The 56,820-nt window shown below is 60.0% G+C and carries 51 protein-coding genes, 5 tRNA genes and 2 pseudogenes (2 of these 58 running past the window's edge); 30 read left to right on the top strand and 28 right to left on the bottom strand.

Annotation, left to right across the window (positions count from 1 at the left end):
• Window positions 1–330: the final stretch of a hydroxymethylglutaryl-CoA lyase gene (locus tag PSH64_RS10240; protein WP_105344002.1), read on the top strand. 570 nt of this gene lie to the left of the window's left edge; the window shows 330 of its 900 coding nt (coding positions 571–900); the start codon falls outside the window, past its left edge; it ends in the stop codon at window positions 328–330.
• Between the two features lie 676 nt (window positions 331–1,006).
• Here the strand turns inward: PSH64_RS10240 and PSH64_RS10235 are convergent.
• Complete coding sequence (locus PSH64_RS10235) at window positions 1,007–2,704, bottom strand: AMP-binding protein (protein WP_305480593.1); 1,698 nt, start codon at window positions 2,702–2,704, stop codon at window positions 1,007–1,009.
• A 296-nt stretch (window positions 2,705–3,000) separates the two neighbouring features.
• Here PSH64_RS10235 and PSH64_RS10230 point away from each other — a divergent pair, with 296 nt between their 5' ends.
• From PSH64_RS10230 to PSH64_RS10215, 4 genes are all read left to right on the top strand, one after another.
• The gene (locus PSH64_RS10230; RefSeq protein WP_007940933.1) at window positions 3,001–4,164 is read left to right on the top strand and encodes an isovaleryl-CoA dehydrogenase; all 1,164 of its coding nucleotides are present in this window, start codon (window positions 3,001–3,003) and stop codon (window positions 4,162–4,164) included.
• Window positions 4,165–4,176: 12 nt separating this feature from the next.
• Window positions 4,177–5,784, top strand: coding sequence for a carboxyl transferase domain-containing protein (locus tag PSH64_RS10225; protein WP_105344006.1), 1,608 nt, complete (start codon window positions 4,177–4,179; stop codon window positions 5,782–5,784).
• Between the two features lie 115 nt (window positions 5,785–5,899).
• Window positions 5,900–6,715, top strand: coding sequence for a gamma-carboxygeranoyl-CoA hydratase (locus PSH64_RS10220; protein WP_105344008.1), 816 nt, complete (start codon window positions 5,900–5,902; stop codon window positions 6,713–6,715).
• The gene (locus PSH64_RS10215; protein WP_305480592.1) at window positions 6,715–8,670 is read left to right on the top strand and encodes an acetyl/propionyl/methylcrotonyl-CoA carboxylase subunit alpha; all 1,956 of its coding nucleotides are present in this window, start codon (window positions 6,715–6,717) and stop codon (window positions 8,668–8,670) included. The genes PSH64_RS10220 and PSH64_RS10215 overlap by 1 nt, the downstream gene beginning before the upstream one ends.
• A gap of 39 nt (window positions 8,671–8,709) precedes the next feature.
• Here the strand turns inward: PSH64_RS10215 and PSH64_RS10210 are convergent, their stop codons facing one another.
• The gene (locus PSH64_RS10210) at window positions 8,710–9,375 is read right to left on the bottom strand and encodes a LexA family transcriptional regulator (protein WP_105344012.1); all 666 of its coding nucleotides are present in this window, start codon (window positions 9,373–9,375) and stop codon (window positions 8,710–8,712) included.
• Window positions 9,376–9,505: 130 nt separating this feature from the next.
• Here PSH64_RS10210 and PSH64_RS10205 point away from each other — a divergent pair, with 130 nt between their 5' ends.
• Both PSH64_RS10205 and PSH64_RS10200 read left to right on the top strand, forming a co-directional pair.
• A complete protein-coding gene (locus PSH64_RS10205; protein WP_305480591.1) occupies window positions 9,506–9,847 on the top strand; it encodes a DUF3077 domain-containing protein in 342 nt (113 codons plus the stop codon).
• A 483-nt stretch (window positions 9,848–10,330) separates the two neighbouring features.
• Entirely contained in the window at window positions 10,331–11,482 is a 1,152-nt protein-coding gene (locus PSH64_RS10200) for a M14-type cytosolic carboxypeptidase (RefSeq protein WP_105344016.1), read from the top strand.
• Window positions 11,483–11,544: 62 nt separating this feature from the next.
• Here the strand turns inward: PSH64_RS10200 and PSH64_RS30395 are convergent.
• Window positions 11,545–11,619: pseudogene (locus PSH64_RS30395) on the bottom strand (transcriptional regulator); the annotation flags it as partial.
• On the opposite strand from PSH64_RS30395, the pseudogene PSH64_RS10195 reads away from it, so the two are divergent.
• A pseudogene (locus tag PSH64_RS10195) lies at window positions 11,619–12,225 on the top strand (MFS transporter); the annotation flags it as partial. The pseudogenes PSH64_RS30395 and PSH64_RS10195 overlap by 1 nt on opposite strands.
• 100 nt (window positions 12,226–12,325) lie before the next feature.
• Here the strand turns inward: PSH64_RS10195 and PSH64_RS10190 are convergent.
• Both PSH64_RS10190 and PSH64_RS10185 read right to left on the bottom strand, forming a co-directional pair.
• Complete coding sequence (locus PSH64_RS10190) at window positions 12,326–12,871, bottom strand: cytochrome b (protein WP_018925452.1); 546 nt, start codon at window positions 12,869–12,871, stop codon at window positions 12,326–12,328.
• Window positions 12,868–13,962 carry a catalase family peroxidase gene (locus PSH64_RS10185; protein WP_305480590.1) on the bottom strand — a complete coding sequence of 365 codons (1,095 nt, stop codon included), beginning with the start codon at window positions 13,960–13,962 and terminating at the stop codon, window positions 12,868–12,870. The genes PSH64_RS10190 and PSH64_RS10185 overlap by 4 nt, the downstream gene beginning before the upstream one ends.
• A 164-nt stretch (window positions 13,963–14,126) precedes the next feature.
• On the opposite strand from PSH64_RS10185, the gene PSH64_RS10180 reads away from it, so the two are divergent.
• Together PSH64_RS10180 and PSH64_RS10175 are read left to right on the top strand one after the other, a co-directional pair.
• Window positions 14,127–14,633: an RNA polymerase sigma factor gene (locus tag PSH64_RS10180; RefSeq protein WP_305481133.1), complete on the top strand. Its 507-nt coding sequence runs from the start codon at window positions 14,127–14,129 to the stop codon at window positions 14,631–14,633.
• Window positions 14,630–15,370 (top strand): anti-sigma factor, encoded by a 741-nt coding sequence (locus tag PSH64_RS10175; RefSeq protein ID WP_105344021.1) that lies wholly within the window; start codon window positions 14,630–14,632, stop codon window positions 15,368–15,370. The genes PSH64_RS10180 and PSH64_RS10175 overlap by 4 nt, the downstream gene beginning before the upstream one ends.
• 148 nt (window positions 15,371–15,518) lie before the next feature.
• Here PSH64_RS10175 and PSH64_RS10170 read toward each other — a convergent pair whose 3' ends face one another.
• A complete protein-coding gene (locus PSH64_RS10170) occupies window positions 15,519–16,355 on the bottom strand; it encodes an IclR family transcriptional regulator (protein WP_105344023.1) in 837 nt (278 codons plus the stop codon).
• Between the two features lie 243 nt (window positions 16,356–16,598).
• On the opposite strand from PSH64_RS10170, the gene PSH64_RS10165 reads away from it, so the two are divergent.
• The 9 genes from PSH64_RS10165 to PSH64_RS10125 all read left to right on the top strand — a co-directional run bounded on the left by PSH64_RS10165 (window position 16,599) and on the right by PSH64_RS10125 (window position 26,216).
• On the top strand, window positions 16,599–17,624 hold the full coding sequence (locus tag PSH64_RS10165) for an ABC transporter ATP-binding protein (protein WP_064618870.1): 1,026 nt from the start codon (window positions 16,599–16,601) through the stop codon (window positions 17,622–17,624).
• Window positions 17,621–18,490: an ABC transporter permease gene (locus tag PSH64_RS10160; protein WP_305480589.1), complete on the top strand. Its 870-nt coding sequence runs from the start codon at window positions 17,621–17,623 to the stop codon at window positions 18,488–18,490. The genes PSH64_RS10165 and PSH64_RS10160 overlap by 4 nt, the downstream gene beginning before the upstream one ends.
• Before the next feature lie 6 nt (window positions 18,491–18,496).
• Window positions 18,497–19,291 (top strand): ABC transporter permease, encoded by a 795-nt coding sequence (locus tag PSH64_RS10155; RefSeq protein WP_019580025.1) that lies wholly within the window; start codon window positions 18,497–18,499, stop codon window positions 19,289–19,291.
• A gap of 7 nt (window positions 19,292–19,298) precedes the next feature.
• Window positions 19,299–19,589, top strand: coding sequence for a (2Fe-2S)-binding protein (locus PSH64_RS10150; RefSeq protein ID WP_105344032.1), 291 nt, complete (start codon window positions 19,299–19,301; stop codon window positions 19,587–19,589).
• Between the two features lie 154 nt (window positions 19,590–19,743).
• On the top strand, window positions 19,744–21,099 hold the full coding sequence (locus PSH64_RS10145; RefSeq protein WP_305480588.1) for an NAD(P)/FAD-dependent oxidoreductase: 1,356 nt from the start codon (window positions 19,744–19,746) through the stop codon (window positions 21,097–21,099).
• On the top strand, window positions 21,096–22,211 hold the full coding sequence (locus PSH64_RS10140; RefSeq protein ID WP_305480587.1) for an FAD-binding oxidoreductase: 1,116 nt from the start codon (window positions 21,096–21,098) through the stop codon (window positions 22,209–22,211). Before PSH64_RS10145 ends, PSH64_RS10140 begins: the two co-directional genes overlap by 4 nt.
• Before the next feature lie 18 nt (window positions 22,212–22,229).
• Window positions 22,230–23,276: an ABC transporter substrate-binding protein gene (locus PSH64_RS10135; protein WP_105344039.1), complete on the top strand. Its 1,047-nt coding sequence runs from the start codon at window positions 22,230–22,232 to the stop codon at window positions 23,274–23,276.
• 295 nt (window positions 23,277–23,571) lie between these two features.
• Window positions 23,572–24,699 (top strand): cell division protein ZapE, encoded by a 1,128-nt coding sequence (gene zapE / locus PSH64_RS10130; protein ID WP_305480586.1) that lies wholly within the window; start codon window positions 23,572–23,574, stop codon window positions 24,697–24,699.
• Between the two features lie 215 nt (window positions 24,700–24,914).
• Window positions 24,915–26,216, top strand: a complete 1,302-nt coding sequence (locus PSH64_RS10125) for a leucine-rich repeat-containing protein kinase family protein (RefSeq protein ID WP_305480585.1) — start codon at window positions 24,915–24,917, stop codon at window positions 26,214–26,216.
• A 148-nt stretch (window positions 26,217–26,364) separates the two neighbouring features.
• Here PSH64_RS10125 and PSH64_RS10120 read toward each other — a convergent pair whose 3' ends face one another.
• Complete coding sequence (locus PSH64_RS10120) at window positions 26,365–27,069, bottom strand: YebC/PmpR family DNA-binding transcriptional regulator (RefSeq protein ID WP_007940960.1); 705 nt, start codon at window positions 27,067–27,069, stop codon at window positions 26,365–26,367.
• A gap of 230 nt (window positions 27,070–27,299) precedes the next feature.
• Here PSH64_RS10120 and PSH64_RS10115 point away from each other — a divergent pair, with 230 nt between their 5' ends.
• Complete coding sequence (locus tag PSH64_RS10115; protein ID WP_105344049.1) at window positions 27,300–28,724, top strand: type VI secretion system Vgr family protein; 1,425 nt, start codon at window positions 27,300–27,302, stop codon at window positions 28,722–28,724.
• Between the two features lie 118 nt (window positions 28,725–28,842).
• On the opposite strand, the gene PSH64_RS10110 is transcribed toward PSH64_RS10115, so the two are convergent.
• Window positions 28,843–29,706: a LysR substrate-binding domain-containing protein gene (locus PSH64_RS10110; RefSeq protein ID WP_305480584.1), complete on the bottom strand. Its 864-nt coding sequence runs from the start codon at window positions 29,704–29,706 to the stop codon at window positions 28,843–28,845.
• A gap of 113 nt (window positions 29,707–29,819) precedes the next feature.
• Between PSH64_RS10110 and PSH64_RS10105 the strand changes: the two genes are divergently transcribed.
• From PSH64_RS10105 to PSH64_RS10095, 3 genes are all read left to right on the top strand, one after another.
• Complete coding sequence (locus PSH64_RS10105; RefSeq protein ID WP_305480583.1) at window positions 29,820–30,929, top strand: 2-aminoethylphosphonate--pyruvate transaminase; 1,110 nt, start codon at window positions 29,820–29,822, stop codon at window positions 30,927–30,929.
• A 149-nt stretch (window positions 30,930–31,078) separates the two neighbouring features.
• Window positions 31,079–31,906: a phosphonoacetaldehyde hydrolase gene (phnX, locus tag PSH64_RS10100; protein ID WP_305480582.1), complete on the top strand. Its 828-nt coding sequence runs from the start codon at window positions 31,079–31,081 to the stop codon at window positions 31,904–31,906.
• A 191-nt stretch (window positions 31,907–32,097) separates the two neighbouring features.
• On the top strand, window positions 32,098–32,646 hold the full coding sequence (locus PSH64_RS10095) for a cytochrome b (protein WP_305480581.1): 549 nt from the start codon (window positions 32,098–32,100) through the stop codon (window positions 32,644–32,646).
• Here PSH64_RS10095 and PSH64_RS10090 read toward each other — a convergent pair.
• Window positions 32,643–33,575 carry a 1-aminocyclopropane-1-carboxylate deaminase/D-cysteine desulfhydrase gene (locus tag PSH64_RS10090; protein ID WP_305481132.1) on the bottom strand — a complete coding sequence of 311 codons (933 nt, stop codon included), beginning with the start codon at window positions 33,573–33,575 and terminating at the stop codon, window positions 32,643–32,645. The genes PSH64_RS10095 and PSH64_RS10090 overlap by 4 nt on opposite strands.
• A 173-nt stretch (window positions 33,576–33,748) precedes the next feature.
• Window positions 33,749–35,788 carry an NADPH-dependent 2,4-dienoyl-CoA reductase gene (locus PSH64_RS10085; protein WP_305480580.1) on the bottom strand — a complete coding sequence of 680 codons (2,040 nt, stop codon included), beginning with the start codon at window positions 35,786–35,788 and terminating at the stop codon, window positions 33,749–33,751.
• A 207-nt stretch (window positions 35,789–35,995) separates the two neighbouring features.
• Between PSH64_RS10085 and PSH64_RS10080 the strand changes: the two genes are divergently transcribed.
• Window positions 35,996–37,126 (top strand): carbon-nitrogen hydrolase family protein, encoded by a 1,131-nt coding sequence (locus PSH64_RS10080; RefSeq protein WP_305480579.1) that lies wholly within the window; start codon window positions 35,996–35,998, stop codon window positions 37,124–37,126.
• Window positions 37,127–37,129: 3 nt separating this feature from the next.
• Entirely contained in the window at window positions 37,130–38,212 is a 1,083-nt protein-coding gene (locus PSH64_RS10075) for an AraC family transcriptional regulator (RefSeq protein ID WP_105344068.1), read from the top strand.
• Between the two features lie 293 nt (window positions 38,213–38,505).
• Here the strand turns inward: PSH64_RS10075 and PSH64_RS10070 are convergent, their stop codons facing one another.
• The 12 genes from PSH64_RS10070 to PSH64_RS10015 form a co-directional block, all read right to left on the bottom strand.
• Window positions 38,506–39,360 (bottom strand): DUF2242 domain-containing protein, encoded by an 855-nt coding sequence (locus PSH64_RS10070; protein WP_305480578.1) that lies wholly within the window; start codon window positions 39,358–39,360, stop codon window positions 38,506–38,508.
• A 277-nt stretch (window positions 39,361–39,637) separates the two neighbouring features.
• Window positions 39,638–41,509: a SurA N-terminal domain-containing protein gene (locus tag PSH64_RS10065; protein ID WP_305480577.1), complete on the bottom strand. Its 1,872-nt coding sequence runs from the start codon at window positions 41,507–41,509 to the stop codon at window positions 39,638–39,640.
• 102 nt (window positions 41,510–41,611) lie between these two features.
• Window positions 41,612–41,688, bottom strand: a tRNA-Asp gene (locus tag PSH64_RS10060).
• A gap of 53 nt (window positions 41,689–41,741) precedes the next feature.
• Entirely contained in the window at window positions 41,742–42,014 is a 273-nt protein-coding gene (locus tag PSH64_RS10055; protein ID WP_002552737.1) for an HU family DNA-binding protein, read from the bottom strand.
• 151 nt (window positions 42,015–42,165) lie between these two features.
• Window positions 42,166–44,562: an endopeptidase La gene (gene lon, locus PSH64_RS10050; RefSeq protein WP_105344073.1), complete on the bottom strand. Its 2,397-nt coding sequence runs from the start codon at window positions 44,560–44,562 to the stop codon at window positions 42,166–42,168.
• A gap of 250 nt (window positions 44,563–44,812) precedes the next feature.
• The gene (clpX, locus tag PSH64_RS10045) at window positions 44,813–46,096 is read right to left on the bottom strand and encodes an ATP-dependent Clp protease ATP-binding subunit ClpX (RefSeq protein ID WP_105344075.1); all 1,284 of its coding nucleotides are present in this window, start codon (window positions 46,094–46,096) and stop codon (window positions 44,813–44,815) included.
• A 106-nt stretch (window positions 46,097–46,202) separates the two neighbouring features.
• Window positions 46,203–46,844, bottom strand: coding sequence for an ATP-dependent Clp endopeptidase proteolytic subunit ClpP (gene clpP / locus PSH64_RS10040; protein ID WP_105344076.1), 642 nt, complete (start codon window positions 46,842–46,844; stop codon window positions 46,203–46,205).
• A 93-nt stretch (window positions 46,845–46,937) separates the two neighbouring features.
• A complete protein-coding gene (gene tig, locus PSH64_RS10035; protein ID WP_305480576.1) occupies window positions 46,938–48,248 on the bottom strand; it encodes a trigger factor in 1,311 nt (436 codons plus the stop codon).
• A gap of 397 nt (window positions 48,249–48,645) precedes the next feature.
• A tRNA-His gene (locus PSH64_RS10030) sits at window positions 48,646–48,721 on the bottom strand.
• 77 nt (window positions 48,722–48,798) lie between these two features.
• Window positions 48,799–48,883, bottom strand: a tRNA-Leu gene (locus PSH64_RS10025).
• A gap of 57 nt (window positions 48,884–48,940) precedes the next feature.
• A tRNA-His gene (locus PSH64_RS10020) sits at window positions 48,941–49,016 on the bottom strand.
• Between the two features lie 33 nt (window positions 49,017–49,049).
• A tRNA-Arg gene (locus PSH64_RS10015) sits at window positions 49,050–49,126 on the bottom strand.
• A gap of 275 nt (window positions 49,127–49,401) precedes the next feature.
• On the opposite strand from PSH64_RS10015, the gene folD reads away from it, so the two are divergent.
• Both folD and pbpG read left to right on the top strand, forming a co-directional pair.
• Window positions 49,402–50,256: a bifunctional methylenetetrahydrofolate dehydrogenase/methenyltetrahydrofolate cyclohydrolase FolD gene (gene folD, locus PSH64_RS10010; RefSeq protein ID WP_305480575.1), complete on the top strand. Its 855-nt coding sequence runs from the start codon at window positions 49,402–49,404 to the stop codon at window positions 50,254–50,256.
• Window positions 50,257–50,527: 271 nt separating this feature from the next.
• A complete protein-coding gene (pbpG, locus tag PSH64_RS10005) occupies window positions 50,528–51,466 on the top strand; it encodes a D-alanyl-D-alanine endopeptidase (RefSeq protein WP_105344082.1) in 939 nt (312 codons plus the stop codon).
• 56 nt (window positions 51,467–51,522) lie between these two features.
• Here the strand turns inward: pbpG and PSH64_RS10000 are convergent, their stop codons facing one another.
• The 3 genes from PSH64_RS10000 to PSH64_RS09990 all read right to left on the bottom strand — a co-directional run bounded on the left by PSH64_RS10000 (window position 51,523) and on the right by PSH64_RS09990 (window position 52,798).
• Window positions 51,523–51,747, bottom strand: a complete 225-nt coding sequence (locus PSH64_RS10000) for a hypothetical protein (protein ID WP_105344084.1) — start codon at window positions 51,745–51,747, stop codon at window positions 51,523–51,525.
• Window positions 51,748–51,759: 12 nt separating this feature from the next.
• Entirely contained in the window at window positions 51,760–51,975 is a 216-nt protein-coding gene (locus tag PSH64_RS09995; RefSeq protein WP_105344086.1) for a DUF6021 family protein, read from the bottom strand.
• Between the two features lie 94 nt (window positions 51,976–52,069).
• Window positions 52,070–52,798 carry a hypothetical protein gene (locus PSH64_RS09990; protein ID WP_105344088.1) on the bottom strand — a complete coding sequence of 243 codons (729 nt, stop codon included), beginning with the start codon at window positions 52,796–52,798 and terminating at the stop codon, window positions 52,070–52,072.
• A gap of 171 nt (window positions 52,799–52,969) precedes the next feature.
• Here PSH64_RS09990 and PSH64_RS09985 point away from each other — a divergent pair, with 171 nt between their 5' ends.
• A complete protein-coding gene (locus PSH64_RS09985; protein ID WP_244914223.1) occupies window positions 52,970–53,137 on the top strand; it encodes a hypothetical protein in 168 nt (55 codons plus the stop codon).
• Window positions 53,138–53,217: 80 nt separating this feature from the next.
• On the opposite strand, the gene PSH64_RS09980 is transcribed toward PSH64_RS09985, so the two are convergent.
• Both PSH64_RS09980 and PSH64_RS09975 read right to left on the bottom strand, forming a co-directional pair.
• Complete coding sequence (locus PSH64_RS09980) at window positions 53,218–53,967, bottom strand: TerC family protein (RefSeq protein WP_105344091.1); 750 nt, start codon at window positions 53,965–53,967, stop codon at window positions 53,218–53,220.
• Window positions 53,968–53,995: 28 nt separating this feature from the next.
• Complete coding sequence (locus PSH64_RS09975; protein ID WP_105344093.1) at window positions 53,996–54,238, bottom strand: hypothetical protein; 243 nt, start codon at window positions 54,236–54,238, stop codon at window positions 53,996–53,998.
• Window positions 54,239–54,401: 163 nt separating this feature from the next.
• On the opposite strand from PSH64_RS09975, the gene nhaR reads away from it, so the two are divergent.
• Entirely contained in the window at window positions 54,402–55,301 is a 900-nt protein-coding gene (nhaR, locus tag PSH64_RS09970; RefSeq protein WP_105344095.1) for a transcriptional activator NhaR, read from the top strand.
• Window positions 55,302–55,305: 4 nt separating this feature from the next.
• On the opposite strand, the gene PSH64_RS09965 is transcribed toward nhaR, so the two are convergent.
• Entirely contained in the window at window positions 55,306–56,460 is a 1,155-nt protein-coding gene (locus PSH64_RS09965) for an MFS transporter (RefSeq protein WP_305480574.1), read from the bottom strand.
• Between the two features lie 336 nt (window positions 56,461–56,796).
• Here PSH64_RS09965 and sstT point away from each other — a divergent pair, with 336 nt between their 5' ends.
• Window positions 56,797–56,820, top strand: the beginning of a protein-coding gene (sstT, locus tag PSH64_RS09960; protein ID WP_105344099.1) for a serine/threonine transporter SstT. It continues 1,227 nt past the right edge of the window; 24 of the gene's 1,251 nt are visible here — the first part of the coding sequence; it begins with the start codon at window positions 56,797–56,799; the stop codon falls past the right edge of the window.

Below are 56,820 nucleotides of genomic sequence, written 5' to 3'. Positions count from 1 at the left end.
ATGTTCGAAGTGGTCTCGGCCGACGTGCCACGGGAAAAACTGGCCGGGCACTTTCACGATACCTATGGCCAGGCCATGGCCAATATCTACGCCAGCCTGCTGGAAGGCATTGCGGTGTTCGACAGCTCCATCGCCGGCCTCGGCGGTTGCCCGTATGCCAAGGGCGCCAGCGGTAACGTCGCCACCGAAGATGTGGTTTACCTGCTCAACGGCCTGGGGATCGAGACCGGCATCGACCTGGACGCCTTGATTCGCGCCGGCCAGCAGATCTGCGCGGTGTTGGGACGGCCTACCGGCTCGCGCGTGGCCAAGGCCCGCAGCGCACAGTGACCGTGTGGATGTGTCCGGGTGTTACCGCGTGTTCTGACATGTGGGGCGGAAACGAGTAACACGGAAACAAAATGGCAGGTTCGGGTCGGATGAAAAATCCTACAAAAAACTCAACCAATTGAATTTAAAGACTTTTTAAAAGTTGGCACGGCTTCTGCTATCTCTATGGCATAACAAGAATAAAAACTGCAAACCAATAAAAATAAGACGTAACGACTCTGACATAACAAGAACAACACGGCAGAGACGCAGCTAACAGATTTTTTTGGAGAGGATGTGCTTTTCAGGGTGCTTTTCGGAGTAACCCGCAACCGGGCAGAGAACAATAAAACTACCTTCAGGTAGCTCCCGAACTGGTTGGATCGCTTAGCGAAAAAGTAGATCAGCGCTCAAAAAAATACGTTTGCTCTTGATCCCGGATGGGGATCGACAAAAACAGCGGTAAAGGGCCACGGTTGCCAAAAACAACAACAGACCGCCCCTCAATAATAAAAAAAGAGCACGTACGACAAAATTAAAGGGGAGCTTCGGCTCCCCTTTGTGCTTTCTTGCCTTCCGGTTTTTCTCGATCCACATGTGGGAGCGGGCTTGCTCGCGAATGGGGTGTGTCAGTCAATATCGATAGTGACTGATCCACCGCTTTCGCGAGCAAGCCCGCTCCCACATTGGTTATCTGTCAGCCTTTGTTGATGCGCAGCTCCTCGATGCTGATCTCGCGCATCCGGAATTTCTGGATCTTGCCGGTTACCGTCATCGGAAACTCCTCGACGAACTTGAAGTAACGCGGCGTCTTGAAGTGCGCAATGCGTTCCTTGCACCAGGCCTGCAGCTCTTGTTCGGTGGCGCTGTGGCCGGGGTGGAATTTGATCCAGGCGACGATCTCTTCACCATAACGAGAACAAGGAATGCCGATCACCTGCACATCCGCTATCGCCGGGTGGGTGAAGAAGAACTCTTCCAGTTCCCTTGGGTAAATATTCTCACCGCCACGGATGATCATGTCCTTGTTACGTCCGGCAATGCACACATAGCCTTCGTCGTTCATGGTCGCCAGATCGCCGGTGTGCATCCAGCCTGCCTCATCGATAGCCTCGGCGGTGCCTTGCGGGTTATTCCAGTAGCCGAGCATCACGCTGTAACCTCGAGTACACAGTTCGCCAATGGTGCCGCGTGGCACCAGATTACCCGCCTCGTCGATGATTTTGCTTTCCAGCTGCGGCTGGGTCCGACCAACAGTGGTGACGCGCAATTCCAGATCATCTGACGGACCGGTCTGCAAAGACACGGGGCTGGTTTCCGTCATGCCGTAGGCAATCTGCACTTCGCTCATGTGCATTTCGTTGATAACCCGACGCATCACCTCGATCGGACAGGTCGCCCCGGCCATGATCCCGGTACGCAGGCTCGATAAATCAAATTCGGCGCGCTTGGGCTGATCAAGCATGGCGATGAACATGGTCGGCACGCCGTAAAGCGCAGTGGCTTTTTCTTCAGCGACGGTAGTCAAGGTCAACAGCGGATCGAAGGCATCGTTGGGGTAAATCATGGTGCTGCCGTGGGTGACGCAGCCGAGGTTGCCCATGACCATGCCGAAGCAGTGATACAGCGGCACCGGAATCACCAGCCGATCACGGGCGGTCAGGCCCAGGCTCTCGCCGACCATGTAACCGTTGTTGAGGATGTTGTAGTGGCTGAGGGTCGCGCCCTTGGGGAAACCGGTGGTGCCGGAGGTGTACTGGATGTTCACCGCCTGATCGAAATGCAGGCTGTCCTGGCGCTCGTGCAATTGCTCGATCGACACACCGGCCGCCAGATCGGCCAGTTGCGACCACGGCAGGAAACCCGAGGGTGGCTGCGCATCCAGGCTGATGACCCCACGCAATTCCGGCAGGCGTTCGCTCTGCAAGCGGCCGATGGATTGCTCCGCCAATTCCGGCACCAACCCTTGCAACATGCCGTGATAGTCGGAGGTCTTGAAGGCACCGGCACAGACCAGCCATTGGCAGCCGGATTGCTTCAATACGTATTCGAGTTCGGAACTGCGATAAGCCGGGTTGATGTTGACCAGGATCACGCCGATTTTCGCGCTGGCAAACTGGCTGACGCACCACTGCGCACAGTTAGGGGCCCAGATGCCGAGCCGGTCACCGGTTTGCAAACCCAACGCCAGGAATGCTCTGGCGTGCAGATCAACAGCATCCGACAGTTGCTGCCAGGTGTAACGCAGCTGTTGATGGCGCACGACCAGCGCCTCCCCGTTCGGGTATCGCGCGACGGTGTTATCAAACGCCTGGCCGATGGTCATCGCCAGCAAGGCTTTGTCCTGGGAACCACGGGTATAGCTGCGCTGCGGGCTTGCACTGGGTTGATCCATGACGACCCCTATTGTCTTTATTAATGGGCTGTACCGGCGACCTTTAGAGCCGGCTTGTGTGGCGAGGGGGCTTGCCCCCGTTGGGCCGCGCAGCGGACCCAACATCTGCGAGCGCTGCGCACTCGAACGGGGGCAATCCCCCTCGCCACAGTCTTTCAGAACTGGCTCTACTCTCGCTCAAGTTGACGTTAACGTAAAGGGTGATTGACAGCCATTCGTCACAGGCTTACGTTAACGTAAAGGTGAGAGCTGAATCACTGCCCTCCCCACCCTACAAAAAAGCCAAAAGGTGCCCCATGAGCTACCCATCCCTGAACTTTGCCCTCGGTGAAACCATCGACATGCTGCGCGATCAGGTTCAGTCCTTCGTCGCCAAAGAGATCGCCCCGCGCGCCGCTCAGATCGACATCGACAACCTGTTCCCCGCCGACCTGTGGCGCAAATTCGGTGACATGGGCCTGCTGGGCATCACCGTGCCGGAAGAATACGGCGGCGCCGGCCTGGGTTATCTGGCGCACGTGGTCGCCATGGAAGAAATCAGCCGCGGTTCGGCCTCGGTCGCCCTGTCCTACGGCGCGCACTCCAACCTCTGCGTCAACCAGATCAACCGCAACGGCACTCACGAACAGAAAAGCAAATACCTGCCGAAACTGATCAGCGGCGAGCACATCGGCGCCCTGGCCATGAGCGAGCCGAACGCCGGTTCCGACGTGGTTTCGATGAAGCTGCGCGCCGATAAACGCGGCGATCACTACGTGCTCAACGGCAGCAAGACCTGGATCACCAACGGTCCCGACGCCAACACTTACGTGATCTACGCCAAGACCGACCTGGAAAAAGGCCCCCACGGCATCACCGCATTCATCGTCGAACGAGACTGGAAAGGCTTCAGCCGCAGCAACAAATTCGACAAGCTCGGCATGCGCGGTTCGAACACCTGCGAGCTGTTTTTCGATGACGTCGAAGTGCCGGAAGAAAACATCCTCGGCGTACTCAACGGCGGGGTGAAAGTGCTGATGAGCGGCCTCGACTATGAGCGCGTGGTGCTTTCCGGTGGCCCGACCGGGATCATGCAGGCGTGCATGGACCTGATCGTGCCGTACATCCACGACCGCAAACAGTTCGGCCAGAGCATCGGCGAATTCCAGCTGATCCAGGGCAAGGTCGCCGACATGTACACCCAACTCAACGCCAGCCGCGCCTACCTGTATGCCGTGGCCCAGGCCTGCGAGCGCGGCGAAACCACCCGCAAGGATGCCGCCGGGGTGATCCTCTACAGCGCCGAACGCGCCACGCAAATGGCCCTCGACGCGATCCAGATTCTTGGCGGCAATGGCTACATCAACGAATTCCCGGCCGGTCGTCTGCTGCGTGACGCCAAGCTGTACGAAATCGGCGCCGGCACCAGTGAGATCCGTCGCATGCTGATCGGTCGCGAACTGTTCAACGAAACCCGCTAAACGGAGCTGTCCATGGCTATCCTGCATACCCAGCTCAACCCCCGTTCAGCGGAGTTCGCGGCCAACAGCGCGGCGATGCTCAAACAGGTCGATGCCCTGCACACCCTGCTCGCGCAAGTGCAGCAAGGTGGCGGCCCGAAGGCGCAAGAACGCCACACCTCGCGGGGCAAACTGCTGCCCCGTGAGCGCATCAATCGCCTGCTCGATCCGGGCTCGCCGTTTCTGGAGATCAGCCAACTGGCAGCCTACTCGGTCTATGGCGAAGACGTTCCGGCCGCTGGCGTGATTGCCGGGATCGGCCGGGTGGAAGGTGTCGAATGCATGATCGTCGCCAACGATGCCACTGTGAAAGGCGGCTCGTATTACCCGCTGACGGTGAAAAAACACCTGCGCGCGCAGACCATCGCCCAGCAGAATCGCCTGCCCTGCATCTATCTGGTGGACTCCGGCGGCGCCAACCTGCCGCGTCAGGATGAAGTGTTTCCGGACCGCGAACACTTCGGGCGGATCTTCTTCAACCAGGCCAACATGAGCGCCATGGGCATTCCGCAGATTGCGGTGGTCATGGGTTCCTGCACCGCCGGTGGTGCCTACGTACCGGCGATGGCCGATGAGGCGATCATGGTGCGTCAGCAGGCAACGATTTTCCTCGCCGGCCCACCGCTGGTGAAGGCCGCGACCGGTGAAGTGGTCAGCGCCGAAGACCTCGGCGGGGCCGATGTGCACTGCAAGATTTCCGGGGTCGCCGACCACTACGCTGAAAGTGATGAACATGCCCTGGCATTGGCCCGGCGCAGCATCGCCAACCTCAACTGGCGCAAGCTCGGCGAACTGCAACAACGCACGCCGATCGCGCCGCTGTACAGCAGCGACGAGTTGTACGGCGTGGTCTCGGCCGACGCCAAGCAACCGTTCGATGTGCGCGAAGTGATCTCACGACTGGTGGACGGGTCGGTATTCGACGAATTCAAAGCGCTGTTCGGAACCACACTGGTGTGCGGTTTTGCCCATTTGCACGGTTACCCGATCGCGATCCTCGCCAACAACGGCATCCTCTTCGCCGAGGCCGCGCAGAAAGGCGCGCACTTTATCGAACTGGCCTGCCAGCGTGGCATTCCATTGCTGTTCCTGCAAAACATCACCGGTTTCATGGTCGGCCAGAAATACGAGGCCGGCGGCATCGCCAAGCACGGCGCGAAACTGGTGACTGCCGTGGCCTGCGCCAAGGTGCCGAAATTCACCGTGATCATCGGCGGCAGTTTCGGTGCCGGTAACTACGGCATGTGCGGGCGCGCCTACGATCCACGCTTCCTGTGGATGTGGCCGAACGCGCGGATCGGCGTGATGGGCGCCGAACAGGCGGCGGGCGTGCTGGTACAGGTCAAGCGCGAGCAAACCGAGCGCAGCGGACATCGTTTCAGCGCCGAGCAGGAAGCCGAGATCAAGCAGCCGATCCTCGATCAGTATGAAGAACAGGGTCACCCCTACTACTCCAGCGCCCGGCTGTGGGACGACGGCGTCATCGACCCGGCGCAGACCCGCGACGTGTTGGCCCTGGCCTTGTCGGCGTCGTTGAACGCACCCATCGAACCGAGCCGCTTCGGCGTGTTCCGGATGTGATTTTCTGTGGGAGCGGGCTTGCTCGCGAAGGATTCACCGCGGTTTATTTGATGCACCGCGTCATCGTTCTTCGCGAGCAAGCCCGCTCCCACATGAGTTGTGGAGACGGATGAATATGAGCGACTTCAACACCCTCGAGCTGCAGACCGATCCCCGTGGTTTTGCCACCCTGTGGCTCAGCCGAGAAGAAAAGAACAACGCGTTCAATGCCGAGATGATCCGCGAACTGATCCTCGCGCTGGACAAAGTGTCGAGCGATGCCAGCCTGCGTTTTCTGCTGATCCGTGGGCGCGGCAAGCATTTCAGCGCCGGCGCCGATCTGGCCTGGATGCAGCAATCGGCCGAACTCGATTACCACACCAACCTTGATGACGCCCGGGAACTGGCGGAATTGATGTACAACCTCGCCAAGCTGAAAGTCCCGACACTGGCCGTGGTGCAGGGCGCGGCGTTTGGCGGCGCGCTGGGCCTGATCAGTTGCTGCGACATGGCGATTGGCGCCGACGACGCGCAGTTCTGCCTGTCGGAAGTGCGCATCGGCCTGGCGCCAGCGGTCATCAGCCCGTTCGTGGTGCAAGCCATCGGCGAGCGCGCGGCACGGCGTTATGCCTTGACTGCCGAACGTTTCGGCGGGCAACGGGCGCGGGAAATCGGCTTGTTGTCGGAGAGCTATCCGATGGCTGAGCTGGAACAGAAAATCGATCAGTGGATCGACAATCTGCTGCTCAATAGCCCGGCAGCCATGCGCGCCAGCAAGGACCTGCTGCGCGAAGTCGGCAACGGCGCGCTGACCCCGGCGCTGCGGCGCTACACCGAGAACGCCATCGCCCGAATCCGCGTCAGCCCGGAAGGCCAGGAAGGCTTGCGCGCCTTCCTGCAAAAACGCTCGCCCACCTGGCAAGCTGAAACCACTCTCAAGGAGCCGCGTTGATGAGCGCACCTGTTCTCACCACCCTGCTGGTGGCCAACCGTGGCGAAATCGCTTGCCGGGTGATGCGTACCGCCAAGGCTCTGGGCCTGACCACCGTGGCCGTGCACAGCGCCATCGACCGTGACGCCCGGCACAGCCGAGAAGCCGATATCCGCGTCGACCTGGGCGGCAGCAAAGCCGCCGACAGCTACCTGCAAATCGACAAACTGATCACCGCCGCCAAGGCCAGCGGTGCTCAGGCGATTCATCCCGGTTATGGTTTTCTCTCGGAAAACGCCGGGTTCGCCCGGGCGATTGAAGCGGCTGGCCTGATCTTCCTCGGCCCGCCCGCCTCGGCCATCGACGCCATGGGCAGCAAGTCCGCCGCCAAAGCCTTGATGGAAACCGCCGGTGTGCCGCTGGTGCCCGGCTACCACGGCGAAGCCCAGGACCTCGACACCTTCCGCGACGCCTGCGAACGCATCGGTTATCCGGTGCTGCTCAAGGCCACCGCGGGCGGCGGCGGCAAAGGCATGAAAGTGGTCGAGGACGTCAGCCAACTGGCCGAAGCCCTGGCCTCGGCGCAACGGGAAGCGCTGTCCTCGTTCGGCGACTCGCGGATGTTGGTGGAAAAGTACCTGCTCAAGCCACGCCATGTGGAAATCCAGGTGTTCGCCGACCAGCATGGCAACTGTCTGTACCTCAATGAACGTGATTGCTCGATTCAGCGTCGACATCAGAAAGTCGTCGAAGAGGCGCCTGCTCCGGGCCTGAGCCCGGAACTGCGTCGGGCCATGGGTGAAGCCGCCGTGCGTTCGGCTCAGGCGATCGGTTACGTCGGGGCCGGCACCGTGGAGTTTTTGCTGGATGCGCGCGGAGAGTTCTTCTTCATGGAGATGAACACGCGCCTGCAAGTCGAACACCCGGTGACCGAAGCGATCACCGGCCTCGATCTGGTGGCCTGGCAGATTCGCGTGGCCCGTGGTGAAGCGCTGCCGATGACTCAGGATCAGGTGCCGCTGATCGGCCATGCAATTGAAGTACGATTGTATGCCGAAGACCCGGGCAACGACTTTCTGCCGGCCACCGGGCGTCTGGCGTTGTACCGCGAATCCGCCGAAGGGCCGGGGCGTCGTGTGGACAGTGGCGTCGAAGAAGGCGACGAGATTTCGCCGTTCTACGACCCGATGCTCGGCAAGCTGATTGCCTGGGGCGAAGACCGTGAACAGGCGCGGCTGCGGTTGCTGAGCATGCTCGATGAGTTTGCCATTGGCGGGCTGAAGACCAACATCAACTTCCTGCACCGGATCATCGGCCACCCGGCGTTTGCCGCCGCCGAACTGGATACCGGGTTCATTCCGCGTTATCAGGATCAACTGCTGCCAGCACCTTCGCCGCTCAGTGATGAGTTCTGGCAAGCGGCGGCCCAGGCGTTTGCGCAAAGCCAGCCAGCTGTTTTGCGTGCCGATGACCCGAGTTCGCCTTGGGCCTTCAACAACGGTTTCCGTGCCGGGTTGCCGACGGAAATCACCTTGCATTTGAGTTGCGAAGGGCAAGACCGGGCGCTGACCCTGGGTGATGCCGACGCCCATACCGCACGGCTCAAGGGTGAATACCTGCTGACCGAACACAACGGTTTGCGCCGCCAGCACCGGGCCATCCGCCGTGGCGATGCACTGTATCTGCAATGGGACGGCGAGCTGCGCCGCATCGAGTCGTATGACCCGATCGGCGCTGTCGAAGCCAGTCACAGCCATCAAGGCGGGCTTACCGCGCCCATGAACGGCAGCATCGTGCGGGTGTTGGTGGAGGCCGGGCAAACGGTCGAAGCCGGGGCGCAACTGGTGGTGCTGGAAGCGATGAAAATGGAGCACAGCATTCGCGCGCCCCACGCCGGGGTGATCAAGGCGCTGTATTGCCAGGAAGGCGAAATGGTCAGCGAAGGCAGTGCCTTGGTGGAGTTGGAACAAGCGTGAAATGAAGATCGGTCCTACGCCCTGCGAGGACCGATCTGATTAGAATTTGGCAGTCGCCTGAACCACCACGCCGATGATTCGGCATTCTTCGGTGTAAAGGGCTTTCGGATATGTCGGATTGAGCGGGACCAGATAACGCTGCCCGCCCTCTTCGATCAGCTTGCGAAAGACCGCCTCGGCGCTACCGGGCCATTGGGCGATCACCAGTTTGCCAGGCTCCGGCACGATCGCCGGGTCGACCAGAATCAGCATGCCCTCGGCAATGCTCGGCCCCGTCGGTGCCGTCATCGCATCGCCGACCACCACCAGCCAGAACGCCGCGCCCTGTGCGTGGTAATCGGACAGCTCGAAGCGTGGCTTGCCGACAGCCAACGAGGTGCCGTAGGTCGACAGCTCTCCGTCGCGCACTTCCCCGGTTTGCCGCCAGTCACTGACCGGGTAGCGAAAGTACGGGTTGTACTTTTGCGTCAGAGAGATCTCCTCATCCTCTGAGGGCAGCGGCTCCCTGATCACCATCGCCACTTCCAGATAGTCCATGCCGAGCGCCCGCAAGACACGATTCATCTCCCCGATGCCGGGCTGACGACGTTTATTGAGCCAGTGGCCGACGCCACCCTGGGACATCCCGATGCGCTCGGCGAGTATTTCTTGAGTGACTTTGAGTTCACTCATTTTGGCCTTGACCAATTCGATCCATTTATCCATGTGCGGCACGATACGTGGGGTACTCCGACCAACAAAACACAAATTGTAGTATTAAAATTAAAGACACAAATACAGTACGTACTAAGCTGGGCTCACGGATTTGAATCTAATCACGGAGCTTGCCATCGTCATGACCATCCCCAGCAATACCCTGCCCGACATGCAAATCGACACCAGCCTCACCTCGCCCAAAGGCTCTGCCGCCGCGCAGCGGGCACTGGACTATTACTTGAAACCAGCTGTGTCAGAAGAGGCCAGCGAAGCACGTTTCTTTGCCGTGAACCGTAGCATCAGCAGCGAAGAAGCGCTGGTTCATGCTTCGGATCTGTTGCGGTGTGCTGCCGCCACCGCCCATGAGTCAGCCAACCAGTTGCAGGGTGCAAGCCGGGATCTGGCGTTTTCGACGGTGCACATGATCGACATGGCCAAGGCGATGGTCGAGCGATCCCTGGAGGGCGATCGGAACGATTGAGGCTGGGCGCATTGGAGGAGGACAGGAAAAATTTTCCAATCGCACAGGTAAAAACATTTGACTTGCAAATGATAATGATTATTATTGCAACAACTGGTCGCGAGATCAGTCGATAGACCAAGAGACCTTAGGTCGGTCTTCTGGACTATCTCCTCATCAGGCTAATCACGGTTTTTGACCCGGCTTTTTGCCGGGTCTTTTTTTGTCTGTCAGTTTGGCTTCGGCTTCAGGCTGATGAAGTCTGCAGATGCTGCAAATTCGATTGCCGTGAGTGATATCAAAAGAATATTTGGTTGCCCGAGAACCCCCGGCAGCATTGGGTCAAACTAACGCAAAATAGCGCTTGAGAATCAATCACGCAGTCTCTAAGCTGCATCGGCGTCAAGGAGGACGCCCCCCTTTTCCACCCCCATAATTTCCCCCGGTTTTCCCCCACCTTGCGTGTAAAGTAGCAGCCATAAAAATCATATTCAGGATTTGATTATGGCCGTGGCTAAATCTTCTTTCGACATCAGCGCAAACTTCGACAGCGGCAACATTGACGTGCTGGACATCAGTAATCCCCTGCAAGCGTTGCTGGCCATCAGGCCAGACACCCGCAGCCAGCATTTCCAGTGGTTCCACTTCAAGGCCAGCGGCCTGCACGTGGGGCAGGAGCATTGGTTTCGTCTGAACAACGCCAGCAAATCCTCATACAACAAGGCCTGGGACGGTTATCAGGCGGTGGCGTCCTACGACCACGTCAACTGGTTCCGGGTGCCGACCATCTTTGAAGGCGACTGTCTGCGTTTCAGCCTTGAAGCCACTGCCACCCATGCCTGGTTCGCCTACTTCGAACCCTACAGCCGTGGCCGTCACGACTGGCTGATCGAACAGGCGCTGACCAAGGCCGGCACCGAACTGCTGGCCACCGGCAAGAGTGTTGAAGGTCGTGACATCCAGCTGCTGCGCAAAGGGACTGGCGCCGAAGGTCAGCGCAAGGTCTGGATCATCGCCCAGCAACACCCTGGCGAACACATGGCCGAATGGTTCATGGAAGGCGTGATCGAGCGTCTGGAGAAACACGACGATCCGGTGCTGAATAAGCTCCTGGCCAGCGCCGACCTGTACCTGGTGCCCAACATGAACCCGGACGGCGCCTTCCACGGTCATTTGCGCACCAACGCCATGGGCCAGGACCTGAATCGCGCCTGGCAGAGCGCCAGCCAGGAAATCAGCCCGGAAGTACTGTTCGTTCAGCAGCAAATGGAAAAATATGGCGTCGACCTGTTCCTCGACATCCATGGCGATGAAGAAATCCCCTACGTGTTCACCGCCGGTTGCGAAGGCAACCCGGGCTATACACCGCGGATCGAGAAACTCGAAGAGCGCTTCCGCAGCCATCTGAAGCACCAGACCAAAGACTTCCAGACCAAACACGGCTATACCCGCGACGAGCCAGGCAAAGCCAACATGACCCTGGCCTGCAACAGTGTCGGTCAGAAGTTCGACTGCCTGTCCCTGACTCTGGAAATGCCCTTCAAGGACAACAACGACGCGCCGAATGCGCTGACTGGCTGGTCTGGCAAGCGTTCCAAGCAGTTGGGCAAGGATGTACTGACGACCATTGCGGATATGGTCGATACCTTGCGCTGATCCCCCTTGGACAAAAGATCGCAGCCTTCGCAGCTCCTGCAAGGCTGCGATTTTTTGATGTTTTACTCAGCCGGGATCCGCACACAATCCTGGGGCCCCAACAGCCGCCCATCCTCGGCGCGCAATTCCAGCGACCGAGGAAGAACCGGTGCTGCGTCAACGGGCCATCCTTGCCCTGCTGACGTTCGCCAGCGCCATGGTGCTGTGGACCCCGTTGGTATTGCCGTTGAGCACCCCGCCGCTTTCACTGTCCCACACCGAAATCGGACTGTTCGGGCTGGCCGGGGCCGCTGGCGCACTGGCCGCTGCTCGCGCCGGGCATCTGGCCGATCGTGGCCTGGGTCAATGGACCAGCGGACTGTCGTTGTTGCTGATGCTCGCCTCATGGCTGCCCATCGCCCTCACTCAATCCTCGCTGTGGGCGCTGCTGCTCGGGGGTGATTACGCTGGATTTGGGGTTGCAGGCCGTTCACGTCACCAGCCAGAGCATGATCTACAGCGTGCGCCCCGAAGCGCAAAGCCGACTCACCGCCGGCTACATGCTGTTCTATTCGATCGGCAGCGCCTTGGGCTCTATCGGTTCGACGGCGATGTATGCCTGGGGCGGCTGGATCGCGGTGTGCTGGCTGGGTGCGGGCATCAACGCCCTAGCGTTGATCTATTGGTGGCTGACGCTGGCCACCAAAACACCCAACACCTGTGGCGAGGCAGCTTGCTCCCGATCGGCTGCGCAGCAGGCGTAAATCGATCAGACGCAGGAGCGTCTGACCAACCGCATTTGGGGCTGCGTTGCAGCCCATCGGGGGCAAGCCCCCTCGCCACAGTTATCGGCAGTCCCCCGACTCACCCACGGTCCCTGCCCCGCAACATGCTGTCCAGCACCTCATCGCGGCGTACCCACCCGTGAAACAACGCCGCCGCCAGGTGCAGCAGCACGGTCAGGAACAGTAGATACGCCAGATACCTATGTGCCTTGCGCAGGAATGCAAACACCTGCGCATTCGCCGGCAGGATCGACGGCAGTTGCAACGAGCTGCTGAGCATCACCGGATCGCCAGCCGCCGAAATCATCGCCCAGCCCAGCAGCGGCAAAATCAGCATCAAGGCGTACAGCAAGACATGCGAAGCCTTCGCCGCGAGCACTTGCCAACCCGGCAAGTCCGCCGGCAGCGGTGGTTGCCGGGTCGAAAAACGCACGGCCAGACGCACGACCACCAACAGCAGAATGGCGATGCCCAACGGTTTGTGCAGGTGGATCAGCCACTCGTGACGCTCGGACACCGAGGCCACCATGCCGGCGCCGATGAACAGCATCGCGATGATCATCAGCGCCATCAGCCAATGCAGCAGCCGCGCCAGGGGAGCGAAATGGTTCGGTTGAGCGCTCATTGATGAGCCTCCTGCTTGGCGTTGGGCAACTGATTCACTTCGCTCGTGCGACGCAGATAGGAATTGGCATAGCCCGCTGAACGAGCGGCGAGCAGCGGGTCGTCGGAGCCTTCGATGCCGCTGGGCAATACCAGTGGGTCGTAGTTGATGTCACGGCACTCGCCATTGAGTTGTGGTTGGGTGCTTTCGAGTACCAGCGTGCCGGCGTTCAGCACTTTTCGGTCACCGGGCCAGGCCTTGCTCGCGTCGTTGACCGGGTCCCCGGGGTTCGCCAGGGTGATGTTCAATTGCCAACGCAGCGGTCCGGCGGACAAACGCTGAACCAGATCCTTCTCCAGAAAGTCAGCGCCCTCCGGTGCCGTCGCGCCCGCCGCGTCCTGAGCAACCGGCGCCATGCTCCAACGCACCGCTTGCCGCTGCCCGGCCGCGTTCACCAGGTAAAACGCATTGACGCTGTTATAAGTCTCGGTCGCATAACTGGCAGAAGGTTTGGCAGTCTTGATCCACGCCAGAAACGGCGCGGCTTCCGGGTGAGAGCCGAAGAACGCCGGCACCGCCGCAGGGTTCGGTTTGCCGGTGGCCGGGTCCGGCGACTGCGCTTGTTGCAGTTGATAGAACGCCTCGGGCGTGCCCACCGGGAACACCGGCATGCTGTTCATCCCGGTGCGCCACTGCTGACCGTTGGCCTGGGTGAAACGCAACGCCAGGCTGCGGATCGGCACGCTGTTGTCCGGCGCGTAAGGGTTGCCGGCAGGCAGCGCGAAACGCCCGACCACCGGGGTCCGTGCTTCATTGAACACTTGGGCGCTGGAATACTCGCGCACCTGGCCGCTGCTCTCGAAATGCCCGATCACGCACACCCCTTTGGCGTGGTTACGACGGAACCCCGGGTGCACGCCGTTGTTTTTCTCCAGCACATTGATCAACGCTTTCGGCGTCAGGCGCTGTGGGTCGAGTGTGCCATTGACGTAGGCAAAAGCCCCGGCCAATGCGGCGACCACCACGGCAATACCGGTCAGGCGTAACGTCAGGCTCGCAGTACTCAGCGGTGGCCGGCCAGGCTCCGTTGGCGGTGATGAGCGATCTACCATGAATGACTCCAGGGCCATCGGCCACAAGTGAGAAGAATCAGGCAGACGAACCCCGCCAAGGTTTATTCCATCAGCCGGTGTTTATTTTTCCAGGCGTGGAATAACCTCGAATGCCGGGCGTCCTCCTGAACACTCACCACAGCGTAGTGACTAGTCAGAACTTCATGAGCGATATCGACGAACAACTCAGGGAAATCATTCCCAGGCTGCGGCGCTTCGCCGTATCGCTGACACGCAACCCCAGCAGCGCCGACGATCTGGTGCAAGCCAGCCTGGAACGGGCGCTGTCGAGTTGGGGCGACAAACGTCCCGAGGGTGACTTGCGGGCCTGGCTGTTTTCGATACTTTATCGGCAGTTCCTCGACGCCCACCGCCGCTCCCGGCGTTATGCGCGGATGCTCGAATTCTTTACCGGACGGGACGATACACAGCCTTCGGCAGAACGCACGGTGATCGCCCAAACGACCCTGCAAGCCTTCGATCAACTCAACACCGAACAGCGCGCGCTGCTGCTCTGGGTCTCAGTGGAAGGCTTGAGTTACAAGGAGGTCGCCGAGATTCTCGATGTCCCCATCGGCACCGTAATGTCACGCCTGTCTCGCGCGCGTCAGGCCTTGCGCCAGCTCAGTGACGGCGAAATCACCCGCCCTTCGCTGCGGAGACTCAAATGATCAGCCTGCCTCCCAACGAGCGTGACCTTCACGCCTACGTCGATCACCAACTCAGCGATGACGACCGACATCAGGTGGAAACTTATCTGGCCGGCAATGCCGAAGTGGCCGCGCAAGTGCGCGCCTGGCAGCAGGACGCCCAGCAATTGCGCGCGGCCCTGAGCGGCGCCTTGCAGCAACCGATCAACCCGGAGCTTGATCCGGCGCTGATTCGCCAGCGCCTCAAACGCCAGTCACGCCGTCACCTGGCCAGTGCCGCGGTGCTACTGATTGCGGTCAGTGTCGGCGGTTTGAGCGGTTGGCAGGCACGGGAAATGACCCTGATCAGCGCCCCGCTGCCGATGACCGATGCGATGCAGGCTTACCGGCTGATTGCCCTGCAAGGCATTCTGCCGGCGGATTACAAGGCCAGCGACGACAGTGACATGCAGGGCTGGCTCGACCGCTATTTCAGCCAGGCCCATCGCCTGCCGAATTTGACCGCTTCCGGATACAAACCCATCAGCGGCCGTTTGCTCAGTACCGAACAAGGGCCGGCGGCGATGGTGGTGTACGAGGACCGGAGCGGGCACAAGATCAGTTTCTACGTCCGGCCACCCGGACCGAAGAACACCTTCTTGCCTCGCGGTAGCCGTAGCGACGGCGAACTGCAGGCCGAATACTGGTCGGGCGCCGGGTACAACTACGCGATGGTCAGCCCGAGTGACACCCCGACGGCGCAGATGCTGAAGTTCTGATCTCGGAAAACGAGGACAACGCCAATCGAATGTGGGAGCGGGCTTGCTCGCGAAAGCGGTTTAACATTCAACGTTTATGTTGACTGACACATTGCCTTCGCGAGCAAGCCCGCTCCCACAGGGATCAGCGACTATTTGGAGATTGTGGTCACCCCTGCCCGAAGACTTGCGAAGGCCTGCGCAGCAGCGGATCGAACGGGTTGATCCGCGGCCCGATCAGCGCGGCTTCGCGCTTGAGCATTTCCACCACCGTCGGCAAACGATCCGGCCCCAGGCGATCACTGATCGTGGCCACACTCAGCGCCGCCACCGCCCGGCCTTCGCGGTCGAGGATCGGCACCGCCACGCCGGCCATGCCTTGCAACACGCCGGTGTTGCGCCCGGCGTACCCGAGCGCGCGCACATTCTCGACTTCCGAGCGCAGGAACACCTCGTCATACAGGTGAAAATCCTTGAGCCGCGGCAAGTTGTAGTGAATCACCGTGTCGCGTTCCTCTTGCGGCAGGAATGCCAGAATCGCCAGGCTGCCCTGCCCCACACCGAGCGCCACCCGCCCACCGATATCGCCGGTAAATGTGCGGATCGGAAACGGCCCTTCACTGCGGTCCAGACAGATCGCATCGAAGCCACTGCGCGCCAGCAAAAACAGCGAATCGCCCAACGATGCCGACAGCCGCAGCAACGCCGGCCGCGCCAGTTCGCGCAGGTTGCCTGTATTCCCGGCGCGGGCCGCCAAGGCAAAAAACTCCAGGCTCAGGCGATAGCGTTTGCTGCGCGCATCCTGCTCGACCATGCCCTCGTCCATCAGGCTGCGCAGCAAGCGGTGGGTAGTCGGTTGCGACAAACCAATGCGCTGCGCCAGTTGCGTCACGCGCTCGCCGCCCTCGACGGAATCACCCAGGCTGCGCAGCACGGCAAACAGTCTCGAGACCGCACCGACACCGACTTCATTTTTGTTTTCATTCCATTCAGTGGAATCAGACATGTGATTTCTCATCAATAAATTTACTCACCGAATAAAACTGAAAATAGTCATCGCTTCAGTGAAATAGGTTATTGAGCCCATCCTATTCTTCGTCCTACTCTGCGTCCATACAGGGGCGATTCGAACAACAACGGCAGCCGACACACCTCGAGCGCCAACACCCCCCGCAACATCTTTTCGTATCTGCCCATACAAAAAAGCGCGCCGTTGGCGACGCATAACAATCTCAGGTGGAGCGCAGTCATGGCCTTCGTGCAACTTGAAAACCTCGGCAAACGTTACGGCGAGATCGACGCGGTCGTCGCCACCAACCTGTCGGTGGAAAAAGGCGAGTTCGTCTCTTTGCTCGGCCCCTCCGGATGCGGCAAAACCACTACCCTGCAAATGATCGCCGGCTTCGTCGAAGTCAGCAGCGGGCGCATTGTGCTGGACGGTCGCGACATCACCCACGCCAAACCCGCCAGCCGTGGTCTGGGCGTGGTGTTCCAGAGTTACGCGCTATTCCCGCACATGACCGTGCAAGACAACGTCGCCTTCGGCCTGCGCATGCGCAAAGTGCCCAACGGTGAATTGCAGCAACGGGTGGATCGGGTGCTGAAACTGGTTCGCCTGCACCAGCACGCCGAGCGTTATCCACGGGAGCTTTCCGGCGGCCAGCGCCAGCGTGTGGCACTGGCCCGGGCGTTGGTGATCGAACCGCCGGTGTTGCTGCTCGACGAACCGCTGTCCAACCTCGACGCCAATTTGCGCGAAGAGATGCAGTTCGAAATCCGCCGCATCCAGCGCGAAGTCGGGATCACCACGCTGATGGTCACCCACGACCAGTCCGAAGCGCTGTCGATCAGTGATCGGGTGGTGGTGATGCAGGCCGGGCGCATCACCCAGATCGACGCGCCCTACACCCTCTACGAACACCCGCGCACCGAGTTCATTTCCGGGTTCGTCGGCAAAGCCAACCTGCTGCCCGGTGAGCGGGATGGTGCCGGTGTGGTTCAGGTGTGCAACACCGGCAACGGCGAACTGACGTTAAGCCTGCGCCCGGAAAAAATCGATCTGCGGGAAAAAGGCCATGGTCGTCTGCAAGGCAAGATCGCCAGCCGCTTCTTCCTCGGCAGCCAATGGTTGTACGGCGTAACGACAACCCTGGGCGAACTCTGCGTGGTGCGTCGCAACGACGGCTCGGCGCCACTGGCCGAAGGCACGGCGGTCGGGCTCGACTGGGACGCGGCGCTGCTGCGGGTGCTGAGTGTCGACGAGGTGTCGGCATGAACATGCTCGCCGCCATCCGCCAGGGACGCCAAGGGTATGTGTTGTCGGCGCCGGCCCTGGCGTTGTACATCGGCCTGCTGGCGATCCCGCTGCTGCTGACGCTGGTGTTGTCATTGAACGTCTTCGACTACAGCTCGGGGATCAACAGCGACGCCTACACCTTCGCCCACTACAGCAGCCTGCTGGGCGATCCGTACTTCTACGAAATCTTTCTGCGCACGATGTGGATCAGTGCCCTGACCACCCTGCTCTGCGTGCTGATCGGCGTGCCCGAGGCCTACATCCTCAGTCGCATGGGCGCGCCGTGGCGTTCGATTTTCCTGATTCTGATCCTCACGCCGCTGCTGATTTCGGTGGTGGTGCGGGCGTTCGGCTGGAGCCTGTTGCTGGGCGCCGACGGGCTGGTCAACCAGACCTTGCAAGCCTTCGGTGGCTCGCCAATGAAGCTGCTCTACACGCCGTTCGCGGTGGTGATCGCGCTGGTCCACGTGATGCTGCCGTTCATGATCATTCCGGTCTGGACCTCGCTGCAAAAACTCGACCCGGCCGCCGAGCAGGCTGCGCTGTCACTGGGCGCCAGCCACTTCACGGTGATACGCAAAGTAGTGTTGCCGCAGGTCATGCCCGGCGTGCTCTCCGGCACCTTGATCGTGTTCGGCCTCGCGGCCAGTTCCTTCGCCATTCCCGGCCTGCTGGGCGGACGCCGGCTGAAGATGGTCGCCACGCTGATCTACGACCAGTACCTGTCGGAGCTGAACTGGCCGATGGGCGCCGCCATCGCCGTGGCCCTGCTGTTGCTCAACCTGCTGATCATGCTGTCGTGGAACCGGATGATCGAAGGCCGCTACAAGAAGTCATTGGGATAATTCGTCATGTCCAGAAACGGTCCTTTCGCCCTGCTGTTCCATGCCCTGGTGGTGCTGTTCATGCTCGCGCCGCTGGTGGTGGTGTGCCTCGTCGCCTTCACCCCGGAAAACACCCTGAGCCTGCCGACCACGGATTTCTCCCTGCGCTGGTTCCGCGCCGTGTTCGAACGCGCGGACTTTGTCGATGCGTTCTACAACAGCCTGATCCTGGCCTTCAGCGCGGCCAGTCTGGCGACGCTGATTGCGGTGCCGGCGGCGCTGGCGATCACCCGCTTCGAGTTCCCCGGACGGGACTTTTTCAACGCCCTGTTCCTGTCGCCGATCATCATTCCGCACCTGGTGCTGGGGGTGGCGTTGCTGCGCTTGTTTGCGCTGATGGGCGTCAACGGCAGCTTTGCCTGGCTGATCTTCGCCCATGTACTGGTAATCACGCCGTATGTGCTGCGGCTGGTATTGGCGTCGGCCATCGGCCTGGACCGCAGCGCCGAACACGCCGCGCAATCCTTGGGTGCCGGACGCTTCACGCTGTTCCGGCAAATCACCTTGCCGATGATTCTGCCGGGGGTCGCCGGTGGCTGGCTGCTGGCGTTCATCAACAGTTTCGATGAGGTCACGCTGTCGATCTTCGTCACCTCGCCGGCCACGCAAACCTTGCCGGTGCGCATGTACGTGTACGCCACCGAATCCATCGATCCGATGATGGCGGCGGTGTCGGCCCTGGTGATCGCGCTGACTGCGCTGACGATGATTCTGCTCGATCGGGTCTACGGCCTGGATCGGGTTCTGGTGGGTAAACAATGAGGACGCCATGGCGCTGCTGAAACGACTGGCCGAAGGCGACCGCCCGGCCCTGGACTTTACCCTCGACGGCGTGCCTGCCAGTGGCTTGCTCGGCGACACCTTGCTGACCGCCGTGCTGACCTGCAGCGAACACCTGCGCGGCAGCGACTTCAGCGCCGAACCCCGCGCCGGTTTTTGCCTGATGGGCGCCTGCCAGGACTGCTGGGTCCGCCTGGGCGATGGCCGCCGGGTGCGGGCCTGCTCGACGCAGCTTGAAGCCGGCCAGCAGGTCAGCCGCGAACCGGGGCGCTTGGCATGAACACGAATTCCATCTGCAGAAACCGGATCCCCTGTGGGAGCGGGCTTGCTCGCGAAAGCGGCCTGTCAGCCACCACCGAGGTTGGATGTGCCGCCCTCATCGCGGGCAAGCCCGCTCCCACAGAGTTTCGGCGTCGATCAGATATGAGGTGGGTATGAAGTCTGTAGTGATCATCGGCGCCGGCCCCGCCGGGATTCGTGCAGCGCAGACGCTGGTGGCCCATGGCGTGCGCCCGGTTCTGCTGGACGAAGCCGCACGCGGCGGCGGGCAGATTTATCGGCGGCAACCGGCGAACTTCAAGCGCTCGCCCGTCAAGTTGTATGGCTTCGAAGCCCCCAAGGCCAACGCGCTGCATCAAACTATCGACGAACTGCGCGAACAACTCGATTACCGCCCCGACACGCTGGTATGGAACGCCGAGGCCAACGCGCTCGACACCTTGCACGAGGGCCGCGCCATACGCGTGGCGTTCTCCCGGGTGATTGTCGCCACGGGCGCCACCGACCGGATTCTACCGGTGCCGGGCTGGACGTTGCCGGGGGTGTACAGCCTCGGCGCGGCGCAGATCGCCTTGAAGTTTCAGGGCTGTGCCATTGGTGAACGCGTGGTGTTCGCCGGCAGCGGACCGTTGCTGTACCTGGTGGCTTATCAATATGCCAAGGCCGGGGCCAACGTGGTCGCGGTGCTCGACAGTTCGCCGTTCAGCGCTCAGGCTCGTGCCCTGCCCGGCCTGCTGTCGCAACCGGCCACTCTCGCCAAAGGTCTCTATTACCGCGCCTGGCTGACCGCCCACGGCGTCCCGGTGCATCAGAGCGCCAGCCTGTCACACATCACTGGCCAACAGCGTGTGCAATCGCTGAACTGGCGCAACGCAAAAGGCCAACATCGAATCGACTGCGACGCCGTCGCCTTCGCCCATGGTTTGCGCAGCGAAACCCAACTCGCCGACTTGCTGGGCTGCGAGTTCGACTGGAACCCGCTCAACCGCGCCTGGCTGCCACAGCGCGACAGCGCCGGGCGCAGCAGTGTCGCCGAGGTCTACCTGGCCGGTGACGGCGCCGGCATCATGGGCGCCGACGCGGCGGAAATGGCCGGTGAACGGGCAGCCCTGGCGCTGCTCGAAGACATCGGTTACCTGATCCCGGCGCAACGAGGCACTCAACTGGAACAGTCGCTGAAAAATATCGGCAGATTCCGCCAGGGTCTTGAACGTGCCTTTGCCTTCCCCGAAAGCTGGGCCGCCAACGCTGCGGATGACCTGATGATCTGTCGCTGCGAAGAAGTACGCGCCGGCGACATCCGCCAGGTGGTGCGCGAAGGTCACTGGGAGATCAACCGGGTCAAGGCCCATTGCCGGGTCGGCATGGGACGCTGTCAGGGCCGAATGTGCGGGGCCGCCGCCGCGGAAATCATTGCCTGCGAAAGTCAGCGTTCAGTAGCCGACATCGGTCGGTTGCGGGCTCAGGCACCGATCAAACCCTTGCCGTTCGGTCTGGAGGTCGAGCCATGATCGAAGTCGAGGCGGTCATCATTGGCGGCGGTATTGTCGGGGCCTCCGCCGCCCTGTTTCTGAGCAAGGCTGGCCGACGCGTGGCGCTGCTGGAACGGGATTTTTGCGGTTCGCATTCCAGCGGCGTGAACTATGGCGGCGTGCGTCGTCAGGGCCGGCCGCTGTCGCAATTGCCGTTGTCGCAACGGGCCCACGAGCTCTGGGGACAGTTGCCGCAGTTGATCGGCATCGACGGCGAGTACCAGCGCAGCGGTCACTTGAAACTCGCCCGCAGTCTCAACGATTTACGAGCGTTGCAGGATTACGCCGCGAGCAGCCAGGGGTTCGGCCTTGATTTGCAGCTGTTTGATCGCGATGAGTTGCGCGCACGTTTTCCGTGGGTCGGAGACGTCGCGGTCGGTGCCTCGCTGTGTCCGGACGATGGCCACGCCAACCCACGACTCGTGTCCCCGGCATTTGCCCAAACGGCGCGTCGGCATGGCGCGCAAATCCATGAACAATGCGCCGTTACGGCGGTGGAACACGATGGTCAGCGCTTTCGCGTCAGCACTCAATCCGGCCTCGAACTGCACGCGCCCTGGCTGCTGAACTGCGCCGGTGCCTGGGCCGGCAACCTTGCCGCGCAATTTGGCGAAGCGGTGCCGATGCACGCCGGGCACCCGGCGATGCTGGTCACCGAGCCACTGCCCTTGGTGATGAATGCCAGCACTGGCGTCGAAGGCGGCGGCATCTATGCCCGTCAAGTCGCGCGGGGCAATTGTGTGTTGGGCGGCGGCCAGGGCTTTGCCCTCGATGAGGCCCGCGCCCGTCCCGGCCAGAGCGCGGTGATCGAGATCCTGCGCCAGGCCGTCGAGCTCTACCCGTTTCTTGAAGGCGCCCAGGCGATTCGTACCTGGAGCGGCACCGAAGGTTATTTACCCGACCGCCAACCGGTGATCGGTCACAGCAGCACGCAACCCGGTCTGTTGCACGCGTTCGGCTTTGCCGGCGCGGGCTTTCAGATCGGGCCCGCGGTGGGCCAGGCGCTCACCGAGATCATCTGTAGTGGCGCGTCAAAGACGCCGCTGGATGCGTTTTCCATCACCCGGTTTCACTCCAACTCCGTAGCTTGATAGAGGAAGGTCGCGCCAATGAATAACCTCAAACGCACTGCACTGCTCGGTTTGTCCTGCATGAGCGCCCTGCTCACGGTCACCCAGGCCCAGGCCGAGCCAACGCTTTATCTGGGCATGAACGGCGGGACCATGGAGCGGCTCTACGCCGACAAGGTGCTGCCGGTTTTCGAGAAAGCCAACAACGTCAAAGTGGTAATCGTGCCGGGAACCTCGGCCGATATTCTGGCCAAGGTCCAGGCCAGCAAAGGCAACCCGCAATTACACGTGATGTTCCTCGACGACGGCATCATGTACCGCGCCATCGCCATGGGCTTGTGCGACAAACTCGAAGACAGCCCGACCCTGGCGCAGATTCCGCCCAAGGGCCGCATCAAGGATCAAGCGGTGGCGGTCAGCCTCGGCGTCACCGGGTTGGCGTACAACACGCGGCTGTTCAAGGAAAAAGGCTGGAACGCGCCAACCTCCTGGATGGACATGGCCGACCCGCGTTTCAAGGACAAACTGGTGTTCCAGTCGATGGCCTCCTCGACCTTCGGCCTGCACGGTTTCCTGATGTTCAACCGGATTCAGGGCGGCAGCGAAACCAACGTCGAACCGGGGTTCAAGGCCTGGCCGAACACCGTCGGGCGCAACGTGCTGGAGTACATTCCGAGCTCGGCGAAAATCTCCGAAATGCTCCAGACCGACGAAGCGGCGCTGTTCCCGCTGACCCCGACCCAGGTCACCGCACTGAAACTCAAGGGCATGCCGGTGGAATATGCGCAGCCGAAGGAAGGCTCGGTGGTGCTCAACGTGGCCGAATGCGCCATCGCCAACAACACCCAACCGGAACTGGCGCAGAAACTCGCAGCCTTCTTGCTGACACCTGAAGCACAGGCTGCGGCGCTTGAAGACGGCGATCAGATTCCGTCGAACCCGAATACGCCAACCACCGACAAGACCCGCGGTCAGGTGGAGGCGATGAAGCGCTATCTGGAGACGGCGATTGCCATCGACTGGGATCAGGTCAACGAACAGCGCCCGGCATGGAATGACCGGTGGAATCGCAGTATCGAGCGGTAGCCAGCGCGCTTTGCAAAATCTGTGGTGATAGGCAAGCCCCAATGCCGGGTGCGGAACCTGTGGGAGCGGGCTTGCTCGCGAAAGCGGTGTGTCAGACGACATCAATATTGACTGTGCCACCGTCTTCGCGAGCAAGCCCGCTCCCACAGGGATTGTGCTTAATTGACAGGCATTAGGGATTGCCCCCCGCCACAAAAGCTTCATCAACATCAGTGGAAGGAAAATTACCCATTTGGTTACACTACGCCGCCGCGGCTCGGGGGAGCCGGCCTGAAGACTACGGGGTGACATCACAGTGGCCGTTCGACCACCCAACCGTGCGCGACTCACACCACGCTGGCCCGCGCTACGCCGTTTTTTCGGCAAGGTATTTGCGGCACCGACCAGTGGCAACGCGCAAGGTCAAGTGATCCACGACTATTTCCGCCATAGGGCCCATGTTCAGGGCTACACCCTAAGCCACAGCCAACTACGGGTGATCGACCGCATGGCGCAGCACGCGTCGGCGCTGCCGGGGTCATCGGCGCCACTCCCAGGGCTTTACCTCCATGGTGCGGTCGGGCGCGGCAAGAGCTGGTTGCTCGACGGTTTTTTCCAGGCCATCCCCGTCACGGAAAAACAGCGCCTGCACTTCCATGAATTTTTTGCGCAATTACACCGGGGCATGTTCAGCCATCGCGATCAGCCCGACCCGCTGGCGACTACCCTCGACGAACAGCTGCAAAACTGCCGCGTGCTGTGTTTCGACGAATTCCACGTGCATGACATCGGTGACGCGATGCTCATCACGCGCCTGTTCAAGGCGCTGTTCCGCCGGGGGATCCTGCTGCTGGTGACCTCCAATTACCCGCCGGAAGGTTTACTGCCCAACCCGCTCTACCATGCACGGTTCAAACCGGTGATCGACCTGATCAACGAGCGCATGCAGGTGATGGAAGTCGGCGGGCCCCACGATTACCGCACTCGGGCGCGAACCCACGCACAGCAATTGTTCACCCAGGGCCAGTACGTCTGGCCGGCCACGGTGGCCCAACGTCAGGCATTGCAGCTGCTCGAACACGACGCTCCGGCCATTCGGCTACCCGTCGGGACCCGGCACCTTCAAGCCCGGTTCTGCGAAGGGCGAACCATCGGCTTCACCTTCAGTGACCTGTGCGAACACCCCACTGCGGTCATGGATTACCTGGAACTGTGCCGACGCTTCGACCGCTGGATCATCGACCAACTGCCCAGTCTCGCCGACTGTTCAATCGCCGCCCAGCAACGTTTCATCAACCTGATCGACGTGTTGTACGACCAGGACAAGCACCTGATTCTGCTCGGCCACCAGTCATTGCGCGAAAGCCTGGGCGGCGATGCCATCGACCTGGCGCGTACACGCAGCCGGTTGGGGCAGTTGGTGGAGATCAGGGATCCGGCTTGACCGAGGAGATCGGGTTTGGGCTGCCCGCCCCTTCGCGAGCAAGCCCGCTCGCACATTTGATCTCCAGTGGCTACAAAATCCGCGAACAATGGCGATCCCGTGTGGGAGCGGGCTTGCTCGCGAAGGCGGCCTGACAGCCACCACACTTTTCCCGCTATCATGTCGCCCATTTCCAGGCCCCCGCGCCCTCCTTCAGATCAATAGCGAATCTGCCTATGCACACCCTCGCACAACTGCGCGCCGGCCAACTGGCGGGCATTACCCGCCTGGACCTGGCCTGCGGCCTGACCGAATTCCCCCGGGAAATCTTCGACCTGGCAGACTCGCTGGAAGTGCTCAACCTCAGCGGCAACGCCTTGCGCAGCCTGCCGGACGACCTGCACCGTCTGACCCGTTTGCGTGTGTTGTTCTGCTCGGATAATCAGTTCACCGAACTGCCCGCCTGCCTCGGCCAGTGCGCAGCCCTGACGATGATCGGCTTCAAGGCCAACACCATCGAACACGTGCCGGGCGCCGCACTGCCCCCGCTGTTGCGCTGGCTGATCCTGACCGACAACCACATCACGGATCTGCCGACCGAACTGGGTGAACGCCCGCACCTGCAAAAACTCATGCTCGCCGGCAACCGGCTACAGCGTTTGCCCGAGAGCCTGAGCCAATGCCATCGACTGGAGCTGATCCGTATCGCCGCCAATCAGTTCACCGAGCTTCCCGAGTGGCTGCTGAACCTGCCGAGTCTGACCTGGCTGGCCTACGCCGGTAACCCGCTGGAAACCGAAGCCGATGCCGCTGCCCTCGAAGCCACGGCGAGCATTCCCTGGTCCGGGCTGAGTCTGGAGCAGAAGCTGGGCGAAGGCGCGTCGGGGGTTATTCATCAGGCGTTGTGGGAGCAGACCCAACAGGTCGCGGTAAAACTCTACAAAGGCGAAATGACCAGCGACGGCTCGCCGTTGCATGAAATGAACGCCTGCATCACTGCCGGTATCCACCCGAACCTGATCCGGGTCGAAGGGCGGATCGTCGGGCATCCGCAGGCGCAAGCCGGGCTGGTGATGCAACTGATCGACCCGAGCTACCGTAACCTGGCCAGCCTGCCCAGCCTGGCGTCCTGCTCCCGCGACGTCTACGCCGACGACACCCGATTCAGCGCCGACGTGGCAATGCGTATCGCCAGTGGCATCGCCTCGGTGGCCGAACACTTGCACCACCAAGGCATTACCCACGGCGACCTCTATGGCCACAACATTCTGTGGAACGAGCATGGCGATTGCCTGCTGGGGGACTTTGGCGCGGCGTCTTTCCATGCCACCTCGGACAGCCTTGAAAGCCGCGCGCTGCAAAGAATCGAGGTGCGGGCGTTCGGGATTTTGCTCGGGGAATTGCTGGAGCGGGTCGACTCGGGCTTGAGCGATGAAGATCGTGCGCGGCTAGAGGCATTGCAGCAGCGCTGCTGTCAGCCGGATGTGCTGGCGCGGCCGGGGTTCAGCGAAGTGGTGCAGGAATTGAAGGGCCGGTGACCGCTGCGCGGTCATTCGCGAGCAAGCCCGCTCCCACATTGGATTTGTGTCGTACACATAATGTGTGACCAACACAGATCAACTGTGGGAGCGGGCTTGCTCGCGAAGACGGTCTGTCAGGCAACAGAACCGTTAATGACACACAGACTTAACCCGCCAACCCGACAAACATGTCCTGCACGTCATCGTGGTTGTCGAGGCCTTCGAGGAATGCTTCGACTTCCGCCATCTGCTCATCGCTCAGGCCGCTGACCGGGTTCTTCGGCTGGTAGCCCAGCTTGGCCGACAACACGGTGAAACCCTGCTCCGGCAGCGCTTTCTGTACCGCATCCAGGTCCGCGGGGTCGGTCAGGAACAGCGTCGCGCCGTCTTCGCCCGGCTCGAAATCCTGGGCGCCGGCTTCGATTGCGGCCATTTCCGGATCGGCGTCAGGGCTGTCCGGGGACGCCTCGATCATGCCGACATGGTTGAAATCCCAGGCCACCGAACCGGAAGCGCCCAACTGCCCCTTGCGGAACGCGACGCGGATTTCGGCGACGGTGCGGTTGATGTTGTCAGTCACGCATTCAACGATCAGCGGCACCTGATGCGGTGCGAACCCTTCATATGTCACGCGATGGTATTGCACGGTTTCGCCGAGCTGGCCGGAGCCTTTCTTGATCGCGCGTTCCAGGGTTTCGCGGGGCATCGAGGCCTTTTTCGCCTGTTCGACCACCAGACGCAGGTGTGCGTTGGTGGCGGTATCGGCACCGTTGCGCGCAGCAATGGTGATTTCCTTCACCAGTTTGCCGAAGATCTTGCCCTTGGCGTTGGCTGCCGCTTCTTTGTGTTTAACCTTCCACTGTGCGCCCATTACTCACTCTCTTGATCTGTGGCGCCGAGACATCTATTGGCCGACGCGTAGCGCAAGTTTATACGGCCTAAAGAGGCCAATCGACCAAAAATTCCAAGATATTCAGCCCACGACGGATCGACATCTTCACCAATGTTTGTAGGGCAATTCTGAAAAGTCGATTTGCGGTGACGCTTCAGCGCTGTGGTTTCGTACCCTCTGCGCCCATTCCCATGGCAGAAGCGCGCTCGATGCACAACGACAAGGAAAGCCCCTACACCCTGACACTCCTCGACGGCGATTTGAGTTTGCAGGTGTTGCAGTTCAGTGGCCGCGAAGGCCTCAACCAGCCCTATCGATTCGACATCGAAGTGATTGGTCTTGCCCCGGCGATGAATCTTGACCAATGGCTGCAACAACCGGCGTTCCTGAGGCTGTCGCCCCATCAGGGCATTCATGGCGTGATCCATGGCGTCAGTCGCGAACATCGCGGCCCGCACCGGGTCGGCTACTCCCTGGTGCTGGTGCCTCACCTTCAACGACTGGATGGGCCCGGCTCGCGACGGGTGTTTCATCGTCTCGGCGTACCCGCGATCGTGCGCCAGTTGCTGGAGGAGCATCAGTTGCCCGAGCACAGTTATCGCTTCGACCTGACCAGCGGGCACTACCCGCTGCGGCCTTTTTGCATTCAGTACGATGAAAGCGATCTGGCCTTCATGCAGCGGCTGTGTGAAGAAGAAGGCATCCACTATCACTTCGAACATCAACACGACGGGCACGTGCTGGTCCTGGCCGATGACAGCCTGAGCTTCCCCCAGGAACCGCTGCTGATGTCGTTCCATGCCGACGCATTCAACGACCCGGTCTTGCCGGTGATCAGCGAATTGTTCCAGCGCCACGACCCGGCCCCCGCCCCTGCACAATGGGATGCCAGAAACCGCGGCACGCACGTGATCGGCGATGGCGCCGCCAACCACCCGCTCGCCGGAACGGGCCCGGTGACGATACGCCCCGCGCCCGAACAGCTTCACCGCGATCAGCTTGGCCGCCGCCTGCTGGAACGCCTGCGCTGCCAGCATCGGCAGATCCACGGCCGAAGCAACCAGAGTGAGCTGCGCAGCGGACGAATCGTACAAGTGGCGGAACATCCGCTCTCGGGTTTCAACGATCAGTGGCTGCTCACCGATATCCGGCACCAGGGCCAGCAGCCGTCGATTCTTGCCGAAAACAAGCCCGGCATCGCCCAACGCTACAGTAATCAGTTCAGCGCCATTCCCTGGTCAACGGTATTCAGACCGGCACTCAAACAGGCCAGGCCAAGCATCCCGGGCTATCAGACCGCCCGGGTGCTGGGCCCTGTCGGGCAACCGGCGGTGCTCGATGAGCAAGGCCGTATACAGGTCAGGTTATGGCCGACGCCGACGGTCGAGGCGGATGAATCCATCGGTCTCTGGCTACCGGTCGCCCTGGCGGCGCCGGACGGTCGGATCGATCCGTCCAGGCTGCCCATGGCCGGCACCGAAGTATTGGTCAGTTTTCTCGACAGCGACCCGGACCGACCGGTGTTGTGTGCCGGCATGGGCCATCTCCAGCCTTCCCGACCCGCTCCCGAACCACGCCGCGATACCCGCCTGCTGCTCGACTGGCTGATCAACCGCTCGGATCTCACGCCGTGATTTTACCGGACCCATCGCGGGCAAGCCCGCTCCCACAGGGATTTAGACAGGCCGCCTGGCTTGTGTACGACGCAAAACCTGTGGGAGCGTGGCTTGCCCGCGACAGCCGCGCCGCGGTCTACCCGACGGGCGCCAAGCCAAAAAACGCCTGTATCAAGCGCAAATCCCGTCGCCGTTCCATGCAGCCAATCATGTGCCGATTGACCAGCCCCTCGCCGATAATCGGCACCGCCACCACCCGCGGGTCGTGGCTGACTTCCAGCGACGACACCACGCCCACGCCCAACTCGGCGGCCACCGCCTCGGTCACAGCCTCGCGACTGTCCAGTTCCAGCAACACCCGAGGATTAACGCCGGCCTGTACGCACGCCTCGTCGAACGTGCGTCGGGTAATCGAACTCGGCTCGCGCAACACCATGATCACCTGGTCCAGCGCCTTGAGCGGCAGCCCTCTGGACTGCTGTGCCCACGGATGGCCAGCGGGTACCAAGGCGCAAATCCTCGACTCGCTCAACCCTTGCAGGTGCAACCCCTTGCGTGGCTCAACCTCGGTCAGCACCGCCACATCGGCATGCTCCGACAACAACGCCGCGAGGGTTTCCCGGGCATTGCCCAACCGCAGGTTCACGGTGATTCCCGGATAACGCGCGCGCAGGCTGGCGAGCATCGGCATGACCATGTGCGGGCCGTCCGCCGCCACTTCCAGGCGCCCGGTGAGTAACTGTCGATTGGCCTCCAGCATCGCTTGCGCTTCTTCGGCCAGGCCGAACATTGCCCGGGTGATCGCCGCGAGTCTGGTGCCCTCTTCCGTCAGTTCGACGCGCCGCGCGGTGCGGCGCAACAAGGTGATCTGGTAGTGCTCCTCCAGCGCCTTGATATGCCCGGTGACGGCCGGTTGACTGATGAACAGCCGCGCGGCGGCACGGGTGAAGCTGCCCTCGCGGGCCACGGCATCGAAGGCGCGCAGCTGGAACAAATTCATGAATAACTCTCACTGATGGCTGGCATAACAACAAACAATTTGATTGATAGGACGCCGAATTGCAATTTATGCCCCGTAGCTTCATCCCACGGAGCTTTTGCAAGGACCCAAGAATGCGTACTGCCGAGCCCACCCTGCTCACCCCCGGCCCATTGACTACGTCGCACCGCACCCGCCAGGCGATGATGGTCGACTGGGGTTCATGGGATGACCGCTTCAACCAACTGACCGCCAGCCTGTGCGCGCAATTGCTGGCGATCATCAACGGCGGCGACAGCCACCACTGCGTGCCCCTGCAAGGCAGCGGCACGTTCGCGGTCGAAGCAGCGATCGGCACGCTGGTGCCTCGCGACGGTAAAGTGCTGGTGCTGATCAACGGCGCCTACGGCAAACGCCTGGCGAAGATCTGTGAAGTGCTCGGCCGGTCGTTCAGGACCTTCGAAACCGCCGAAGATGAACCGACCACCGCCACCGACGTCGACCGCCTGCTGCGGGCCGACGCCAGCATCACCCACGTCGCGCTGATTCATTGCGAAACCAGCACCGGCATCCTCAACCCGCTGGCGGACATCGCCCAGGTCATCGAGCAACACGGCAAACGCCTGATCATCGACGCCATGAGCTCGTTTGGCGCCCTGCCGATCGACGCTCAACAGGTGTCGTTCGACGCCCTGATCGCCGCCTCGGGCAAATGTCTGGAAGGCGTGCCGGGCATGGGCTTCGTCTTCGTGCGTAAAGAAACACTGGCGAAAGCCGCCGGCAACTCGCACTCGCTGGCGATGGACTTGTTCGATCAGCACAGCTACATGGCCAAGACCGGCCAATGGCGCTTCACCCCGCCGACCCACGTGGTCGCAGCGCTGCACGAGGCCCTGCTGCAATACAACGAAGAAGGTGGTTTGCCGGCGCGGCATCGGCGCTACGCCAACAACTGCCAGGCGCTGCTCGATGACATGGCCAAACTGGGCCTGCGCAGCTTCCTGCCCGCCGCGATCCAGGCGCCGATCATCGTCACCTTCCACGCGCCGAAAGACCCGCGCTATCAGTTCGAGGAATTCTACGAGCGGGTCAAGGCCAAGGGTTTCATCCTCTACCCCGGCAAACTGACCCGGGTCGAAACCTTCCGCATCGGCTGCATCGGCCACGTCAACCAGGCCGAAATGCGTGCAGCGGTAGCGGCCGTGGCCCAGGTGCTGCGCGAGATGGAAATATCAGAGATCTGAGCAAGACCGCAATCCACTGTGGGAGCGGGCTTGCTCGCGAAAGCGGACCGACATTCAACATTTATGTCAGCTGGCATACCGCCTTCGCGAGCAAGCCCGCTCCCACCAAAAGCAGCTCTCCTTTAGCCAGTTGCCACAGGATTATCACCATGAACTACAGCCACCCAACCAAACTGCAAGCCGCCATCCTCGACTGGGCCGGCACCGTGGTCGATTTCGGCTCCTTTGCCCCGACGCAGATTTTCGTCGAAGCCTTCGCCGAGTTCGACGTCCAGGTCTCCATCGAAGAAGCCCGTGGGCCGATGGGCATGGGCAAGTGGGACCACATCCGCACCCTGTGCGATCAGCCGCAAGTCGCCGAGCGTTACCGAAAAGTGTTCGGTCGCACACCGACCGACGATGACGTCACCGCCCTCTACCAGCGTTTCATGCCGCTGCAGATCGAAAAAATCGCCGAACATTCGGCGCTGATTCCCGGTGCCCTCGACACCATCGCCAACCTGCGTTCGCAAGGGATCAAGATCGGCTCGTGCTCCGGCTACCCGAAACAGGTCATGGATAAAGTAGTGGAACTGGCCGCCACCAACGGTTACGTCGCCGATCACGTGGTCGCCACCGACGAAGTGCCCAACGGCCGCCCATGGCCCGCCCAGGCCCTGGCCAACGTGATCGCCCTGGGCATCGACGACGTCGCGGCCTGCGTGAAGATCGACGACACGGTGCCGGGTATTCTCGAAGGTCGCCGTGCCGGCATGTGGACCGTGGCGTTGATCTGCTCCGGCAACGCGCTGGGTCTGGACTACGAAGGTTATCGCGCGCTAAGCAGCGACAAACTGGCCAGCGAACGCAAGCGCATTCATGCCCTGTTCGAAGGCTCGCGACCGCACTACATGATCGACACCATCACCGACTTGCCCGAGGTGATCGCCGACATCAACAAGCGCCTGGCCAACGGCGAGATGCCGCAAACCAACTGATGGCACCCCTCGCCTGATAAAAAAGCGCCGGTTCCTTTGATGGAGCTGGCGCTTTTTTGTGGCCGATCACTTGATTTAGAGCATTGAACGGCCCATTTGCCTCGGGCAAATCCTGCGAAACAGGATTACAGTTAACGCACGCCGTCGAACAAGAACGGTGACTTCAGACCAGACTTGTGAGGAAACACCGTATGCCCTGGAAGAATTCCGAATCACGCTACAGCACCGTATCGATCGCGCTGCACTGGTTGATGCTGGTTCTGTTAGTACTGGTCTACGCCTGTATCGAATTTCGCGGGATCTTTCCCAAAGGCAGTGGCGGTCGGACGCTGATCAAGGAAGCGCACTTCATGCTCGGCCTGACCGTGTTCGTGCTGGTCTGGTTGCGGTTGTTCGCCCGTAGCCTGGGGCCGGCACCACAGATATTCCCCGCCTCCCCTCGCTGGCAAACCGTGGTTGCCAGGCTGATGCATTGGGCACTGTATATTTTCATGATCACCGTGCCGATTCTCGGCTGGCTGATTACCAGTGCCGAAGGGCATCGGGTGATGTTCTATGGCGTTGACCTGCCGTTGCTGATCGAAGAAAACAAACCGCTGGCCAAGCAGTTCCAGGGCTGGCATGAGCTCGGCGCCACCATCGGTTATTGGCTGATCGGGTTGCACGCGGTGGCCGGGATTTACCACCACTATGTGGTGCGCGATAACACCTTGCTGCGGATGATGCCCAAACGCGGTTAATCGCGACCGCTTTGCTCGAAACCCCGGCGGCCTTGCAAGCCGCCGGTATGGATGAAGATCAGGCGCGTGCCCTGGGGAAATTTACCGGCTTCGACTTGTTGCTTGAGAGCCATGAGCGCTTTGCCGGTGTACAGCGGCTCGAAAGGAATGCCGCTGGCCTGTTCGGTCTGCTCGATGAATGCAAGCAGCTGCGGATCGACTTTGGCAAAACCGCCACGGCTGGCGTCCAGTAGTTCATACAAGGGATCGACCCAACCGGCTTCCTGCCCAATCATCTCGACCTGCTGCGCCACGCCATGATCATAGGGCACCGCCAGCGCGCCATACACCGGGTGATCACCCGCCTCCGCCAGCACCAGACCGGCCAGGGTCGTGCCCGTTCCGCAGGCCAGCCACCAGCCGTCGTAATTGCTCCAGCCCAGACCACTCAGTTGCTCGCGGGCCTGTGCCACCAGCTGCATGCAGCCCATCGCCCCACGCAAGCCGCCACCACCTTCCGGTACCGGTTGCAGCTCGGGATACAGCTCCCGCCATGGCTGCCAGAAGCCCGGTTCATGCCGCGCCCGATAACCGCCATAACCCAACCAGTGCAACTGCATGCCGAACGCCTGCAAGTCCTTTACTGTCGGGGTGTCTTGCGGATGCCCGCGCAACAGGCCGACCGTGGTGAAACCGAAACGTTTGCCCGCTGCAGCCAAGGCGTGGAGATGGTTGGAGTGAGCACCGCCCAGGCTGATGATGCCTTTGGCGTCATTCTGGTTGGCGGCTTTCAGGTGTTCGATGAGTTTGAACCACTTGTTGCCGCTGATCAGCGGGTCGATCTGGTCCAGGCGCAGGATCGCGACATTGATGCCGGCTGTGGTGAGCCAGTCGAGGTGAAGGGGTTCGAGGGGGGCTTGGGGTAGCCAGTCTGTTGGAGGGGAAAGCATTGGCGCCTGATTGTTCTCAGAAAGAGCCCGCATTCTAGTCGCTCAAAGACAGCCTTCGCGAGCAAGCCCGCTCCCACACTGATTTTGCGCCGGTCACATCCTGTGTGGCCAACAGAAATCCAATGTGGGAGCGGGCTTGCTCGCGAAAGCCATTGGCACGCTGAACCTGCCTGTTACAACTCAGCCGCCAACCGCGAACCCTGATTGATCGCACGCTTGGCATCCAGCTCCGCCGCCACGTCCGCGCCGCCGATCAAGTGCACGTTCTGCCCGGCCGCGACCAGACCGTCGTGCAACTCGCGCAACGGATCCTGCCCGGCGCAGATCACGATATTGTCCACCGGCAGCACCTGCGGCTCGCCATTTTCGCCGATGCGGATATGCAGGCCTTCGTCGTCAATCTTCAGGTACTCGACGCTGTTGAGCATCTGCACCTGCTTGTTTTTCAGACCGGTGCGGTGAATCCAGCCAGTGGTCTTGCCCAGGCCATCGCCGACCTTGGAGGTCTTGCGTTGCAGCAGGAACACTTCACGGGCCGGCGCATGGGGTACCGCCTTGACGCCTGCAACACCGCCGCGTGCTTGCAGATGCGTATCGATGCCCCACTCCTTCCAGAACGCTTCGCGGTCCTGACTGGTGGCCACGCCCTGGTGAACGAGGAACTCCGACACGTCGAAACCGATCCCACCGGCGCCGATCACCGCGACGCGCTTGCCCACCGGCTTACGCTCGAGGATCACGTCCAGGTAGCTCAGCACCTTGGCGTGCTCGACGCCCGGAATTGCCGGCACTCGCGGCGCGATGCCGGTGGCCAGGATGATTTCGTCATAACCGCCCTCGACCAGCTGTGCCACGTCCACACGGGTGTTCAGGCACAGCTCGACGTTGCTGGTCTGCAACTTGCGGTTGAAGTAACGCAGGGTTTCGAAGAACTCTTCCTTGCCCGGCACGCGCTTGGCAATGTTGAACTGGCCGCCGATTTCGCTGGCCGAATCGAACAGCGTCACCTGATGACCGCGTTCGGCGGCCACGGTGGCGGCGGACAGCCCCGCAGGACCGGCGCCAACCACGGCGATTTTCTTGATCTGCTGCACCGGCAGGTAATTGAGTTCGGTTTCATGGCAGGCCCGCGGGTTCACCAGGCAACTGGTCAACTTGCCGCCGAACGTGTGATCCAGGCAAGCCTGGTTGCAACCGATGCAGGTATTGATTTCATCGCCACGGCCGGCCGCCGCCTTGTTGACGAAGTCCGGGTCGGCGAGGAACGGCCGCGCCATCGACACCATGTCGGCATCGCCGTCGGCCAGAATCTGCTCGGCGACTTCCGGGGTGTTGATGCGGTTGGTGGTAATCAGCGGAATGTTGACCGAACCGCGCAGCTTGGCCGTGACTTTGCTGAACGCCGCACGCGGCACCTTGGTGGCGATGGTTGGAATCCGCGCTTCGTGCCAGCCGATCCCGGTGTTGATGATCGTCGCACCGGCCTGCTCGATGGCCTTGGCCAATTGCACGATTTCTTCCCAGGTGCTGCCGCCTTCCACCAGATCGAGCATCGACAGACGGAAGATAATGATGAAGTTCGGGCCGACCGCCTCGCGCACCCGGCGGACGATTTCCACCGGCAGGCGCATGCGGTTTTCGTAAGCGCCGCCCCAGCGGTCAGTGCGATGGTTGGTGTGGGCGGCGAGGAACTGGTTAATGAAATAGCCTTCGGAGCCCATGATCTCGACGCCGTCGTACTCGGCTTGTTGCGCCAGGGTCGAGCAGGTGACGAAATCGCTGATCTGCTTCTCGATGCCCTCCTCATCCAGCTCTTTTGGTTTGAACGGATTGATCGGCGCCTGAATGGCGCTCGGCGCCACCTGTTTCGGGCTGTAGGCATAACGCCCGGCGTGAAGGATCTGCATGCAGATCTTGCCGCCTGCCTCGTGCACCGCGCGGGTGACGATCCGGTGTTTGAGCGCTTCTTCCTCGGTGGTCAACTTGGCGGCGCCGGAGTAAACCCCGCCCTCTTCGTTCGGGCCGATACCGCCGGTGACCATCAAGCCAACGCCGCCAAGGGCACGTTCGGCGAAGTACGCGGCCATGCGCTCGAAACCGCCGGGCTTTTCCTCAAGACCGGTGTGCATCGAGCCCATCAGGGTGCGGTTGCGCAACGTGGTAAAACCCAGGTCCAGCGGGGCTAACAGGTGCGGGTAATGAGCGGCGGCCATCGGTAACTCCACAACGAGCGATCACGAAAAAATGCAGGAGCTCTTCGGCCCCCATCAGTCATGTTCGACAGACTAAGAGTCGCACTGCTGTCACTCAATGACCGTAACTGACAACTTATTGATCCAAATGCGCAGCGCCCCTTGGCAAGCGCAGGCATGAGCCCTACCCTAGTCGCGAACCCTGCACACGGCCGTTGACTGTTTTCCATGCGCAAACTTCTGTACCTGACCTTCTCCATGGCGTTGATCGCCGTTCTCACGACCTACGCGATGTGGGCCGCGGACCGGCCGGTGGGTCATTACCTGTCGGACCTGCGCATCAATCTTGCGGTCGATCAGGGCACGCCCGCCGATCGCGGTAATCTGCTGGGTGTCCAGCCCGAGCTGTTCCCCACCGACTATCAAAGCCCCGAACGCCTGCACCGCAAGCTCGCAGCCTATTTGCAGAAGGCCCAGGATCAAGGCCTGCTGAATGAAAAAACCATCGTTGTGCTGCCCGAACATATCGGCACCTGGCTGATGGTCAGCCGCGAGAAAGACGAGCTGTACCAGGCCACCACCCTCAAGGAAGCCATGAACTGGCTGGCGGTGAGCAATCCGTTACAGTTCTTCCGCGCGCTGATCAGCGCCGAGGGCGGCAGCCGGGTCGACGACGCGCACTTTCGGATGAAAGCCAAGAGCATGGCCAAGGATTATCAGGCGCTGTTCGGTGGTCTGGCGAAAGAATTCCACGTGACCCTCGTGGCCGGTTCCATCGTGCTCCCCGAGCCAAGCGTCAACGACGGCATCCTGCGTATCGGTCACGGCGCGCTGTACAACAGCAGCGTAGTGTTCGGTCGTGACGGCCTGCCGATCGGTCAGCCCCAGCGGCAAATGCACTCGACTTTCGCTGGACGCAACTCGCTCGAAACCGATTCCGATCCTACGGCCAATGTCGTCGACACCCCGGCCGGACGCCTGGGCGTACTGATCGGCAGCGACAGCTGGTATCCGGACAACTACCGCAAACTTGACGATCAGGGCGCGCAACTGGTGGCTGTCCCGGCGTTCGTCGTTGGGCGTGAGTCCTGGGAGCAACCGTGGCGCGGTTATAAAGGCCTGCCCACGCCAAATACTGTCAACCTCAAGGCCGGCGAACTCAGCGAAGGCCAGGCCTGGCATCGACTGACGCTGATCGCCCAACCGCCCGGCAGCCAGGCCATCGCCGGCATGAGCGTATTCCTGCGCGGTCAGTTCTGGGACAAGAGCAGCGCCGGTCAAAGCTTTCTCAGCAGCAACGGACAGCATTTCGCCAATGGTGATGCCCACGGCGCGCAATTGCTGAACCTCTGGTTATAAGCGATGAAACCGAAGCCGATGCGCCTTGGGGATCTGTCGGTGGGTTTCGTCCATAGCCTGGCCGACGCCGTGCGCAGCCATGGCCTGGACCCACAACCGCTGCTGGAACAGTACGGCCTCGACGCCGCGCGACTGGCCGAAGCGGGTGCCCGCCTGTCGATCCCGCGCTACATGCGCCTGGGTCACGGCGCGATTCAACTGACCGGCGACCCGGCGCTGGGCTTGCGCATGGGCCAGCTCAGTCGCCTGAGCCAGGCAGGCCTGGCCGGCGTCACTGCCGCCCAGGCACCCACCGTGCGGGAAGCGGCGCGCTGCCTGATTCGCTTCGAAGCGCTGTACGGCTCCAACTATCGCGGCCAGTCGAGTTTCCACGAGGACGCCCAAGGCGCCTGGCTGCGGTTCTATTCCATCAGCCCCTACAACGCCTACAACCGCTTCGTGGTGGATTCGATCATCGCTGGCTGGTTGCAGCAATTATCCAGCCTGAGCCCTGCCCCGCTGCGCGCCGAACGGATCGAGATCGAATTTGAAGCGCCGGATTATCGTGATGCCTATGCCGTACTCGGCGACTGTCCGATTCAGTTTGGCGCCGAACAGAATCAACTGCGCCTGAGCCTGGACAGTCTTGCCCAACGCAACCCGCAGCACTGCCCAAGTACCTGGCGGCACCTGCTGCAACTGTGTGAACGGGAACTGGAGCAACTGACACGCACCCGCAGCCTGCGTGAACGCATCACTCAGTTGCTGGGTCCGTTGCTCAATGGCGGCCGGGAACCCGACCTGGAAGAAGTGGCGGCACGCCTGAAGCTGCCGACCTGGACCTTGCGCCGCAAACTCGCCGAGGAAGGCACGCAATTTCGTGCAATTCTCAACGATACGCGCCGCGACCTGGCCATGACCTACATTCGCGATACTGAACTGGCATTCGGCGAAATCGCCTACCTGCTGGGATTTGCCTCAGCCGAAGCCTTTCAGCGAGCCTTCAAGCGCTGGAACGGCCAGACGCCCGGTGAGTTTCGCCGCAGTCATCGCTACAGCTCGGTAGCGTCTTCGGCCGGTTCCAGCGGATCCAGTTCAAAGGCCTGATACTCGAGCAGTTCTTCTTGATAATCATCCATTATTAAACCCCCATCGCTTGTTGAAAAAATTGCCTGAATAAATGACCAGCGCCTTGAGCATAAAGTGCCCGCATGAAAGAAAAATGACGCTGGCACACCCCTACGTCGCTACTGAATAAAACGTAGCAGGTGGTCAGGAATTTATCACAGGATTTTTTCGATTTGGGCTGTAGGAATACCGCCCGACTTGATGTGGATCAGTCTTGAACGACGTTACAGGAGCGGTATCGTCTGACCCGCCCCCATAACAATGCAAGCTTATTACTGCCCGGAGACAGGCATCGCCGGAATCGGCTCGGTCGGCGGCGGCAGGCTGCTCGAGTCCGCCACTGGCGTGACGGTTTCCGTGGAGGAAGTCGGCTCGGTGCCCTTGGTCGGGGTAATCGGCGCTGTTTCAGCAGGCGGCACAACAGGCTCCGAAGTGGCTGGGGCGGTTTCGGCAGGTGCAGGCTCGGCCGCCGGCGCTGGCGCTGGCGCAGGTTCTGCCGCTGGTGCCGGGTTTGGCGCCAACTGAGCCGGCGCAGCCTTGGCTTCAGGCATCCCCAGTTCGGTTTTCGGTTTCTCGATGATGTGCGCGGCCTTCTTCGCTTCCGGCGGCAGGAACAGTTCGACCAGGGTAAAGAAACGCTCGTAGAACTTGGCCGAGGACACGGTTTCACTGGCGACCTTGACCATCGAATCGTCGGACGAGCCGATCGGCATCGATACCGAGCCCAATACGCCGACGCCGAGGCTGGCGGAGTTGTTGGTCTTTTTCAGCGCATAACGGTCCTGCAGGGCGTTGGCGAACATGGTCGCATGGTGCCCCTCGCTGCCGTCATCGGCGCAAACGACATTGAAGCTGATCTCCATGTGGGTTTCGCCGGTCTGCTGGAAGCTCTTGTGCCCACTGACCAGTTTCGGATCGCTGCTGGTGATGATGTAACCCTGGCTAAGCAAGGCCCGACGGGCGGCTTCGCAGGTTTGCGCATCGGTCACCGGATAGCTGCGCGAAAACGTCCCCGAGTCGTCGAAGTTCTCATGCTCATAGATGGCGGCCTTCTTCGACGAACAACCGGCAGCGGCGGCCAGCACCAAGGCCAGCCCTACAACACGCATGGGAATTGATTTAAACATTGAACATCCTGAGGAAAACGGTTCGGGGCGTATTGTGCAACAGATCGATGCTTAGCGGAGCAACGATTGTCTAAAACGGCTACAGATTCATTGACCATCATCCCGGGAGAAAGTCCCGCCGGAGCAAAAATCAAAAGATCGCGGCCTGTGGCAGCTCCTGGATATGAACCTGATACCCCATAGACGCTGCCGCTGGGTTGCGATCTTTTCGTTGGACCACAAAAAACCCCAGCCTATGGGCTGGGGTCTTTTGTGTCACGCAAAACTCGGTCAAGCATCAGAAACGCTTGATCTCAGCCTCGCGCTCCAACAGTTTGCGGTAGGCCGCGAAGTCCTGCTGGCCAATGCGCGAGGCGAGGAAGCGACGGTATTGAGCCTTCTCTTCTTCGGTCGGCGTAGCGCCTTCGTTCACGCCGTTCAGCCGCACGATCACCAGGCTACCGTCGGCCAGGGTCACGCTGCTGAAGGTCGGCTTGTCTTTGGAGGCTGGCTTGGGCATGCGGAACAGCGCCTGCAGCACGGTTGGGTCGCCCCCTTCCTGAGCGCGAGTCGCGGTTGCAGTGACTTTCCAGTTCTGACCATCGATCGCCTTGTCCAGTGCAGTCTTGCCATCGCGCAGGCTGGAGATCAACTGATCAGCCTTGGTCTTGGCGGCGGCACTGGCGTGCTCCTTGGTCAATTGCACGCGGATGCTGGCAGCCACGCTTTCCAGCGGCAGTTGCTCAGGCTTGCGGTGCTCCTTGGCGCGCAGCACGATCACGGTCTCCGGGTCCAGCTCGATGGCAGTGCTGTTGGCACCCTCATCCAGCACTTCAGGACTGAACGCAGCGGTCACCACGGCCCGGTTGGCCGCAACACCTTCGCCACCCTCACGGCCGAATGGCGCCGACGTGTGAACGGTCAGCTTCAAGTCTTGTGCCGGCTGGGCCAGATCGGAGGACTCGAACGCCGAGTCTTCCAATTGCTTGGTCGCCTCGACGAAACGCTGCTCGACCTGCTGGGTTTTCAACTCGCGGGTCAGCTTGTCTTTCAGGCTGGCGAACGTTGGCACTTCAGGGGCTTCAACACCCAACAGCTTGATCAGGTGGTAACCGAAGTCAGTGCGAACCGGCTCCGAGACCTGATCCTTGGCCAACGAGTACAAGGCTTTTTCAAACGCTGGATCGTAGACGCCCGGACCTGCATAACCGAGGTCACCGCCGTTGTTCGCCGAGCCTGGATCCTGGGAGAATTCCTTGGCCAGGGCCTCGAAACTCTCGCCTTTGGCCAGACGCGCCTGCACTTCTTCGATCTTGGCCTTGGCCTGGGCCTCGGTCACCTTGTCGTTCACTTCGATCAGAATATGCGCAGCCCGGCGTTGCTCGGACAGGTTCGCGGTTTCTTTCTGATACGCCGCTTGCAGGTCTTCGTCCTTGACGCTGACTTGATCGAAGAAGGCTGACTTCTTCAATTCGAGGTAATCGATGACCACCTGATCAGGTGTCATGAACTCCTTGGCGTGTTCGTCGTAGTAAGCCTTGACCTCATCGTCGGTCAGCTTCACTGCTGCCGGGTCTGCCTTGATGTTCAGGGTGGCGAAATCGCGGGTCTGTTTTTCCAGACGAGCGAAGGCCAGAACCTGTGCATCGGTGACGAAACCGCTGCCGGCCAGGCCAGCGCGCAGCTGACCGATCAGCATTTCCTGAGCCAGCATCTGACGGAATTGCAGACGGCTGTAGCCCAGTTGACGGATCACCTGGTCGAAACGTTCGGCGCTGAATTTGCCATCCACCTGGAATTCAGGTGTTTGCAGGATCACTTGATCCAAGGCGGCTTCGGAGAAAGCGAATTTCGATTTTTCTGCGCCTTGCAGCAGCAGTTTGCGATCGATCAGACCCTTGAGGGCCGATTCGCGCAGCATTTTTTCGTCGAGCAAGGAAGCATCGAAATCCTTGCCCAGCTGTTGCATGAGCTGACGGCGTTGCATATCGACCGCCTGGCTCAGCTCGTTCTGGCTGATTTCTTCGCCATTGACCTTGGCCGCTTCATTTCTGTGCGTCGTGGCCTTGAAAATGGCGTCGAAACCGGTCAAAGCCATCAATGCAACGATGACCCCGATAATGGTCTTGGCAATCCAGCCTTGTGAATTGTCCCTGATATTCTGCAGCATGCGTCCCCCAGAAACGGTTGAACTTCAAAATTAGGCAACCGTGGAGCGTGGGTAGAATCCGGATAGAAGAAAGGCGCATCCGAGGATGCGCCTTCTCGTAACTGGCGGAGCGGACGGGACTCGAACCCGCGACCCCCGGCGTGACAGGCCGGTATTCTAACCGACTGAACTACCGCTCCGCTGCCAAGTCAGGAATGACCCCGACCCGGATAGGCAAAAACCTGAATCGAACTTAGTTGACAGCTTCTTTCAGTGCTTTACCGGCTTTGAAACCTGGTTTTTTAGCGGCGGCGATTTCCAGCGTCTTACCGGTCTGTGGGTTACGACCGATGCGAGCTGGACGATCGGTCACGGAGAAGGTGCCGAAACCAACCAGAACAACAGAGTCGCCAGCCTTGAGAGCGCCAGTGACGGATTCGATTACAGCGTCCAGCGCACGGCCAGCAGCAGCTTTCGGGATATCAGCGGATGCAGCGATAGCATCAATCAGTTCCGACTTGTTCACTCTAAGTCCCCTTATATCTATTTGAGTTTGATTCTAAGTTTTTTGGTGAAAGCAAAAAAACGAGTGCTGAATGGCCTACAGACACTTATAGAGCCGCTTTATAACAAGGGCTCTAAAAAACTGTCAAGGAAGCCCCCCAGGCAAATGCGTACTAATGCGTGCTAATTCTTTCCTTAGAGTCAGACTCGCGTTTTTCATCCTTTGCAACGATCTCCGGAGCCACATCCGGTAAGGGCTCCGGCGCGTATTGCAGCGCAATTTGCAGGACCTCGTCAATCCATTTAACTGGTTTAATCTGCAGATCTTGCTTGATATTGTCTGGAATTTCCTTCAGATCGCGTACGTTCTCTTCAGGAATGATCACCGTCTTGATTCCGCCACGGTGAGCCGCCAACAGTTTTTCCTTCAAGCCGCCAATCGCCAGCACCTGGCCACGCAAGGTGATTTCGCCGGTCATGGCGACATCCGCGCGTACGGGAATGCCAGTCAATGCCGACACCAGGGCCGTGCACATGCCTACACCGGCGCTAGGGCCGTCCTTCGGGGTTGCCCCTTCTGGCATGTGGATGTGCGTGTCGCGCTTCTCGTGGAAGTCCAGGGGAATCCCCAGGCTCTTCGCACGGCTGCGGACAACGGTCAGGGCCGCGGTGATCGATTCGACCATCACGTCACCCAGGGAACCGGTCTTGATCAGTTGGCCTTTACCCGGCACGACTGCGGCTTCGATGGTCAACAATTCGCCGCCCACCTGGGTCCATGCCAGCCCGGTTACCTGACCGATCTGATCCTGCTGCTCGGCCAGGCCGTAGCGGAATTTACGCACGCCCAGGAAGTGTTCCAGCATCTCGGCGGTGACCTTCACCGAGAAGCGTTTTTCCAGCGCATGCTCTTTGACCGCCTTGCGGCAAACCTTGGCGATCTGGCGCTCCAGCCCACGTACACCGGCTTCGCGGGTGTAGTAGCGGATGATGTCGCGGATCGCTTCGGCGTCAAATTCCAGCTCGCCTTTCTTCAAACCGTTGGCCTGAATCTGTTTGGGCGAAAGGTATTTGACGGCGATGTTGATCTTCTCGTCTTCGGTGTAACCCGGCAGACGAATCACTTCCATCCGGTCCAGCAATGCCGGCGGGATATTCATCGAGTTGGAGGTGCACAGGAACATCACATCGGACAGGTCGTAGTCGACCTCCAGATAGTGATCGTTGAAGTTGTGGTTTTGCTCGGGGTCGAGCACTTCCAGCAACGCCGACGCCGGATCGCCACGCATGTCGCTGCCCATTTTGTCGATTTCATCGAGCAGGAACAGCGGGTTGCGGACGCCCACCTTTGTCATCTTTTGAATCAATCTTCCTGGCATCGAACCGATATAAGTCCGGCGATGACCACGAATCTCCGCCTCATCACGCACGCCACCGAGGGCCATACGGACGAATTTGCGGTTGGTGGCATGAGCAATCGACTCCGCCAGAGAGGTTTTACCTACCCCGGGAGGGCCGACCAGGCACAGCACAGGACCGCGAATCTTCTTCACGCGCTTCTGCACGGCGAGGTATTCGAGGATCCGCTCTTTGACTTCTTCCAGACCATAATGGTCGGCGTCGAGAATGTCTTCAGCGCGGGCAAGGTCCAGGCGCACTTTGCTCTGGGCTTTCCATGGCACTTGCACCAGCCAGTCGATGTACGAACGCACCACGGTCGCTTCCGCGGACATTGGCGACATTTGCTTGAGCTTGTTCAGTTCGGCCTGAGCCTTGGCCAACGCGTCTTTCGGCAGACCGGCGGCATCGATACGCTTTTTCAGCTCCTCGATTTCGTTGTGGCCTTCGTCACTGTCGCCCAGCTCTTTCTGAATGGCCTTCATCTGCTCATTCAGGTAGTACTCGCGCTGACTGCGCTCCATTTGCTTTTTAACGCGACCGCGAATGCGTTTTTCAACTTGTAGCAGATCGATCTCGGCATCCAGCAACGCCAGAACGTGCTCGACCCGGGCCGACAAATCGATGATTTCGAGAATTTCCTGCTTCTGCTCGATTTTCAGGGCCATGTGAGCGGCCATGGTGTCGACCAGGCGCCCTGGCTCGTCGATGCTGTTGAGCGACGACAGGACTTCAGCGGGCACTTTCTTGCCCAGCTGCACATATTGCTCGAACTGAGCCAGCAGACTGCGGACAAACACTTCCGATTCGCGCTCAGGCGCGTCGGCTTCGTCGATCAGCGAGACTTCGGCACGGCAGTGGCCGTCGACTTCGATGAAGCGCTCCACGGCGCCCCGCTGCTCACCTTCTACAAGAACCTTGACGGTGCCGTCAGGCAGCTTGAGCAGCTGCAGGACGGTAGCTATGGTGCCCACGCGATAAAGTGCTTCTTCACCGGGATCATCATCAGCAGGATTGCGCTGAGCCAGCAGAAGGATTTGCTTGTCGCCCGTCATCGCAGCCTCGAGGGCTTCGATGGATTTCTCGCGCCCCACGAACAGCGGGATAACCATGTGCGGATAAACCACGACATCACGCAATGGCAGGAGAGGCAATTCGATGGTTTTCTTCATGATTTCGCCTCTACGGCGGCCATAAGGCCGTAAACAGATGGAAGTAAGCTTGAAACCAAGATGGGGGCTACTTTCAAAAAAAACAAGCGGATAAAAGAACCACTTTAAAGATCACCGCTTATGGCAGCGCCGACATGGGTCTGGATACACCAAAAAAACAGGTCGTGCGCCAGCGCGGCGATCCGACAATCCAACCCCCACAATAGCAAAGGGGCCCGAAGGCCCCTTCTTTATTCCAGCAGTGTGACGCTTAAGCGTCTGGCGCTGCCTTGGCAGCCGGCTCACTGTTCTCATAGAGATACAGTGGCTTGGACTTGCCTTCTATAACGCTTTCATCGATCACTACTTTACTCACCTCGGACTGCGAGGGGATTTCATACATAGTGTCGAGCAATACACCTTCGAGAATCGAGCGCAAGCCACGGGCACCGGTTTTGCGTTCCAGGGCACGTTTGGCGACCGATTTCAGTGCGTCGGCCCGGAATTCCAGGTCCACGCCTTCCATCTCGAACAGCTTGGCATACTGCTTGGTCAGAGCATTTTTCGGCTCGGTGAGAATCTGCATCAGCGCAGCCTCATCAAGCTCGTCCAGCGTGGCAAGAACCGGCAGGCGACCGACGAATTCCGGGATCAGACCGAACTTGACCAGATCGTCAGGCTCGACTTCACGCAGGGATTCACCGACTTTCTTGCCTTCTTCCTTGCTGCGCACTTCCGCGTTGAAACCGATACCGCCACGGGTGGAACGGTTTTGAATAACCTTTTCCAGACCGGAGAACGCACCGCCGCAGATGAACAAAATGTTACGGGTGTCGACCTGAAGGAATTCCTGCTGCGGATGCTTGCGACCACCCTGAGGCGGAACGGAAGCAACCGTACCCTCGATCAACTTGAGCAGGGCCTGCTGCACGCCTTCACCGGAAACGTCCCGAGTGATCGACGGGTTGTCAGACTTGCGCGAGATCTTGTCGATCTCATCGATGTAGACAATGCCCATCTGGGCTTTTTCTACGTCGTAATCGCACTTCTGCAGCAGCTTCTGAATGATGTTCTCGACATCTTCACCTACATAACCCGCCTCGGTGAGGGTGGTTGCGTCGGCAATGGTGAACGGAACGTTCAGCAAGCGGGCCAGTGTTTCGGCAAGCAGGGTTTTACCCGAGCCTGTCGGGCCGATCAGCAAGATGTTGCTTTTGCCGAGTTCGACGTCGTCATTCTTTTTGTCACGCTGATTCAGACGCTTGTAGTGGTTGTACACCGCTACGGCCAGAACCTTTTTCGCACGCTCCTGACCAATCACGTACTGATCAAGGATGCCGCTGATTTCTTTAGGCGAAGGCAATTTATGCGCGCTGCTTTCGGCCTGGGCTTCCTGCACCTCCTCACGGATGATGTCATTGCACAGGTCGACGCACTCGTCGCAGATAAAGACCGAGGGGCCGGCAATCAATTTGCGTACTTCATGCTGGCTTTTGCCACAGAAGGAGCAATAGAGCAGTTTGCCGTTGTCCTCGCCGTTGCGGGTGTCAGTCATTCGATCGATCCAAATCCGATAGGCTTGCAACACAAGATGAAGGCAATTGCAGGCTTTTTCAAGCCCGCAGGCGGTCAGTTACCCCGACCACCTACATTTGGGCTGCTTAGGCGGGCATTTTACGCTTGTCGATCACGGAGTCGATCAGGCCGTATTCAGCCGCACGCTCAGCGCTCATGAAGTTGTCGCGTTCGGTATCGCGCTCGATGGTTTCGAGGCTCTGACCGGTGTGATGAGCCAACAGCTGGTTCAGACGCGAACGAATGTGGAGGATTTCCTTGGCATGGATGTCGATATCCGACGCCTGTCCCTGGAAGCCGCCCAACGGCTGGTGAATCATCATGCGCGAGTTCGGCAGGCAGAAACGCTTGCCGGCAGCACCACCGGCGAGCAGGAAGGCACCCATGCTGCAGGCCTGACCGATACAGGTGGTGGAAACGTCTGGCTTGATGAACTGCATGGTGTCGTAGATCGACATGCCCGCAGTCACCGAACCGCCTGGTGAGTTGATGTAAAGATGGATGTCCTTGTCCGGGTTTTCCGCTTCAAGGAACAGCAGTTGCGCCGCAACCAGGTTGGCCATGTAGTCTTCTACCGGACCCACCAGGAAGATCACTCGCTCCTTCAACAGGCGCGAGTAAATGTCATAGGCACGTTCGCCACGGGCGGACTGCTCGATAACCATCGGGACCAGACCGCCTGCGGCCTGGATGTCAGAGCTCTGCTGATAATAAGAATTGCGGGACATGTCTCGCAGTCACTCCCAAATAGTTATGTCTTGAATACGCATAAGCCAGCACGAAGGCTGGCTTATGGTGTGTACTTCTTACCGCAAAACCAATCAGTCGGCTTGTGGAGCTTCTACCGGCTTGACCGCTTCTTCGTAAGAGACCGATTTGTCGGTCACGCTAGCTTTCTGCAGAACAGTATCCACAACTTGCTCTTCCAGCACAACCGAACGGACTTCGTTCAGTTGCTGGTCGTTCTTGTAGTACCAGGACACAACCTGCTCAGGCTCTTGGTAAGCCGAAGCCATTTCCTGAATCATCTCGCGAACGCGGGCTTCGTCAGGCTTGAGGTCGAATTGCTTGACCACTTCAGCCACGATCAGACCCAGCACGACGCGGCGCTTGGCTTGCTCTTCGAACAGCTCGGCCGGCAGTTGGTCAGGCTTGATGTTGCCACCGAACTGCTGAACAGCCTGCACGCGCAGACGGTCGACTTCGTTGGACAGCAGGGCCTTCGGCACTTCGATCGGGTTGGTGGCCAGCAGACCGTCCATGACCTGATTCTTGACCTTGGACTTGATCGCCTGACGCAGCTCACGCTCCATGTTCTTGCGAACTTCGGCGCGGAAGCCTTCCAGACCGGTTTCCTTGATGCCGAATTGAGCGAAGAACTCTTCGGTCAGTTCTGGCAGTTTAGGCTCGGAAACAGTGTTCACCGTCACGGTGAACTCGGCAGTTTTGCCTGCCAGGTCGAGGTTCTGATAGTCCTCTGGGAAGGTCAGGTTCAGAACGCGCTCTTCGCCGGCTTTAGCGCCAACCAGACCGTCTTCGAAACCTGGGATCATGCGGCCGGAACCCAGCACCAGCTGAGTACCCTTGGCAGAACCGCCGGCGAACACTTCACCGTCGACCTTGCCGACGAAATCGATGTTCAGCTGGTCTTCGTTCTGGGCAGCGCGATCGGCCGCTTCGAAACGGGTGTTCTGCTTGCGCAGGACTTCCAGCATCTTGTCCAGATCGGCGTCAGCCACTTCGGCGCTCAGGCGCTCGACAGTGATGCCTTCGAAACCGGCAACGGTGAACTCAGGGAACACTTCGAAAGTAGCGACGTATTCCAGGTCCTTGCCTTTTTCCAGCACTTTCGGCTCAACCGAAGGAGCGCCAGCCGGGTTCAGCTTCTGCTCAACTACCGCTTCGTAGAAAGAAGACTGGATCACATCGCCCACGGCTTCTTGACGCGCATCAGCTTCGTAACGCTGACGGATCACGCTCATTGGCACTTTGCCTGGACGGAAGCCAGCAATCTTGGCCTTTTGGGCAGTCTGCTGCAGACGCTTGTTGACCTGAGTCTCGATGCGCTCAGCCGGCACGGTGATGCTCATGCGGCGCTCAAGAGCAGAAGTATTTTCAACAGAAACTTGCATGGATATTCCTCGTTGCACAGACGTTAGCCGGCCGTTTCCGACCCCAGAATCAAGGGCATGCATTCTAGTGGGTCAAACTCAAGAAGTCACCCTACTGAAAACGGGTAAAAAAACAGCAGGCAATTTATAGGCGGGGACAAACGGTTATGCCTCGCCCTGTTAGCAAATACAGCCAATCAAGCCAGGGCTCTGTACCTACCTTCCTATATATAGAAGGAATCGGCAATCCATCCCTGACAGCCAACCCCGCGAGGGGATCAGCGGGCAAATCGAGCATCATCGAGAAACACAAATACGACGAAACGCACTGCCCCTGCGACCCAGAACCTGCAGCCGCCGAACAAACCACTGAAACAAAAAAGGCGCCAGACTGTTAAATCTGGCGCCTTTCGAAATATGGGGTGGACGATGGGGATCGAACCCACGACAACGGGAGTCACAATCCCGTGCTCTACCAACTGAGCTACGCCCACCATATTGCGTGACAAAGAAGCCAAACAACTTCTTTGTTGAGCCCCACCAAGCCAAGCGGCATGGGTGAAGCTTTATTTGGTGCGGATGAAGAGACTCGAACTCTTACGCCTCGCGGCGCTGGAACCTAAATCCAGTGTGTCTACCAATTCCACCACATCCGCGGATTGAAGCTGTTAAAGCAAAGGCGCCAGACTGTTAATCTGGCGCCTTCCGAAATATGGGGTGGACGATGGGGATCGAACCCACGACAACGGGAGTCACAATCCCGTGCTCTACCAACTGAGCTACGCCCACCATATCGCGCTACTTGTGCCAAAGCTGCCTAAATGGCGCACCCGGCAGGACTCGAACCTGCGACCATCCGCTTAGAAGGCGGATGCTCTATCCAGCTGAGCTACGGGCGCCTTGTTAATCTGTACTCTTGGAGGACTACAAACTAAGTGCTTTTCAGTCTCACGGAACAGTAACTCCGCTCAACCTTCTCAACCAGTGCTAGGCTGTGCCCGACAAGTGCGACGAATAGTATAGAGCCCCCCGAGGGTCGTCAAATCCTTTTTAAAAAAAATTCATTTAATTAAAGGGCTTAGGGGAATTTGCAGACCAAGCGCCTTTGCCCTCACCTCATGACATGCGAGAATGCGCTCTCTTTTTTTCCCCTCTCGATGGTTAATCACGCGCAATGACTGCACAACTAATCGACGGCAAATCGATCGCCGCCAGCCTGCGCCAGCAGATCGCCAAACGAGTCGCCGAGCGTCGCCAGCAAGGCCTGCGCACGCCCGGCCTCGCGGTGATCCTGGTCGGCAGCGATCCTGCCTCTCAGGTTTATGTCTCGCACAAGCGTAAAGACTGTGAAGAGGTCGGCTTCCTTTCCCAAGCCTATGACCTGCCTGCCGAAACCACTCAAGCAGCGCTGACCGATCTGATCGATCGCCTGAACGACGACCCGGCAATTGACGGCGTTCTGCTTCAGCTGCCTTTACCTGAACACCTGGACGCCTCCAAATTGCTGGAGCGCATTCGTCCCGACAAGGACGTCGACGGGTTCCACCCTTATAACGTCGGCCGCCTGGCCCAGCGCATTCCGCTGCTGCGCCCGTGCACGCCCAAAGGGATCATGACGCTGCTGGAAAGCACCGGTGCCGATCTTTACGGAATGGATGCGGTCATTGTCGGGGCTTCCAACATTGTTGGCCGTCCGATGGCAATGGAACTGCTGCTGGCCGGTTGCACCGTGACCGTCACCCACCGTTTCACCAAGGACCTGGCCGGCCACGTCGGTCGCGCCGACCTGCTGGTGGTTGCCGCCGGCAAGCCGGGGCTGGTCAAGGGTGAATGGATCAAGGAAGGCGCGATCGTGATCGACGTCGGCATCAACCGTCAGCAAGACGGCAAGCTGGTGGGTGACGTGATCTACGAAACTGCCCTGCCCCGCGCCGGCTGGATCACTCCGGTACCGGGCGGCGTCGGCCCGATGACCCGCGCCTGCCTGCTGGAAAATACGCTATACGCCGCCGAAACGCTGCATAGCTGAGTTCTCGCTCACACACAGCGCCACCCAAAAGAGCCCCGCCCAGCGCGGGGTTCTTTTTGCCTGTAGCAAACACCTCGATGACCGACGGCCAGAGGTCGCACAACTGCAAAGCCAAATAGTAAGAAAAAGGTTACAGCATTAAATATTCTTCACTTTTACCCCCTGCATTACAGGCGCCTATGGCTTTCCTGGCACATACTCCTAAAATGCGTCGTTTTTAAGAAACAGCCCGTTACAGAACGGTATATCCACCCTTTACGAGTCTGCCAGCGTGAAAATCCGCCTTTCCATCCTGAGTCTTTTTTTTGCATTTACAGGGACTTTCATCACGCCAACCGTCAACGCTGCTGAAACCACCGCAGCGCCACGAGACACCGCACAACTGAAAATCGCTTCCGGCAGTGCTCTGCTGATGGATCTGCAGACCAACAAAGTCATCTACGCCAGCAATCCCGACGTCGTCGTACCCATCGCGTCCGTCAGCAAACTGATGACCGGCCTGGTAATCGTGGAAGCCCGGCAAAACATGGACGAATACATTTCCGTCAACATCAGCGACACCCCGGAAATGAAAGGCGTGTTTTCCCGGGTCAAACTCAATAGCGAATTGTCGCGCCGCGAGATGCTGCTGATTGCCCTGATGTCATCGGAAAACCGTGCCGCCGCGACCCTGGCCCATCACTACCCGGGCGGTTATGTCGCGTTCATTGCCGCCATGAATGCCAAAGCCAAGGCCCTGGGCATGACCAGTACCCACTTTGTCGAGCCGACGGGCCTCTCCCCACGCAACGTGTCCACCGCCCGCGACCTGAGCAAATTGCTGATCGCCGCGCACAAGTTCCCGCTCCTGACCGAGTTGAGCACCACCAAGGAGAAAACCGTTACGTTCCGTAAACCCAACTACAGCCTGGGCTTCCACAATACCGACCACTTGATCAACAAACCGAACTGGGACATCAAGTTGACGAAAACCGGATTTACCAATGAGGCCGGTCACTGCCTGGTGCTGGTGACCAGCATGAGCAACCGTCCGGTTGCGCTGGTCATTCTCGATGCCTTCGGCAAGTACACACACTTTGCCGATGCGACCCGTATTCGCAGCTGGGTCGAAACCGGCAAGAGCACCAACGTGCCGTCCGTCGCCCTGCAATACAAGTCCGACAAGAACCTCAAACATCGCCAGAGCGGTGTGATCGAAGCTTCAAAATAAGGTCGAAACATCTGTAAACGAAAAGCCCCGAATAATCGGGGCTTTTCGTCTGGCGGTCAATCATTGGGCAACGGCATCTGATCGTCATCCGGAATGCCATCTCCGGCACTCGGGTCTTTCCAGCCCTGTGGATGCTTCGTCGGCACCACGGTCGGCCTGGCCAAGGGATCCCTGAGCGGGCTGTCAGGATCCAACACCGGGTCCAGGTCCGACTCGGGGGTTGTTGGAACGTTTTCTGGAGGGTCCGGATGTTTGTCGTCAAAGCTCGAATCGGTAGACATATGCACCTCTGACTAAGACTTGGGTTTCAGATTACCGAGCGGGTCGTAAGGCTTCGCAGGCGGCTTCTTGCCCTCCTCACCCGGTTTTATGTCTTTGGGCGCCTTGGCAGGGCCGATGGGGTCGACCTGAGGATCGGCGAGGTCCGGGGAATCGGGGTCGAACCCCAATTCATTATCGGACGAATGCTCAGACGAGTGTGGGCCGACGGGGGTATTGGATTGAGCCATGGACGCCTCCTGGTCACGGCCCGGCGAGGAAACCCGGGCCTTTACATCAGAGGCCAACAACGCCGAGTAGTGCCCGGCAGATGACAAACGGAAACTACTGCGCGGTCAGTGCCTTCTTCGCCCTGGCTGCCGCCTGCTCCTGGCCCGATTGAGCAAGATCGTTCGCCGCGTTCAGCCAGCGCTGCCGATCGACGTTGGCCGGAATCTGGTTCGGCTTCTGGATCAACACGGCCCAGCCGCCGGCATTTTCGAATGCCGACTCAAAGGAGCCAAACCCCATCAGCAACCGATGTTCCATCCCGGCGCGCAGCAACACGGTCTGCTTCTGACGGTTGTAACCGGCCAGAATCGCGTATCGCGGCCCCGCCCAGAATGCCGAGCCCTCGGTAAAGCGCACCATCACCGGATAACCGGCCGCGACCTGGGTCAGCAATGCTGGCAATTGGCTGTCGAGGGGATAGACCACCATCCCGTACTCGCGGGCAAGGTTCAGCATGTTCTCCTGCAACCGGTCTTCGGCGCCCGGCAAATGCAGAGGCTTGTCGAGTAACCCCGGGGTTATCACGATGCCCTGCTGAGACAGCAAACTGGCCAACACTTGGGGTCCGCTTTGATAGTTTTGCCCACGGTAGAACGTACCGCTGAGCTCGACACGTTCCGGCAGACGCTTGATCTCAGGCGCCACGCTCCCCGCGCAGCCAGTCAGACCAGCCACACAGCCAACGATCAATACCAAAGATCGAACTCGAGAAAATACCCGCACCATCATCACTCTCTTGTCTGGACGCCAGGCGATCGCGCAGCCGGCTTGGCCGTCGATCATAGGACGCCGCGCGTCAGCGGTATAGCCTTAACCTGCAGTCGATTGCATTCGTTAGAGCGAACGGGTTGGTGACAGACGACCTTTGGTCAATAGCCTGAAATACAGCAGCGGCTAGACTGTCAGTTACCAAGGAAGAGTGTGCGCCCGATGCAGGGCAATGAGGAGGCACCGATGAGCCTGACAATGACCATTGTGATGTTGATTTCCGGTTGGCTGGCGGTGGCTGCCGCCATGTTGTGGGGCGTTTTGCGGATTACCCGTCGGCATCACCACCCGACTCCATTGGCGCCTGTGGCGAAAACCGATAAACCGTGCGCACACCCCGCCACCGCGCACTGACTGACGCTTTTCAGCCATAAAGACAAAAAACGGCCGCCTGGACTCTTTCGAGTTCAGGCGGCCGTTTCGTTTAACGCAGGTTAAGCTTCAGCGGCGACGCGCCTCTGCCTGGCCCGACGCGACAACATGTTCAAGCCTTCGATCGTCGCCGAGAACGCCATGGCTGCGTACACGTAGCCTTTCGGTACGTGGGCGCCGAAACCTTCGGCGATCAGCGTCATGCCGATCATGATCAGGAAGCCCAGCGCCAGCATCACCACCGTCGGGTTGTCGTTGATGAACCTGGCCAGTGGGTCTGCAGCCAGCAACATCACCAGGACCGACACCACCACCGCGATGATCATGATCGGCAAATGCTCGGTCATGCCGACAGCGGTAATGATGCTGTCGATGGAAAACACCATGTCCAGCATCAGGATCTGACCGATCGCGGCGGCAAAGCCCAGGGTCACGGTCGAAGTGGCCGACGTCGGATCTTCCGGCGACGGGTCCATGCTGTGATGGATCTCGGTGGTTGCTTTCCACAACAGGAACAGGCCGCCGGCGATCAGGATCATGTCCTTCCAGGAGAACGCGTGGCCGAGAATCTCGATCACAGGCTCCGTCAACTGAACAATGAACGCGATGGTGCTCAACAGCGCCAGGCGCAGGATCAACGCCATGCCGATACCGAGGCGCCGCGCTTTCTGACGATGCTGTTCGGGCAGTTTGTTGGTGAGGATCGAGATGAAGATCAGGTTATCGATACCCAGCACGATTTCCATCACCACCAGCGTGGCCAGGGCGACCCAGGCAGTGGGGCTTGCAGCAAGTTCTAAAAGGTATTCCATGGGTCAGTCCTGACTCGTTGTAGACGGTTTAGATTTCCTGGGACGAAGAGCCGGTTTTACCCGTTTCTTTGGCCGGTTGTTCTTTCTTGCTGATCAGGCCACCCGTGGCGTCGCTCAATGCTTGCTCGGCGGCTTTGTGGGTATCGTCAATTGCCTGTTTGGCGCTCTCGGCGGCCTTGCCCATCAATTGTTGAGCACTTTTCTCGGCCTGGTCGCAACCGGCCAACACCAGTAAAGACGTGATCAGTAGTGCGGTGGTTTTAAGTTTCATGGCGCTCTCCTCAATAGAACAGACAGACCCCGAAAGGCTCTCCGTCGATAGCGAGGCAGTCTAAGGAAGCAAACACTTCAGGAAAATTCGTATTTTCAGCGGTTATACTTCGGTTTTTACGAATCCAAACACAGATGTCATGTGAACAAGGGAATTCACCCACATGTTGAATTACCGCCAGCTGCATTATTTCTGGGTGGTGGCCAAGACCGGCAGCATCGTGCGTGCGTGCGAGCAATTGAATCTGACGCCACAGACCATCAGCGGGCAGATTTCCCTGCTCGAACAAACCTATGGCATCGAATTGTTTCGCCGAGTCGGTCGGCAGCTGGAACTCACCGAAGCCGGGCGTCAGACCCTGCCCTACGCCGAGCAGATGTTTCAGCTCGGGGGCGAGCTGGAGTTGATGCTGCGGGCGCAGCCCAATGAACAACAGATTCTGTTTCGGGTCGGCGTCGCCGATGTGGTGCCCAAATCCATCGTCTATCGCCTGATCGCGCCGACCATGGAGTTGAGCGAGCCGCTGCGCATCACCTGCCGCGAAGACAAACTGGAGCGCTTGCTCGCCGACCTGGCGATTCAACGCCTCGATCTGGTGATTTCCGACAGCCCGATGCCCTCGCATCTGGACATCAAGGGCTACAGCCAGAAACTCGGCGAATGCGGCATCAGCTTCTTCGCCACTGACGAACTGGCGGCGCAGTATGGCCAGGACTTCCCCCGCAGCCTGCACGGTGCACCGCTGCTGATTCCCGGGCCGGAAACCGTGGTGCGCAGTCGCTTGCAGCGCTGGTTTGCCGAACAGCAGATCCAGCCGCGAATCGTCGGCGAGTTCGACGACAGCGCCTTGATGCAGGCTTTCGGCCAATCCGGCAGCGGGATTTTCATCGGCCCGAGCGTGATTGCCGACGAGGTGAAACGCCAATGCGGTGTGGCGTTGATCGGCCAGACCGATGCGGTGCGCGAGTCGTTCTACGCCATTTCGGTGGAACGCAAGGTCATGCACCCCGGCATTGTTGCCATTACCGAAGGTGCCCGACGCGAGCTGTTCACCGAAATGTGAAGCCTCAGGCGCAGACTTCCCGGGGCTTGAAGGTCATCAGCGCCATGGCCAACAGAATCGACATGAGGATAAAACCGGCGGCCGCAAAACCAAGGCCTTGCAGGCCAACGCTGTCGATCACCCGGCCGCCGATCATGGCGCCCAGGCCGATTCCCAGGTTGGCCCCGGCAATGTTCAACGACGCGGCAAAGGCCGGCGCTTCAGGCGCAGCCTTCATCAAACGCACGTGGCTGACCAGGAACAACGCCGCCTGGGTCACGCCCCAGATCCCCATCGCCGCCGCCAGCCCCAGCGGCGAATGAATGTTCGGCACCAACGCCACCATCCCGGCAATCATGAACGCGCAAAACGTCACCGAAGCGATCAGCGGGTGACGGTCCACCGCGCGGCCGCCCAGCGAGTTGCCGATCAACCCGACCGCGCCGAAGCCCATCAGGCACCAGCCAACCACCGTGCCGTTGAAACCGGCGAGGCGCTCAAGGATATCCGCCAGATAGGTGTAAGCGGTGAACATGCCGCTGAACACCAGAATCGACAACAACACATGGCCCTGCATCAGCGGGCTGCGCAGGATCTTGAACTGCGAACGCAAGCTCACCTGATGCTGGTGCAGGCTGGTTTTCGGCAGATAGATAAACAGCAGCAGCGCCTTGGCAAACGCGATCACCGCCAGAATGCCGAAAGCACTGCGCCAGCCGAATGCATCGGATATCAACGTGCCCACCGGGATGCCGAACACCGTGGCGCAGACGATGCCGAAACCGATCTTGGCAATCGCACGTCCGGCGTAGTCCGGGCCGACGATGTCCACCGCGGTTTCACTGGCCAACGCCCAGAACACCGGCAACCCCAGCGCCGGGATCAACCGGGCAATGGCCATCACCCAGATGTTTGGCGCCAGCGCCGCCAGTGTGTTGGCCAGGCCGAACATGATCAGCACGCTGATGAACAGTTTGCGCCGCTCGAACCTTGCGAAGTACGCCGTCAGGAACGGCCCGAACGCGGCCACGGTGAACGCGAACAGGGTCACCAGCAAACCCGCTTGAGGGATGCTGACGTCCAGGTCACGGGCGATTGCCGGCAACAGGCCGACGATGATGAATTCCGTGGTCAGCACCGTGAAACCGGCGGCGGACAACAGAAGAATGGGCAACAGCATGCAAAACTCCAGAAAAACGACGACACCAGCGATAGCCCGAAGGCCCACTGGCAGAACTAGAAAATGAGGATGGCGAAGCTTAACAGAGTGTTTCCAAACGAGGTTGCACGAACCTGCAAATCTCGTCGAACAATCGGGCGGCAGATCGTCACACGTCTGAAGGATAGCGGCTACGCTGTGATAAAGTTCGCGACCCTGCGGTACTTACACCTTGCTCATCGGCCATTGACTGGCATTGATGTGGCGACCTTCTTCGGTTCCCTCCATGTGGCCTGCCCGGCTTTTTGCTGCATGAGCCAAGGAACCCTGCACCCTAATAAAATCAGAGATACCGTTATGACCGCTTCATCTCCTTCTCTC

It is taken from the genome of Pseudomonas sp. FP1742 (assembly GCF_030687145.1).
Lineage (GTDB): Bacteria > Pseudomonadota > Gammaproteobacteria > Pseudomonadales > Pseudomonadaceae > Aquipseudomonas > Aquipseudomonas frederiksbergensis_D.
Note: the sequence above shows the minus strand (reverse complement) of the source record. Positions and strands in the feature narration are given on the sequence as shown.

Coding starts and splice junctions, on each gene's coding strand:
- PSH64_RS10075 (WP_105344068.1), top strand. CDS start 37,130: ATGAAACCGAAGCCGATGCGCCTTGGGGATCTGTCGGTGGGTTTCGTC.
- PSH64_RS10115 (WP_105344049.1), top strand. CDS start 27,300: ATGCACAACGACAAGGAAAGCCCCTACACCCTGACACTCCTCGACGGC.
- PSH64_RS10080 (WP_305480579.1), top strand. CDS start 35,996: ATGCGCAAACTTCTGTACCTGACCTTCTCCATGGCGTTGATCGCCGTT.
- PSH64_RS10145 (WP_305480588.1), top strand. CDS start 19,744: ATGAAGTCTGTAGTGATCATCGGCGCCGGCCCCGCCGGGATTCGTGCA.
- PSH64_RS10065 (WP_305480577.1), bottom strand. CDS start 41,509: ATGCTGCAGAATATCAGGGACAATTCACAAGGCTGGATTGCCAAGACC.
- PSH64_RS10140 (WP_305480587.1), top strand. CDS start 21,096: ATGATCGAAGTCGAGGCGGTCATCATTGGCGGCGGTATTGTCGGGGCC.
- PSH64_RS09975 (WP_105344093.1), bottom strand. CDS start 54,238: ATGAAACTTAAAACCACCGCACTACTGATCACGTCTTTACTGGTGTTG.
- PSH64_RS10165 (WP_064618870.1), top strand. CDS start 16,599: ATGGCCTTCGTGCAACTTGAAAACCTCGGCAAACGTTACGGCGAGATC.
- PSH64_RS10225 (WP_105344006.1), top strand. CDS start 4,177: ATGGCTATCCTGCATACCCAGCTCAACCCCCGTTCAGCGGAGTTCGCG.
- PSH64_RS10090 (WP_305481132.1), bottom strand. CDS start 33,575: ATGCTTTCCCCTCCAACAGACTGGCTACCCCAAGCCCCCCTCGAACCC.
- PSH64_RS10175 (WP_105344021.1), top strand. CDS start 14,630: ATGATCAGCCTGCCTCCCAACGAGCGTGACCTTCACGCCTACGTCGAT.
- PSH64_RS10190 (WP_018925452.1), bottom strand. CDS start 12,871: ATGAGCGCTCAACCGAACCATTTCGCTCCCCTGGCGCGGCTGCTGCAT.
- PSH64_RS10220 (WP_105344008.1), top strand. CDS start 5,900: ATGAGCGACTTCAACACCCTCGAGCTGCAGACCGATCCCCGTGGTTTT.
- PSH64_RS10205 (WP_305480591.1), top strand. CDS start 9,506: ATGACCATCCCCAGCAATACCCTGCCCGACATGCAAATCGACACCAGC.
- PSH64_RS10235 (WP_305480593.1), bottom strand. CDS start 2,704: ATGGATCAACCCAGTGCAAGCCCGCAGCGCAGCTATACCCGTGGTTCC.
- tig (WP_305480576.1), bottom strand. CDS start 48,248: ATGCAAGTTTCTGTTGAAAATACTTCTGCTCTTGAGCGCCGCATGAGC.
- PSH64_RS10215 (WP_305480592.1), top strand. CDS start 6,715: ATGAGCGCACCTGTTCTCACCACCCTGCTGGTGGCCAACCGTGGCGAA.
- PSH64_RS10230 (WP_007940933.1), top strand. CDS start 3,001: ATGAGCTACCCATCCCTGAACTTTGCCCTCGGTGAAACCATCGACATG.
- PSH64_RS10155 (WP_019580025.1), top strand. CDS start 18,497: ATGTCCAGAAACGGTCCTTTCGCCCTGCTGTTCCATGCCCTGGTGGTG.
- phnX (WP_305480582.1), top strand. CDS start 31,079: ATGAACTACAGCCACCCAACCAAACTGCAAGCCGCCATCCTCGACTGG.
- PSH64_RS10150 (WP_105344032.1), top strand. CDS start 19,299: ATGGCGCTGCTGAAACGACTGGCCGAAGGCGACCGCCCGGCCCTGGAC.
- PSH64_RS10180 (WP_305481133.1), top strand. CDS start 14,127: ATGAGCGATATCGACGAACAACTCAGGGAAATCATTCCCAGGCTGCGG.
- PSH64_RS10070 (WP_305480578.1), bottom strand. CDS start 39,360: ATGTTTAAATCAATTCCCATGCGTGTTGTAGGGCTGGCCTTGGTGCTG.
- PSH64_RS10200 (WP_105344016.1), top strand. CDS start 10,331: ATGGCCGTGGCTAAATCTTCTTTCGACATCAGCGCAAACTTCGACAGC.
- PSH64_RS10185 (WP_305480590.1), bottom strand. CDS start 13,962: ATGGTAGATCGCTCATCACCGCCAACGGAGCCTGGCCGGCCACCGCTG.
- folD (WP_305480575.1), top strand. CDS start 49,402: ATGACTGCACAACTAATCGACGGCAAATCGATCGCCGCCAGCCTGCGC.
- PSH64_RS10210 (WP_105344012.1), bottom strand. CDS start 9,375: ATGGATAAATGGATCGAATTGGTCAAGGCCAAAATGAGTGAACTCAAA.
- PSH64_RS10105 (WP_305480583.1), top strand. CDS start 29,820: ATGCGTACTGCCGAGCCCACCCTGCTCACCCCCGGCCCATTGACTACG.
- PSH64_RS09995 (WP_105344086.1), bottom strand. CDS start 51,975: ATGGCTCAATCCAATACCCCCGTCGGCCCACACTCGTCTGAGCATTCG.
- lon (WP_105344073.1), bottom strand. CDS start 44,562: ATGAAGAAAACCATCGAATTGCCTCTCCTGCCATTGCGTGATGTCGTG.
- PSH64_RS10085 (WP_305480580.1), bottom strand. CDS start 35,788: ATGGCCGCCGCTCATTACCCGCACCTGTTAGCCCCGCTGGACCTGGGT.
- PSH64_RS10110 (WP_305480584.1), bottom strand. CDS start 29,706: ATGAATTTGTTCCAGCTGCGCGCCTTCGATGCCGTGGCCCGCGAGGGC.
- PSH64_RS09985 (WP_244914223.1), top strand. CDS start 52,970: ATGAGCCTGACAATGACCATTGTGATGTTGATTTCCGGTTGGCTGGCG.
- PSH64_RS09980 (WP_105344091.1), bottom strand. CDS start 53,967: ATGGAATACCTTTTAGAACTTGCTGCAAGCCCCACTGCCTGGGTCGCC.
- PSH64_RS10000 (WP_105344084.1), bottom strand. CDS start 51,747: ATGTCTACCGATTCGAGCTTTGACGACAAACATCCGGACCCTCCAGAA.
- PSH64_RS10125 (WP_305480585.1), top strand. CDS start 24,915: ATGCACACCCTCGCACAACTGCGCGCCGGCCAACTGGCGGGCATTACC.
- PSH64_RS09990 (WP_105344088.1), bottom strand. CDS start 52,798: ATGATCGACGGCCAAGCCGGCTGCGCGATCGCCTGGCGTCCAGACAAG.
- PSH64_RS10135 (WP_105344039.1), top strand. CDS start 22,230: ATGAATAACCTCAAACGCACTGCACTGCTCGGTTTGTCCTGCATGAGC.
- clpX (WP_105344075.1), bottom strand. CDS start 46,096: ATGACTGACACCCGCAACGGCGAGGACAACGGCAAACTGCTCTATTGC.
- PSH64_RS10095 (WP_305480581.1), top strand. CDS start 32,098: ATGCCCTGGAAGAATTCCGAATCACGCTACAGCACCGTATCGATCGCG.
- nhaR (WP_105344095.1), top strand. CDS start 54,402: ATGTTGAATTACCGCCAGCTGCATTATTTCTGGGTGGTGGCCAAGACC.
- clpP (WP_105344076.1), bottom strand. CDS start 46,844: ATGTCCCGCAATTCTTATTATCAGCAGAGCTCTGACATCCAGGCCGCA.
- PSH64_RS10120 (WP_007940960.1), bottom strand. CDS start 27,069: ATGGGCGCACAGTGGAAGGTTAAACACAAAGAAGCGGCAGCCAACGCC.
- PSH64_RS10160 (WP_305480589.1), top strand. CDS start 17,621: ATGAACATGCTCGCCGCCATCCGCCAGGGACGCCAAGGGTATGTGTTG.
- PSH64_RS10170 (WP_105344023.1), bottom strand. CDS start 16,355: ATGTCTGATTCCACTGAATGGAATGAAAACAAAAATGAAGTCGGTGTC.
- PSH64_RS09965 (WP_305480574.1), bottom strand. CDS start 56,460: ATGCTGTTGCCCATTCTTCTGTTGTCCGCCGCCGGTTTCACGGTGCTG.